The sequence below is a fragment of the Nostoc sp. JL31 genome, from assembly GCF_017114965.1.
GTDB lineage: Bacteria > Cyanobacteriota > Cyanobacteriia > Cyanobacteriales > Nostocaceae > Nostoc > Nostoc punctiforme_A.
In genome coordinates this window covers 115,344-173,014 of sequence record NZ_JABXKO010000040.1, presented here as the reverse complement: position 1 = coordinate 173,014, position 57,671 = coordinate 115,344, and the positions used below count along the sequence as shown (strand labels likewise).

The 57,671-nt window shown below is 41.8% G+C and carries 43 protein-coding genes (2 of these 43 cut by a window edge); 25 read left to right on the top strand and 18 right to left on the bottom strand.

Annotated features, from left to right (window positions below; all coding sequences use genetic code 11):
• Positions 1-776 carry the 5' portion of a nucleoside hydrolase gene (locus tag HWQ43_RS09275; protein WP_292732296.1) on the bottom strand. 148 nt of this gene lie to the left of the window's left edge, so the window shows 776 of its 924 coding nt (coding positions 1-776); its start codon is at positions 774-776; its stop codon lies beyond the left edge, outside the window.
• A 14-nt stretch (positions 777-790) separates the two neighbouring features.
• On the opposite strand from HWQ43_RS09275, the gene HWQ43_RS09270 reads away from it, so the two are divergent.
• The 5 genes from HWQ43_RS09270 to HWQ43_RS09250 all read left to right on the top strand — a co-directional run bounded on the left by HWQ43_RS09270 (position 791) and on the right by HWQ43_RS09250 (position 5,480).
• On the top strand, positions 791-1,222 hold the full coding sequence (locus HWQ43_RS09270; RefSeq protein WP_292732294.1) for a nucleoside deaminase: 432 nt from the start codon (positions 791-793) through the stop codon (positions 1,220-1,222).
• A 155-nt stretch (positions 1,223-1,377) separates the two neighbouring features.
• Positions 1,378-3,048 (top strand): alpha-amylase family glycosyl hydrolase, encoded by a 1,671-nt coding sequence (locus HWQ43_RS09265; RefSeq protein ID WP_292732292.1) that lies wholly within the window; start codon positions 1,378-1,380, stop codon positions 3,046-3,048.
• Between the two features lie 440 nt (positions 3,049-3,488).
• Positions 3,489-3,839 (top strand): anthrone oxygenase family protein, encoded by a 351-nt coding sequence (locus HWQ43_RS09260; protein WP_366932806.1) that lies wholly within the window; start codon positions 3,489-3,491, stop codon positions 3,837-3,839.
• A gap of 47 nt (positions 3,840-3,886) precedes the next feature.
• Positions 3,887-4,522 (top strand): class I SAM-dependent methyltransferase, encoded by a 636-nt coding sequence (locus HWQ43_RS09255; protein ID WP_292732288.1) that lies wholly within the window; start codon positions 3,887-3,889, stop codon positions 4,520-4,522.
• A gap of 64 nt (positions 4,523-4,586) precedes the next feature.
• Positions 4,587-5,480 (top strand): lysophospholipid acyltransferase family protein, encoded by an 894-nt coding sequence (locus HWQ43_RS09250; protein WP_292732287.1) that lies wholly within the window; start codon positions 4,587-4,589, stop codon positions 5,478-5,480.
• A 10-nt stretch (positions 5,481-5,490) separates the two neighbouring features.
• Here the strand turns inward: HWQ43_RS09250 and HWQ43_RS09245 are convergent, their stop codons facing one another.
• The gene (locus tag HWQ43_RS09245) at positions 5,491-6,456 is read right to left on the bottom strand and encodes an SGNH/GDSL hydrolase family protein (RefSeq protein ID WP_292732286.1); all 966 of its coding nucleotides are present in this window, start codon (positions 6,454-6,456) and stop codon (positions 5,491-5,493) included.
• An 801-nt stretch (positions 6,457-7,257) separates the two neighbouring features.
• Here HWQ43_RS09245 and HWQ43_RS09240 point away from each other — a divergent pair.
• On the top strand, positions 7,258-10,173 hold the full coding sequence (locus HWQ43_RS09240) for a glycerol-3-phosphate acyltransferase (protein WP_292732285.1): 2,916 nt from the start codon (positions 7,258-7,260) through the stop codon (positions 10,171-10,173).
• A complete protein-coding gene (locus HWQ43_RS09235) occupies positions 10,170-10,517 on the top strand; it encodes a cupin domain-containing protein (RefSeq protein WP_292732284.1) in 348 nt (115 codons plus the stop codon). The genes HWQ43_RS09240 and HWQ43_RS09235 overlap by 4 nt, the downstream gene beginning before the upstream one ends.
• A gap of 190 nt (positions 10,518-10,707) precedes the next feature.
• Here the strand turns inward: HWQ43_RS09235 and HWQ43_RS09230 are convergent, their stop codons facing one another.
• Positions 10,708-11,064 carry a hypothetical protein gene (locus tag HWQ43_RS09230; RefSeq protein ID WP_292732283.1) on the bottom strand — a complete coding sequence of 119 codons (357 nt, stop codon included), beginning with the start codon at positions 11,062-11,064 and terminating at the stop codon, positions 10,708-10,710.
• Between the two features lie 521 nt (positions 11,065-11,585).
• Here HWQ43_RS09230 and HWQ43_RS09225 point away from each other — a divergent pair.
• Positions 11,586-11,960: a DUF2809 domain-containing protein gene (locus HWQ43_RS09225; protein ID WP_292732282.1), complete on the top strand. Its 375-nt coding sequence runs from the start codon at positions 11,586-11,588 to the stop codon at positions 11,958-11,960.
• A gap of 499 nt (positions 11,961-12,459) precedes the next feature.
• Here the strand turns inward: HWQ43_RS09225 and cobJ are convergent, their stop codons facing one another.
• Positions 12,460-14,187 (bottom strand): precorrin-3B C(17)-methyltransferase, encoded by a 1,728-nt coding sequence (gene cobJ, locus HWQ43_RS09220; RefSeq protein WP_292732281.1) that lies wholly within the window; start codon positions 14,185-14,187, stop codon positions 12,460-12,462.
• A 286-nt stretch (positions 14,188-14,473) separates the two neighbouring features.
• Between cobJ and HWQ43_RS09215 the strand changes: the two genes are divergently transcribed.
• The gene (locus HWQ43_RS09215) at positions 14,474-14,722 is read left to right on the top strand and encodes a helix-turn-helix transcriptional regulator (RefSeq protein ID WP_099103407.1); all 249 of its coding nucleotides are present in this window, start codon (positions 14,474-14,476) and stop codon (positions 14,720-14,722) included.
• Positions 14,704-15,393 carry a BglII/BstYI family type II restriction endonuclease gene (locus HWQ43_RS09210; RefSeq protein WP_334900729.1) on the top strand — a complete coding sequence of 230 codons (690 nt, stop codon included), beginning with the start codon at positions 14,704-14,706 and terminating at the stop codon, positions 15,391-15,393. The genes HWQ43_RS09215 and HWQ43_RS09210 overlap by 19 nt, the downstream gene beginning before the upstream one ends.
• An 11-nt stretch (positions 15,394-15,404) precedes the next feature.
• On the opposite strand, the gene HWQ43_RS09205 is transcribed toward HWQ43_RS09210, so the two are convergent.
• Together HWQ43_RS09205 and HWQ43_RS09200 are read right to left on the bottom strand one after the other, a co-directional pair.
• Entirely contained in the window at positions 15,405-16,514 is a 1,110-nt protein-coding gene (locus HWQ43_RS09205) for a site-specific DNA-methyltransferase (protein WP_292732279.1), read from the bottom strand.
• Positions 16,515-16,769: 255 nt separating this feature from the next.
• Positions 16,770-17,159 (bottom strand): hypothetical protein, encoded by a 390-nt coding sequence (locus HWQ43_RS09200; RefSeq protein ID WP_292732278.1) that lies wholly within the window; start codon positions 17,157-17,159, stop codon positions 16,770-16,772.
• Positions 17,160-17,387: 228 nt separating this feature from the next.
• Between HWQ43_RS09200 and HWQ43_RS09195 the strand changes: the two genes are divergently transcribed.
• Complete coding sequence (locus tag HWQ43_RS09195; RefSeq protein WP_292732277.1) at positions 17,388-18,089, top strand: DUF547 domain-containing protein; 702 nt, start codon at positions 17,388-17,390, stop codon at positions 18,087-18,089.
• Here the strand turns inward: HWQ43_RS09195 and HWQ43_RS09190 are convergent.
• Both HWQ43_RS09190 and HWQ43_RS09185 read right to left on the bottom strand, forming a co-directional pair.
• Entirely contained in the window at positions 18,074-18,829 is a 756-nt protein-coding gene (locus HWQ43_RS09190) for a TIGR04283 family arsenosugar biosynthesis glycosyltransferase (RefSeq protein WP_292732276.1), read from the bottom strand. The genes HWQ43_RS09195 and HWQ43_RS09190 overlap by 16 nt on opposite strands.
• Before the next feature lie 235 nt (positions 18,830-19,064).
• Positions 19,065-19,526, bottom strand: coding sequence for a rhodanese-like domain-containing protein (locus HWQ43_RS09185; protein ID WP_292732275.1), 462 nt, complete (start codon positions 19,524-19,526; stop codon positions 19,065-19,067).
• A 198-nt stretch (positions 19,527-19,724) separates the two neighbouring features.
• On the opposite strand from HWQ43_RS09185, the gene HWQ43_RS09180 reads away from it, so the two are divergent.
• The 3 genes from HWQ43_RS09180 to HWQ43_RS09170 all read left to right on the top strand — a co-directional run bounded on the left by HWQ43_RS09180 (position 19,725) and on the right by HWQ43_RS09170 (position 23,326).
• Entirely contained in the window at positions 19,725-20,612 is an 888-nt protein-coding gene (locus HWQ43_RS09180; protein ID WP_292732274.1) for a pirin family protein, read from the top strand.
• A 218-nt stretch (positions 20,613-20,830) separates the two neighbouring features.
• Entirely contained in the window at positions 20,831-21,331 is a 501-nt protein-coding gene (locus HWQ43_RS09175; RefSeq protein ID WP_292732273.1) for a DUF1772 domain-containing protein, read from the top strand.
• Positions 21,332-21,922: 591 nt separating this feature from the next.
• Complete coding sequence (locus HWQ43_RS09170; RefSeq protein ID WP_292732272.1) at positions 21,923-23,326, top strand: collagen-like protein; 1,404 nt, start codon at positions 21,923-21,925, stop codon at positions 23,324-23,326.
• Positions 23,327-23,329: 3 nt separating this feature from the next.
• Here HWQ43_RS09170 and HWQ43_RS09165 read toward each other — a convergent pair whose 3' ends face one another.
• From HWQ43_RS09165 to HWQ43_RS09155, 3 genes are all read right to left on the bottom strand, one after another.
• Entirely contained in the window at positions 23,330-23,890 is a 561-nt protein-coding gene (locus tag HWQ43_RS09165) for a nitrate transporter (RefSeq protein ID WP_099101952.1), read from the bottom strand.
• A 454-nt stretch (positions 23,891-24,344) separates the two neighbouring features.
• On the bottom strand, positions 24,345-25,520 hold the full coding sequence (locus HWQ43_RS09160; RefSeq protein ID WP_292732258.1) for a patatin-like phospholipase family protein: 1,176 nt from the start codon (positions 25,518-25,520) through the stop codon (positions 24,345-24,347).
• 451 nt (positions 25,521-25,971) lie between these two features.
• Positions 25,972-27,291: a dihydroorotase gene (locus HWQ43_RS09155; RefSeq protein WP_292732255.1), complete on the bottom strand. Its 1,320-nt coding sequence runs from the start codon at positions 27,289-27,291 to the stop codon at positions 25,972-25,974.
• A gap of 375 nt (positions 27,292-27,666) precedes the next feature.
• Between HWQ43_RS09155 and lepB the strand changes: the two genes are divergently transcribed.
• From lepB to HWQ43_RS09130, 5 genes are all read left to right on the top strand, one after another.
• Complete coding sequence (gene lepB, locus HWQ43_RS09150; protein ID WP_292732253.1) at positions 27,667-28,308, top strand: signal peptidase I; 642 nt, start codon at positions 27,667-27,669, stop codon at positions 28,306-28,308.
• 263 nt (positions 28,309-28,571) lie between these two features.
• Positions 28,572-29,366, top strand: a complete 795-nt coding sequence (locus HWQ43_RS09145) for an MOSC N-terminal beta barrel domain-containing protein (RefSeq protein ID WP_292732251.1) — start codon at positions 28,572-28,574, stop codon at positions 29,364-29,366.
• 523 nt (positions 29,367-29,889) lie between these two features.
• Positions 29,890-33,498 (top strand): ATP-binding protein, encoded by a 3,609-nt coding sequence (locus HWQ43_RS09140; protein WP_292732249.1) that lies wholly within the window; start codon positions 29,890-29,892, stop codon positions 33,496-33,498.
• Positions 33,495-35,330, top strand: a complete 1,836-nt coding sequence (locus HWQ43_RS09135) for an EAL domain-containing protein (RefSeq protein WP_292732247.1) — start codon at positions 33,495-33,497, stop codon at positions 35,328-35,330. Before HWQ43_RS09140 ends, HWQ43_RS09135 begins: the two co-directional genes overlap by 4 nt.
• 267 nt (positions 35,331-35,597) lie before the next feature.
• A complete protein-coding gene (locus HWQ43_RS09130; RefSeq protein WP_292732245.1) occupies positions 35,598-36,989 on the top strand; it encodes a response regulator in 1,392 nt (463 codons plus the stop codon).
• Positions 36,990-37,011: 22 nt separating this feature from the next.
• On the opposite strand, the gene HWQ43_RS09125 is transcribed toward HWQ43_RS09130, so the two are convergent.
• Together HWQ43_RS09125 and HWQ43_RS09120 are read right to left on the bottom strand one after the other, a co-directional pair.
• Positions 37,012-37,686, bottom strand: coding sequence for a response regulator transcription factor (locus HWQ43_RS09125; protein WP_292732243.1), 675 nt, complete (start codon positions 37,684-37,686; stop codon positions 37,012-37,014).
• 119 nt (positions 37,687-37,805) lie between these two features.
• Positions 37,806-38,900, bottom strand: coding sequence for a HAMP domain-containing sensor histidine kinase (locus HWQ43_RS09120; protein ID WP_292732241.1), 1,095 nt, complete (start codon positions 38,898-38,900; stop codon positions 37,806-37,808).
• Positions 38,901-39,538: 638 nt separating this feature from the next.
• Here HWQ43_RS09120 and kdpA point away from each other — a divergent pair.
• The 4 genes from kdpA to HWQ43_RS09100 all read left to right on the top strand — a co-directional run bounded on the left by kdpA (position 39,539) and on the right by HWQ43_RS09100 (position 45,892).
• Positions 39,539-41,224: a potassium-transporting ATPase subunit KdpA gene (gene kdpA / locus HWQ43_RS09115; protein ID WP_292732240.1), complete on the top strand. Its 1,686-nt coding sequence runs from the start codon at positions 39,539-39,541 to the stop codon at positions 41,222-41,224.
• A 403-nt stretch (positions 41,225-41,627) separates the two neighbouring features.
• A complete protein-coding gene (gene kdpB / locus HWQ43_RS09110) occupies positions 41,628-43,733 on the top strand; it encodes a potassium-transporting ATPase subunit KdpB (protein ID WP_292732238.1) in 2,106 nt (701 codons plus the stop codon).
• Between the two features lie 338 nt (positions 43,734-44,071).
• Entirely contained in the window at positions 44,072-44,674 is a 603-nt protein-coding gene (gene kdpC / locus HWQ43_RS09105) for a K(+)-transporting ATPase subunit C (protein ID WP_292732236.1), read from the top strand.
• A gap of 60 nt (positions 44,675-44,734) precedes the next feature.
• Positions 44,735-45,892, top strand: coding sequence for a universal stress protein (locus tag HWQ43_RS09100; RefSeq protein WP_292732234.1), 1,158 nt, complete (start codon positions 44,735-44,737; stop codon positions 45,890-45,892).
• A gap of 104 nt (positions 45,893-45,996) precedes the next feature.
• Here the strand turns inward: HWQ43_RS09100 and HWQ43_RS09095 are convergent, their stop codons facing one another.
• The 5 genes from HWQ43_RS09095 to HWQ43_RS09075 form a co-directional block, all read right to left on the bottom strand.
• Positions 45,997-47,412 (bottom strand): folate/biopterin family MFS transporter, encoded by a 1,416-nt coding sequence (locus tag HWQ43_RS09095; protein ID WP_292732233.1) that lies wholly within the window; start codon positions 47,410-47,412, stop codon positions 45,997-45,999.
• A 364-nt stretch (positions 47,413-47,776) separates the two neighbouring features.
• The gene (locus HWQ43_RS09090; protein WP_292732231.1) at positions 47,777-50,011 is read right to left on the bottom strand and encodes a glycoside hydrolase; all 2,235 of its coding nucleotides are present in this window, start codon (positions 50,009-50,011) and stop codon (positions 47,777-47,779) included.
• A 79-nt stretch (positions 50,012-50,090) separates the two neighbouring features.
• The gene (locus tag HWQ43_RS09085; protein WP_012408256.1) at positions 50,091-50,321 is read right to left on the bottom strand and encodes a NifU family protein; all 231 of its coding nucleotides are present in this window, start codon (positions 50,319-50,321) and stop codon (positions 50,091-50,093) included.
• Positions 50,322-50,941: 620 nt separating this feature from the next.
• Entirely contained in the window at positions 50,942-52,705 is a 1,764-nt protein-coding gene (locus HWQ43_RS09080) for an ATP-binding protein (protein WP_292732227.1), read from the bottom strand.
• Between the two features lie 173 nt (positions 52,706-52,878).
• Positions 52,879-53,115 (bottom strand): hypothetical protein, encoded by a 237-nt coding sequence (locus tag HWQ43_RS09075; protein ID WP_289796361.1) that lies wholly within the window; start codon positions 53,113-53,115, stop codon positions 52,879-52,881.
• A 548-nt stretch (positions 53,116-53,663) separates the two neighbouring features.
• Here HWQ43_RS09075 and lepA point away from each other — a divergent pair.
• Both lepA and HWQ43_RS09065 read left to right on the top strand, forming a co-directional pair.
• The gene (gene lepA, locus HWQ43_RS09070) at positions 53,664-55,475 is read left to right on the top strand and encodes a translation elongation factor 4 (protein ID WP_292732225.1); all 1,812 of its coding nucleotides are present in this window, start codon (positions 53,664-53,666) and stop codon (positions 55,473-55,475) included.
• A 409-nt stretch (positions 55,476-55,884) separates the two neighbouring features.
• On the top strand, positions 55,885-57,671 hold the 5' portion of the coding sequence (locus HWQ43_RS09065; protein WP_292732223.1) for a PAS domain S-box protein. It continues 397 nt past the right edge of the window; only the first 1,787 of its 2,184 coding nucleotides appear in the window; its start codon is at positions 55,885-55,887; the stop codon falls past the right edge of the window.

Genomic DNA, 57,671 nt, shown 5'->3' with positions numbered 1-57,671 from the left:
TGATAAAATTCTGGATGTCCCAAATAAGCCGTTGCCAGCACATCCCAAAAATAATAATCTTGGGGGATAACTAGTGCATAACATTGTCCGGCTAAATCAGAGATGGGATAGTGGCGTTGTCGTCCCATTTTGTATACTAACTCTGATGTGACTGGGACATTGTTAGTTAAATCCAAAGGACACATAATAATTTCAATTTGGGTTTGCCATACCCGCGCTGCTGAAATTGCGTCCCAATAAACATTCCATTCGGCAGAACCATCTTGTCCTGCTTCTAAACTTTTTTCTACATTACCACCAACATTTAACGCACCTCCCATCCACACAATCTTTTGAATCTTGGCTTCAATATCCGGTGCTTTGTCCAAAGCTACTGCAACGGTGGTCAACGGCCCAGTTACCATCAACGTTACGGGGTCTGATGCCTCGCGCAACACCTGTATCATAAAATCTTGACCTGTTTCGGCAACCAAAGGCGTAGTGATGGTTTCCCTTTGATTAAGAATGGGGAGATGGTCAACGATAAACGAATCACGGCGATAGAGAGTAGGAAATGGATTGATACCGCGCACAGTGCTTTCTGCTACCGGGATATGAGAAAATCCCATCAAATCTATAATTTTACGTGTGGCGCTAACAGCCGGTTGAACGTAGCAATCTGCTGGAGTGACGACAATACCAAGGAGTTGAATATGATCCATCGTCAACAGCAGCATAGTTGCCAGATAATCATCTACACCGCCATCGTGATCCATTAATACCAGTTGTTTTGTCATAAAAGGAGAATTATATGGATGAGTTTATGGAAGCTGCAATTCAAGAAGCAAAACAAGGCAGACAAGAAGGTGGAATTCCCATTGGTTCGGTTCTTGTGAAGGATGGCAAAATTCTCGGCAGAGGACACAATAAACGCGTGCAAGACGGCGATCCTGTTACCCACGCCGAAATCGATTGTCTCCGCAATGCTGGAAGAGTTGGCAGTTATAGAGGTACTACACTCTATTCAACTTTAATGCCATGTTACCTATGCGCTGGGGCAGTGGTACAATTTGGCATTAAAAAAGTCATCGCTGGAGAATCTAGAACTTTTCCTGGTGCTAAAGAATTTATGGTATCTCACGGTGTGGACGTAATTGATCTTAATCTTGACGAATGCGAACAAATAATGAGTGAGTTTATTGAAACTAACCCCGAACTTTGGAATGAAGATATTGGTAAATAATCATTGCATCGCTACAATCATAGCGATCGCAATATCTGGTTGAAGTCCAGCACATTAGGAAAATATTGATAATACTTAAGAAAGAAGCTGCAAACTCTTTTATATTACACACTAATTTTAGTGACTATAACTAGCTAAAATTTAAACGTGTGAAAATGGCAAATTTAACTGAATTTACATTATTTGCTCCTCGTAACAAAGGAGCATCTTTAATGGGGTCTTTTTCAGATTGGAAAGAAATTCCCATGTCAAAAAGTGAAGATGGTTATTTTCGCACCAAAATCAAACTGGAAGACGGCGTTTATCAATATAAATTTCGTATTCAAACTAAAAGCCCAAGTTTTGCACTTGATGAATGGATAGATGTCATTGATCCTAAAGCAACAGATGTTAATGAAACAAAAAAATACAGCATAGTACGCATTCAAGACGGTCAATGCGTTGTTGATACTTACATTTGGCAACACGATGAGATACCGTTGCCTGACAATCGGGGATTAGTCATATACGAAATGCACGTTGCCGATTTTACTGGTGATGAAGTTGACTCTAACGAGAAAGGCAAATATTTAGGGATAATTGCTAAGTTAGATTATCTTTGTGAATTGGGAATTAATGCAATTGAATTAATGCCAGTTAATGAGTACCCTGGTGATTATAACTGGGGCTATAAAGTTCGCCACTTCTTTGCTACAGAATCTAGTTACGGTTCAACAGCAGATTTAAAGCGGTTGATTGACGAGTGTCATGGTAGAGGCATTCGCGTCTTTATGGATGGAATTTATAACCATACAGATGAAGAATGCCCTTTAATCCTAATTGACCGAAATTACTGGTACTACGAACATAAACATTATCCTGAAGACCCAGGTAATTACTGGGGGCCAGAGTTTAACTATGATAATTACGACAAAAACTTAAATATTAAACCTGCATGGGAATACATCGGCGATGTGGTAAAATTTTGGATTCAGGAGTATCACATTGATGGAATTCGCTTTGATGCAGTGCGACAATTGGCTAACTTTGAATTTCTCAACTGGCTGACTAAGGAAGCGAAAAACTATGCTGCACCCAAACAGTTTTACAACATTGCTGAACATATTCCCGATACAAACACTGTAGTCAAGCCAGATGGCCCATTAGATGCTTGTTGGCATGAGAGTTTTCGCTACTTTTTAGTTCCATATATTTGTGGGAAATCATTTGAATTAGAACAACTCAAGCAGATTTTAGATCCTAAACAGCAGGGTTATGCGATCGCAACCAATGTAATTAATTATTTGGCAACCAATGATCGCGAACGTGTATTACGAGAATTAGGCAATTGCGGCATCTTTGACACAGCCGCATTTGAACGAGCCAAGTTAGCTGCTGCTTTGTTAATGACAGCAATGGGTATACCGATGCTGTGGATGGGAGAAGAGTTTGGCGAATACCAGCAAAAAAGCGAAGATGTGACTAAGCCGCGCAAGATTAATTGGTCTTTATTGTCAAGCGACCAGAATCATGATTTGTTTGAGTATTATCAAAAGCTGATTGCTCTACGCCAGCAAACTCCAGCTTTGCAAAGTGACAATATTAAGTTTTTCTACGAAAATGCAGCTGAGAAAGTGCTGGCTTACACCCGTTGGGATGAGCAGAATTCTCATATCGTCGTCGTGGTAAATTTCTCCGATCAAAATCTAAATCAATATAAAATTTTAGACTTCCCAACTGCTGAGTATTGGCGAGATTGGGTTAGTAATCAGGAAGCGAAATCTGGAGAGGATGGTTTCGTGACTGACTTGCCAAGCTATACAGCTAAGATATTTGTTTTGCCGTAATTATCTCACTAGTTATCTAGCAGATTTACAAGCAATGTGTAGTTTGTCGAGGCAGTGCGATCGCTCGTCAAACAAACTGCTTGCGTCGCAACGGAGTAATAAGAGTAGAAGTGGGATCAACAGCAAATAAAATAATATCATGTCCGATCGGATAAGCCCAAAACCCAGATTGTAGAGACGCGATTTATCGCGTCTTGCAAAGACCAATCATCTACACCAATAACCCTTAACCCAAGCGTATTGTGACATAACACCATCTGCGAATAAGGCTTGGGCAGTAATTAACAGGAGGCTTTATGATATTTGTTGACAATTTGCGCTTCCCTTTGACGCTTTTCACAGCACTAGGCTGCGGATTGGTGGCTGGCGTCTTCTTTGCCTTCTCGACTTTCGTGATGAATGCCCTTGCACGACTCCAGCCAAAGGAGGGCATTATCGCCATGCAATCCATCAATATCACCGCGATCAATCCGTTGTTCATGTTGGCACTCTTCGGAACGGCTGCGGCTTGCATCTTTCTAGCAGTTTCCTCGGTGTTAAAGTGGCATCAACCTGGCGCTGCCTATTTGCTTATCGGTAGCTTGCTCTATCTCATTGGTACCGTTCTAGTAACGATCGCCTTTAATGTGCCGCTGAATGATGCCTTAGCGATCGCCAAACCAGACAGCACTGAAGGCGCGAACCTATGGGCTAGATATCTTACCAACTGGACGTTCTGGAACCACGTTCGGACAATAGCGGCATTTGCGGCAGCACTTATACTCGGACTGTGCGATCGCATGGTGAAATAGGAATGATGAATACGTATGATACCCTTTGCTCGGTAAAATGAAGCTATATGAGTATTCAAGCAGCATACGATTATTGGTCAGCCACATACGATGCTGACGAAAATCTGACGCGCGATCTCGATCAAACCGTCACCAGAGAAACCTTGATGAGTTTGAGGTGTAAATCAGTCGTGGAAATTGGCTGTGGCACAGGTAAAAATACACTTTTGCTTTCACAAATTGCTCTGAAAGTTTGTGCGATCGATTTTTCAGCACAGATGATCGAAAAGGCGAAAGAGAAAGTAAGGTCAGCTAATGTGATGTTTATTACAGAAGACATTACCAAGCAATGGACTTGTCATAATGAGTATGCCGATTTAGTCACTTGTAATCTGGTTTTAGAACACATCGAAGACCTCAGTTTAATATTTTCAGAAGCATCTCGTGTATTAGTCAAAGAAGGATACTTTTTTATCTGTGAGCTTCATCCATTTAAGCAATATCAAGGAACAAAAGCTAATTTTAAAAGACAGCAAGAATTCATTAAAATACCTGCATTTATTCATCATTTATCAGACTTTTTTAACGCAGCGAAAGTTCATGGCTTCCTACTTGAAGACTTCAAAGAATGGTGGCATGAACAAGATCAAAATAAACCACCAAGACTAGTATCAATCTTGTTGAGAAAGGGAAAAAATTTTTGAGGCATTGAAATTTAGAGCAGTTGCAGAGATACTTGCAAGAGTGATAGAAGATGAGCGACTCATTATGGAATTTCCAAAACAGGTAGAGAAAATTTCTGTCAGCGCTGACAATTCTTTAACATCAGAATTCTCAAAAAAGATTCATCAGTCATTAACACAACGAGATACTCAGTTTATTGAATTACTGATGCCTGTATGGGAATGGTTTTACCGTTATTACTTTCAAGTAAAAACTGATGGATGGCATCACATCCCAACAACAGGGAAAGTACTACTGGTTGGATCTCATAATGGTGGAATGGCTTCTCCAGATTTAATAATGATGATGTACGATTGGTTTTCTAGATTTGGAACCGAGCGTTTGGTGTATGGTTTAATGCACCCTTACGCTTGGAAAGTGAGTCCAGAAATAGCAGGATTAGCCCAGAAATTCGGAGCAATTGTTGCACATCCCAAAATGGCTAGCGCGGCTTTTGATCAGGGTGCTAGCGTTCTGGTATATCCTGGAGGACAATATGATATGTTTCGTCCTCATAGCCAACGCCATAAAATTCATTTTGCCGGTCATCAGGGCTTTATCAAGCTGGCTTTAAAACAAGAAGTTCCGATTATTCCTGTAATCTCGGTAGGCGCTCATGATAGCTTGATAGTCTTATGTGATTGTTATGATTTCGTCAAACAATTGCATCAGTGGGGATTGCCGTGGTTATATCAAATTGACCCTGGAGTTTTCCCAATTTACTTAGGTTTACCTTGGGGCTTGTCTATTGGCCCTCTGCCAAATATTCCTCTACCTGTGCAGATTCACACTCGTGTCTGTCATCCAATTACTTTTGAAAGATATGGTCAAGATGCAGCTAGAGATCGTAACTATGTGAATACTTGTTATGAAATAGTTCAAAGTCAAATGCAGGAAGAGTTAAATAATTTGGTTAGAGATACTCAGAAATCTAACTAAAACACGAATATTAGTGACGAAGTGACGAATCTCCCAGTATTTCCAAAAGCGATCGCTCCATAACTTCACTGACAAATTTATTACCTTGCAAGTTGAGGTGAATGTGGTCGTGAAACAAACCTTGGGGGTTGGTAGTTGAATTGAAATTCGGTAAAAAGTCTATATAGTTAATTTGCTCTGCTTTGGTAAAATCGCTCAAGCGCTGACGTGCTTTGATTTCGTAATCGCGGGGGCCTGGTTCACCAATTTCTCGTAGTAAAGGAGTCATCACCAGCAGAAATTTGCTGTTAGATTGGCGAGTCAAGGCTTGAATTTTAGCGATCGCCTCCAGATTAATCCCCACGCGATCGCCTGATTCATTTTGCACGGCTTGCAGTTCAGGAATTGGCTTTTGCTTAACGATATAACGCTGCCACACTTCCACTAATGCCAGAGGAGGTTTACGATCGAGATAATTGCGATCGCGTCCTACTGGTAAAGAAGTGGGAGGAGTTGCAAACAAATCATCGGTATTAATTAATAACACCACTGCTTGCGCGTTAAAATTGCCAAACTTCTCTAAATAAGCTAATTCATTCCTTGGACCCCAAGAGTTAGCTGAAGCATTTAGTACTTCTACTTCCTGATAATTACTATTAGGGGATGATGCTAGAGAACGCATCATCAAACTAGATATTGTATTAGTCTGATCAGTCCACCAGCCACCATTAGCAATAGAATCACCTAAGAGGAGAATTCGCAGCCCAGTAAGTGCTGGTAGCTTTTTGATCGGACTACCTCGCATAGAATATTCATTAATTTCAATGCGATTCCCAAAACGACGGGTACGTTGGTTAGGAGCCAACAAATAACCAATTTGCTCATCGCCAATATAAATCAGGGGATTACCAAAACCAAACAGCGATCGCAATCCAACCTCGATTACTAAAAACAATCCCACAACCACCGCCAAAATTACGCTCAGTGCTATTTTCACCTACTCACACCCTCTTATACTGAGTTGCTTTTCAATGATAGTAGGGGATTGGGCATTGAAGAAGGGAATAGGGTACAGGTTAGAGGGTACAAGTTATTCCCTGTCATCTGAAGAAGGGAATAGGGTACAGGTTAGATGGTACAAGTTATTCCCTGTCACCTATCACCTGTCACCTGTCCCCTTATCCCCAGTCCCCAGTCCTAAATTTTTAAAGTGAATTTAACATCATCCGCAAACAGAAGGACTACAATCAAAACGGACAAATATTTCATGCTCCAACAACAGAGGATTACAAAGCTGTGTCCGACTTAAATCGCGGAATTATGAAATTTAAGGGAGCAGATTCCCCAAAAGTAGTCACTATCTCTACCGTGTTGCTTCTGGGATCGATCGCTGCTCTCGTAATCTGGGCGCTACAAGCGGCCTATGCGCTAAACTAAAACCATTAGTAGTCTAGAAGGACACTTGTCTTAAACGGTTTCCGTCTTAGCCAAGTGTCCATTTAGCAACTAGTAATTAAAGAAGAATCCAGAATCCAGAATCCAGAATCCAGAATGCTTTTCCTTGGGGGATTCAAACCACTAGCTGATTGTAGACCTCTAAAATCTATAATGTTAGATTATTTTAAACCTCTGTGTTCATTCCCTAGCCATACTCCCATCCATTCTGAATTCTGACTCCTGACTCCTGAATTCTCTTTGAAAAAGCCCCCTTAATAACCATCAAAAATTTCAGAAAAACTTTAGATTTTAGATTTGAGGTTTTAGATGGAAAATTTAAATCTAAAATCCAAAATCCAGAATGTTTGAACCTTGGGGTATTTTCGTTATTTTAATTATCTGCCCCCTTTTGGGCGGATTACCCCTGATAGCATGGATAACTTACGCCCTAAAGCGGAAGCAGTTATCACAAGTTGGTACAGGAAACATTAGTGTATCAGCTGCCTTTTATCATGGCGGTAAAATTGTCGGAATTCTGGCAGTCTTGTCAGAAGCTTTTAAAGGAGTTGCGGCAGTCTTACTCACCCGCATTTTCTTCCCAGATGGATCGTTTTGGGAATTGCTTGCCCTAATCGCTCTGGTAATCGGTAGGTACTGGATAGGCAGAGGAGCAGGTACGACAAATGTTGTCTGGGGATTTGTCGTACACGATCCACTAGTCGCGATATTTGTATCTTTCTTTGCAGGTATTACTTTTACAATTCTGCAATCAAGAAAGATAGTCAAATTTGGGGTTTTGCTGCTTTTTCCTTTGTTTGTGGCACTTCTGCACTTTAGCGATATTCCCAGAATACTTGCGGCTGTGGCCTTAGCTGGTTTAATGGGCTGGATTTACACCAAAATTCCTGATGATATGAAACTGCCAGCCCAAGAGGCACAAACAGAATCGCAAGCGATGTTGGAATTTTTACGCGGCGATGTCTACGACGGGCTACGCCAACGCACAATGGTTTCTTTAGATGAAGAGTTGAATGCTGCCATAGTCGGAGAAAAGGCGGCAACGTTATCTCAAATTAAGCGCTGGGGCTATCCAGTGCCGAAGGGATGGGTACTAGCACCCATCGACAATCCAGAAGGGTTAACAGAATTTCTCCAACCATCAGAATTATCTCCCTTGGTGGTGCGTTCCTCGGCTATTGGAGAAGACTCAGAACACGCTTCTGCTGCTGGACAGTATGAAACAGTTGTAAATGTTACTAGCCCAGAAGCATTACAGTCAGCGATCGCTCAAGTTCAAGCTTCCTACAATCATCCATCTGCTATCCAATATCGGCGCGATCGCGGCTTAAATGATACAGCAATGGCTGTGTTGATTCAGCAACAAGTCCAGAGTGTATATTCTGGAGTCGCTTTCAGCCGCGATCCCATTACCCAGCAAGGCGATGCGATCATTATTGAAGCCCTTCCAGGCAGCGCAACGCAAGTCGTTTCGGGAAAAGTCACACCAGAACAATATCGCGCTTTTGTCGTTGAAACAGAAAATTCCTACTCTGTACAATTAGAGGGTCAAGGACGAGTCCCGCAATCATTAATCAAACAAGTTGCATACTTAGCTTACCGACTCGAAAAACGTTATCATGGCACTCCTCAAGATGTCGAGTGGAGTTATGATGGGCAAACGCTTTGGGTGTTGCAATCTCGACCGATCACCACTCTGTTGCCCATCTGGACACGTAAAATCGCTGCTGAAGTCATTCCTGGAGTAATTCACCCCTTAACATGGTCAATTAATCGTCCCTTAACTTGTGGAGTTTGGGGAGAATTTTTTACTTTAGTTTTAGGCGAACGCGCCTTGGGGTTAGATTTCACGAAAACAGCAACTCTGCACTATTCCAGAGCTTACTTTAATGCGTCCCTGTTAGGAGATATTTTTCTCAGAATGGGACTGCCGCCAGAAAGCCTGGAATTTTTAACCAGAGGAGCTAAATTAAGTAAACCGTCGTTGCAGTCAACTTGGGAAAATTTGCCAGGGCTAGGGAAGTTGCTGAAGCGGGAATTAAGTTTAGAAAAGGACTTCAAGGAAGATTATCACAAACGCTTCATTCCTGGGTTGTCGCAGTTGGCGCAGGAAGATATAGATAACTTGGAACCACCGAAACTGTTGGCAAGAATTGATTTTATTCTGGAGTTGCTGCGTCATGGAACGTATTACAGCATTTTAGCTCCTTTAAGTGCTGCCCTGAGACAGGCAATTTTTCGGGTAAAAGATGGGCAAATCGATCATAGCGTCACCCCAGAGGTAGCGGCATTGCGATCGCTCAGTGCCATAGCTACAGATGCCAAGCAGGTATTGGTTGAGTTTGAGCCACAGCAAGTATTTGAGCAATTAAAGCAAACCCCCGAAGGACAGAAGATCCTTCAAGCATTTAACGAATTGCTGCAAGATTACGGCTACTTAAGCGAAGTAGGAACCGATATCTCCGTTCCCACTTGGCGGGAAAATCCCCAGATGATTCAGCAAATGTTTGTGCAGTTAATGCAGGGGAACGAACCGCAAGCAGGTGCTAAAGACGCGATTAATAGTATCTTTGCCAGTAAGCGCAAACGCTCTTTCGTGCAACGGCGTGTAGATATCAAAGGACGAGTCACCGAAGTTTATTCCCGACTTTTAGCTGAATTGCGTTGGAGTTTTGTGGCTTTAGAGAAGATTTGGTTAGAGTCTGGTTTACTTAAGCAAACAGGCGATATCTTTTTTCTCAACTTTGATGAAGTGCGGCGTCTAATTGGGAATGAAGATTCTAGCTTAATAGAGCAGTTAGATAAGTTATTAGAATTTAGGCGATCGCAATTTGTACAAGATAGCGAGATTATTCAAATACCTCTTTTAGTCTACGGCCATACACCTCCTCACCCCTTAGCTCCCTCTGAACTTTACTCTGACCAAATTTTACAAGGTATTGGAGCCAGTCATGGGCAAGCCGAAGGTAGGGTGAAAGTGTTGCGAAATTTACAAGACATTCCAGACATCGATCGAGATACGATTCTGGTGGTGCCTTATACAGATTCCGGCTGGGCCCCATTGTTATTAAGGGCTGGAGGATTAATTGCCGAAGCTGGGGGAAGGCTTTCTCACGGTGCGATCGTTGCTCGTGAGTATGGAATTCCCGCAGTGATGGATGTTCGTGGTGCTACATGGATCTTGCAAGATGGTCAACGAGTCAGGATTGATGGGTCTAGGGGTATTGTGGAATTATCTAATGATTTAAGACCCGAATGATTACCACTTGCCTGAAAGACTTGCCTGAAGAGTCGGTTTCTCACAATGCCGAAATCAAGAAAAAGGTGATGTTACGCTTCGGCGATTTACCTCACCTAACTAACTTTTCTCAAGCACGTTTTGCTCCTGGACAAACCGCACCAGCACACGCGCATCAAGATATGTGCGAGGTATTCTTTGTAGAAGCTGGTTCGGGAGTAATTCACATTGATGGTACAGAATACCCCTTGCTTCCGGGAAACTGCGTAGCCATCGAACCGGGAGAAGTACACGAAGTTGTCAATAATGGCTCAACTGAACTTGTTTTGACATACTTTGGTTTGCGAGTCGAAAAATCGAGCTAATCATCAATTAGGATCGTTAACTAGCAATTTAGGTTAGTTTGATTTTGAATAAAACACGTAGTGGGGGCATAACAATGTTATGTCCTTAGAAAAGTTTGTGGATGTTGTTTATAAATTAATACAGTTCAGATCAACCCAAAACCCTGATGTAGAGACGCGATTTATCGCGTCTTCAAAGATCAATGATTTACTAATATACTAAGGGTGTCGCCCCGCGCATCTGACGCAAAGAATTTATACAAGCAGGACAATCACAGCCAAATAAGTCGATTGCCACATTGCTTTCTTCATCATTGAACTCCAGCATCGGAGCATCTTCTCGAGAAAACTCTATTTCACGCTGATAGTTAGGGATTTGAGCCAATACGGAAGCTCTGGCACATACTAAACCCACTTTATGTTTATTGCGTATACAAGATAGACGATCTATGGTTTTAGCTCCTGGTTCTGGCTCCATAGCTTGTGCGTGATTCAGCATTACTCCCATAGACAGAAGAGAGCTAATCAGCACAGGAGAAGAAAGCAAACTCAGTATGAATTTGTTCATTGGTTTTCTTGAAAAACAGTCTCGATTGCTCAGATTATCCGATTAAATCTTACAGTGCAAGTAAGTGTCTATCAGGAATAGCCCAAAATCCAGATGTAGAGATGCAATTTATCGCGTCTTTGCGATCTAAAATTTTCATCAAAAAACCTTAACCGAACCGTATTGTTATATAACGCCAGTCTGTTTCTGATAACGTCAAAGCAGAAGTTGCTACAGGCTGCGCAAAACACCGAAACGTGAAGACAGAAGCTCTTACAGGCTGCGCAAAACACCGAAATGTGAAGGCAGAAGCTCTTACAGGGAAGACGGAAGCTCTTACAGGCTGCGCGAAACACCGAAACGTGAAAGCAGAAGCTCTTACAAGGAAGACAAAACAGAGAAATTTATGGGTATACAAAGAGTTTTATTTCCCATTGTCATTTGGAAACCTACTCAGCAATAATAGAATTTTCAACAGAGGCTATAAAAAATTGAAGAGGTTTATAGTCAAAACAAGTGTTTTTTGAGCGCTATTGATTGCCATGTTTATCTTCAACAAAAGATATTTTTACCTCACACTTCTATTATTTTTAATAGAGATATGTATTGCTGTTTTTGTCAATGATAGTTTCATTCGTCCTTTTATCGGTGACGTTTTAGTAGTTATACTAATTTATTGCTTTGTCAAAGCTTTTTGGAATATACATTCATCCATCGTTGCTTTATCAGTTTTGGCATTTTCTTGTACTATTGAGATTCTTCAATATTTTAATTTCGTAAATAACTTAGGATTGCAAAAATATAAGATTCTGGCTGTTGCCTTGGGAAGTGTATTTGATTGGAAGGATATCATTGCTTATGCAATAGGTATCATAACAATTCTATGGTTGGAAAATAGCAGGACTTACGCAAAATAATGGAAAAACGAACCGCATACTCCTACGGAGAAGCAAGCTACGCGCAGCGTCTCGTTAGAGAAGGCGCAAAGGACACAAAGGAATGAGAGTTTCAGAGAGTTATTGCGTGAGTCCTAAATAGAACATGATTACTTAAAAGTTGTTAATAATACAATGTCTAATACCAATTTTCTATGAAGCTGCATATAATTCGATCCCCCCTAGCCCCCCTTAAGAAGGGGGGAACCGGAAAAACATCTATCAAAGTCCCTCTTTTTAAGGGGGATTTAGGGGGATCAAGATATGTGCAACTTCACATTAAATTGGTATAAGCTAGTAATGAAAAGTTTGTAGTAAGCACTAAAGTGCTTAGAAAATTAAGGACTAAAGTCCTTACTACGAACTTGCTTACCCATCAATTTTTAAACTTGATAGACTACTAAAAACTATTTACAAGTAAATCTTAAGTAGGGTGTGTTATGGTTTTAGCCTCTTCGCTGACAGTGCAGATCGCGCCTATTTATTGTTGAGTATAGCGACGCGGCGTATAAACCCAGATATTACCATCGCCGCGTTTGATGGTTCGGGTTTTTGTGGAACCAACAAGAATAATTGTCCGCATATCAGCGCTTGCTGGCGTTAACTGCTCAAGTGCGATCGCTCTTACCGTTTGTCCTGGCCGACCGAGATTCCGTGCCAATACTACTGGTGTATCTGGTGTTCGATGTCGTAGCAAAATATTTCTTGCTTCTGCCAGTTGCCAGGTACGCTCTTTGGAAACAGGATTGTAGAAAGCAATGACGAAATCAGCCTCAGCAGCCGCCGCAATTCGTTGGGCGATCGCAGACCAAGGTTTCAAGATATCAGAGAGGGAAATAGCACAGAAGTCATGTCCAAGGGGCGCACCAATGGCTGCTGCTGCTGCCTGCATTGCAGAGATGCCTGGGGCCACATGAATGTCGATACTATCCCATTCCGGTTTAGCATAGCGATCGCATACCTCGAAAACCGCTGTTGCCATTGCATAGATACCAGGGTCGCCAGATGAAACTACAGCTACATATCGCCCAGATGCAGCCAAATCAAGGGCCATCTTTGCTCGTGCTTCTTCTTCGCGGTTGTCAGATTCATGCCGTTGCTTGCCATCAGCCAGAGAACCAACTAAATCTAAATAAGTTTTATAACCCACTAAGTCAGTTGCCGACTTGAGAATCTCCTTCACTTCTGGAGACATCCACAGCGAACCACCAGGACCCGTGCCAATAATTGCTAACCGTCCCCGTGGCTGACCGATGGTATTGGGGTCAATTACTTGAGGAGCAATAGCGATCGCAATGTGAGGAGTTGAAGCAGTAATGGAAGATGTGCCTGTGGCGGCGATCGCTGCGGCTTGGGCGGGGCTATAACCTTGTGAAAGTAGACTTTCTAATTGATTTGGGGTAAAAAAGCGGGTGGGTACTCCCAAGGCGCTAGCTACGGCGTGAATTGCGGGATCGGCTGCGGCGGCAATGGGTGCAAATATCGCGGCGACTGATGTTTTTTCTAGTTTGGCATCAGCTAGTAGCTGTTCTACTAAAACTACTGCATCATCAATGATGCCACTAATTGCGATCGCGATCGTTGCTGGATGGTAGACAAGACAGTTGGCTGTAGGAGTCACCAAACGTTCTGTAACTTGGATGGTCAAATCTCCCTTGGGATCTATCGGTAATTTACTATCGCTCAACCAAGGTGCTATTCCTTCAAGCTTAACTTGCGCCCCAGCTAGCACATCTGAGATAAATTTCTTCGCATCGTCTGGGTTTGCCAAATGGTATCCAGGAGGAGGAGATAAAAGCGTTGTACCCAAACGTAAATCGCCTGTGGTCGTAATTGCAGCTTTGACATCAAGGGCTTCGGCAATGCGACGAGCCAAATCGTTGACTCCACCAAGTCCGCCCAAGAGAGGGACAACAGCACTACCATCTTCAGCCACAGCTAGCACTGGTGGTTCCTGTCGTTTATCTGAGATTACGGGAGCTAACGTCCTAATTAAAATGCCGGCAGCACAAATGCCAATCAGGGGCTTTCCCTGCATAAATAACTCGCGTAGCGTCTCACCAAAATTTGTAAAGCTGACATCAACTTCTGATGTGCGACCCTCTAAACCGTATAGTGTTGCCCCTGGTAAGACGCTGATTATTTTGCGTGCTACTGTCACGCTATTTTGACCCAGTATTACAATGGCAGGTGCAACATTCATCATCATAAATAGATATCTTGCAAAATTTGATATCCTTCAAATGAAACCACAGATTTAGACATGTAGCGACTTCACATTTACAAGCTTGGAGAACTGAGAGTGTCATGTCTACAACGGGCAACTCTTGGAGAGGCTACGCCAACACCTACGCGCGTGCTGTCTTAATAATAGCTGTTAAAAACCTATTTTGGGTTTATCCCATATTAGGTTTTAAAATTTAACTGAGTTTAGCAATATGTAATAACTCTCATCGAGATCGAATAAACCATCGCCAGAAAAAAGGCAAGCTAAAGTGCCTAAATCAGTTTTCAGCGAAGACTACAATCGGTTTCGCCAGTTACTTATCGAAGCCCGGAAAGCTGCAAAGCTCACTCAAACAGAGTTGTCAGCAAAGCTAGAGCTTCCACAATCTTATGTATCAAAGTATGAACGTGGAGAGCGTCGTCTTGATGTGATTGAATTTTTACAAGTTGCCCAAGTTCTTGAAATCGATCCGCTTGCTTTTATCAAAGAACTGTTGAAATACCAAAAGGAGACATAATAATCATTATTCAATATGTTGACTTTAACGCAGCAGATAGAATAATTAATACTCAATACCAAAACGAATGGCATGAGATTAGTACTACTCTCACTAGAATGCCTTTGCACATCAAGGCTTCAGATCAAGCTGGAATTCAAGGTAATGCAATATTCGATCCAGTAGGTACGAACGAATATGTTAAAGCTGCTTTTATTCATGATGGTTGGCAATCAAATATTCCTATTCCAGGACCTTATAGATTTTTAGGTACAGATGTTGATTTTGCTAAAACTGGCATTATCATTGAAATTCAATTTTCTAACTATCCCTTTCTACTCAATAACACTTTGCGCTCAGAATTGTTCTTCAAAGCTAAAACTGAATTTGTTGGATACCCGACTAATTTGGTAATTATAGTAACAAAGGCTCTGATGTTTCCTGCCTCCAATAGCACTCTTTATTACGAGCAAGCTGTTAATCAATTAACAGCTTTGGCTAAAAACCAAGTTTTTGATGTACCAATCAGACTGGTTGGATTATTTGAACAACAAAATACAATAGTTCCTATTATCTGGACTGAGTATTTATCTAAAAGATATTCTAGAACCGTGAATACTAGAGTTAGTCGCCAATGCCAAATTATTGCGGGACGTACAGCCCGTAGTCGTTGTCTAATTAACTTATTATAAAAATTAATCTATTAAGTCCATAATCTCAATTCGATTTGTTCTACTTCTTCTACTTGTTTTACCATTTGATTTTGTAAAGAGGTCGTTTTCCCATTTCCATTAAGCTTTGCATCTACTGGAATCTCTTCACCTCTTAGATTAGCTGCAAAAGCAGATTCTTCATAGATTAGTCTATCTTCCATTTCTTGCAAGTGATACTCTTCTGGATAAATTTTTGCTTTGCTGCGTTCTGAAGCTTTATTTCCTACTTGCACGTCAAACTTAAATTTATCAATAGATTGACCAGTTTTTTCAACATAATCACGCAATGTTTTTAAATTTGGAAAACAACCATTTTTATCTGGATTGCCACTGAGACGACGCAACGCAACTTGATGATATTTCGGTTCAATTTCTGACCCGATAAAATGACGTTCATGATCTCTCGCAACCACTGCCGTAGTACCAGCTCCCATAAATGGATCTAAAACAATATCATTTTCGTTAGTTGTAGCTAATATCATTCTAGCTACCAAGTCTTCTGGAAATTGGCAGGGATGTATAGTTTGTTCTTCATGATTGTGTTTAACATTCCGAAACAGCCAAATATCACCAGGATTTTTACCTTCTGGATTGCATGAAAGTTCCCCCTTTCGATTTCCTCGATAATGTTTCTTATTTTGATACTTTTGGGGAACTCTAATAGCATCTAGATTAAATTTATAATTATCTGATTTAGTAAACCAAAGAATAGTTTCATGTCTACAAGAAAACTTTTTCTGGGCATGAAGACCATGTTGCCTAGCCCATATAATTCGGTTGCGAGGAATTAATCTGCATGACTCTAAAATCGGAAAAAAGCGAATATCCAAAGGAATCAGCATTCCTCGGTCAGAAAAAGCACCAACTTGCCAAAATAGCGAACCTGTATTTTTGAGAATCCGGCTACATTCAAGCAGAACGGCTGTTTGTTCTGCCAAATAAATCTCAATAGCTTGCCTTGATTCGTATTCTTTGCCTAGATTATAAGGTGGAGAGGATACAACTAAATCAACACATTCATCTGGCAGATTACTCAGCATTTGTAAGCTATCCTCCAAGAGAATCTGGTCTAAGGGTAGATTCTCTCTATTAGTCTTCATTACGATACCTACCTTGCAAGTAATACTAGGCTTTCGTCATCATAACCTATTTTAGGTTATTAGCAAATTTAAATAGTAGACGGAGTATAATACCATACTTACTTTAACAATATACCTTGCCGCAGTAGACATACATACCTAAAGGCGATGGAGAAGCGATCGCACTTTTTTGAGAGAATGCGATCGCTTGTTAAATTGGAAATTAGAACTCCAACCAAAATCCAAAGAATTTCATCCCTAATCCCCAGTCTCAACTCAATTAGCTTTACGTTCTTTCAGTACTTGATCTAGCAAGTTTCTAGCAGGTTGTGCTTTAGCCAACGCTACTTGATGGTCATTATAAGCACGAACAAGGCGGGAAAGACTGCTCACACCTGTCTTGAGTTGCTCAAGTTCTTCACCAGCAACTAGTTCTCCATCAAGCATCCGCCCAATCAACGGTTTAATATCGCCCACTTCCTGCCTGACTTTTTGGAGCTTTTCTAAAGAACTCAGTAAGGTTTTTAGTGAGTTCAATATGTCGTCAATATCTTGGGCATCCTCCACTGGCTCAGGTGGATTTTCAATTGCGATCGTATCTTTGTCTGAAGCTGTAGGCAATTCCTCTACAGACGTTTCACTTGTAACCCCGTTTGACCGTGCCATCAACGCTTCCTCAAGGAATTTTCCTCAGTGTATCGCTGATTTCAAGTTGCCAAAGATAGTATTGTTATAATTCGTTAAATAAATACTTGTACAAATTCAACTGTACGTCACTATTACGAAACCAAAGAATTCTCTTAGCTCTAAATCAGGACTATTTCATTCTATTTTTAGGATTCAATTGGTACAGGTATAAGTAAAAACAACGACCAACATATAAACACAGCAATAATGATTGATTTTGAACCTTGGGACAGGTTGTTGCGTCAGTATGTCGATCGAGAGGGTCGTGTAAACTATATTGCTTGGAAAACTGAGCAACCTCAAGCGATCGCAAATTGGTTATCGAGTCAAAAAAATCTGGCTTTTACATCTGATAGCAACACTTCTGAGCAATTGGCATTGTGGATCAACCTTTACAATGCGTTCACCATTTCGACAATTTTGGAGAGATACCCACTTGAGTCAATACGTCCGCGAATCTTAGGCATTCCCAACTGGCTAGCTTTTTTGTGGTTCTTCCAACGTCGTGCTTATTATATATTTGACGAACATTACAGTCTAGCCCAAATAGAGAACCAGATTCTGCGGAATAAATTACAGGAACCACGAATTCATTTTGCAATTGTCTGCGCTTCGGTTGGTTGCCCGTTACTGCGTGCTGGAGCTTATTTTCCTCAACAAGTTACTCAGCAGTTAGATGAAGATACCCGTCGCTTCATTAACAATCCTGAAAAAGTTCGTTATGACTCAAATAGTAAAACGCTCTACTGTAGCAAAATCTTTAAATGGTATCGTCAAGATTTTCTTAAGGTCAAATCCTCTATTCCAGAATATATCCACTCCTACCTAGAAACAGACCTGCCAATAAATGCCTCAACGCCGATTTCCTATCTCTACTATGACTGGAGCCTGAATCAGCGAATATCTTGATAAAATTGTTTGAGATAATTTGCATCAACGCCAATTCCCCACAAAAAACCGATATAAAGGTAGATTGCGTTTGCTTTCCAGCTACCCCATTTTGCGACGCGGCGATCTGAAGAGTGAACAATGCGGTTTACCAAATAAATACGTCCTTTTTTAACCAATCTCAGGCATAAATCTCCATCTTCCATAATCGGTAATGCCTCATCAAATCCATTGCAATCCCAAAAGTCAGTGCGACGACAAAACATTACCTGATCTCCAAACAACAGGCGCAATCCTCGAAAAAACAGGTGAGGCTTAAATAGCAGTGGTGCATAGTAGGTTTTTAAATAATTATGTAGAGAGATGCCCCAGCGAGTCGTTTGAGATCCACTCATCAGAGAAATGAACCCCCCACAGGCAATAGTTGGTTCTGCTAGGGTTTGCTTTATTACAGTGATTAAGTCATCCGGCACCCAAGTATCTGCATGAAGAAAGCAAAGAATATCTCCAGTTGCAGCCGATGCTCCAAAATTCATCTGGATAGAACGCCCACGCTGTTCAGATGAGAGAACTTGTACGCCTAGTGACTGATTGAATGACCCCAAGCATTGTTTTGCAACTGCCACTGTCTCATCATTGCTGCCACCATCTACTACTATCACTTCAAAAGCAGGCGGATTAAGTAAAGTCAATTGGCGTAATGTACGCCCTAAGCTAACTGCTTCGTTTAAAGTAGGAATTACAATCGAAACTTGAGACATGCAGCATAAGTAGTTTTATCGTTGCTTTTATTCTACTTGCTTAATGTTGACAAGCTCTTAGTGCAGCATTTCATTAATTCCTAGCGAATTAATGAAAGGCAATACCCTGCATTGTTAATGCGGCGGCCTTGTTAATGCATCGGCCTGCATTGTTAATGCGGCGGCGGCCTTGTTAATGCATTGGCTTGCATTAAAAACGCTACGTTTTTACGTATAACTGTACTTAGTCCAAAAGTCAACACTCCTGAGCATGGTAAGTAGCTTTTAGTAGTTTTCCCCAGATTGCATTGTAAGGATGTACAACCTTTGTCGGATGACCATTTTGAAAGATCGGTCTGCCTTCGTTTGCCCACTGAAAAATTCCACCAGTCAAGTTATAAATGCACTTAATCCCGGCTTCATCCAGTTTTTGGGCTAATTTTGCGCTCCGGTAGCCAACAGCACAGTACACAACAATTGGTCTATCTTTTGATACTGTTGCAACTGCTGCTAAGTCCTCTGTGAGAGGATCTATGCGTACTGCTGTTTCGATATGACTAACTGCATACTCAGCTTGACTTCGTGCATCTAGCACTAATGGATGGAGCTTTGCAGAATCTGATAGTAATTCAGCTAATTGGTTACAATTAATTTCCTCAACAGTAGGAAACTGAAATCTAATCAGAAGTTTAAGAAAGTTAAATGTGAGCGATCGCACTTGTTAAAAGACTCTCTGGTTGAGAAACAATACTAACGGGGCTGTGTCTGATGTCTAATAATAAAAAACGATCAAAGAATAGGCGATCGCATTGGCATCAACTCTCCAAAACAAACAGATAACTCATCGAGATTAGCTTATTTCCAAGTAAATATACTTATAATAATTACAGCATTTACTAATCACCTGCGATGATTTATGGCAATTCTTCAACTGATTGAACCCGAAGTTAAAAATCTGGGTGGTTTTTCTGCCCGCCGCAGTTTGCCATATCCTAATCGCCAAACGGTTGGGCCGTTTATCTTTTTCGATCATCTTGGCCCGTCCGTCATGCCCCCCAATCAAGGCATCGATGTCCGACCACATCCTCATATTAATCTGGCAACGGTAACTTATTTATTTGATGGTGCTTTGATCCATCGCGATAGTTTGGGTACTGTGCAGGAAATCCAACCAGGGGCAGTCAACTGGATGACAGCAGGAAAGGGGATTGTCCATTCAGAACGCTCACCTGACTTTGACCGTCACCAAGAAACTACTATTCATGGCATTCAAACCTGGGTCGCCCTGCCTGTTGAACACGAAGAAACCGAGCCAACGTTCATTCACTATCCGGCTGAAATCCTTCCCACTTGGGAAGAGAATGGCGTTATCATCAAACTTATTGCTGGGCAAGCATTTGGCTATACCTCACCAGTGAAAGTTCTCTCACCTATTCTCTATTTAGATGCAGCGTTGTCTGCCAACACCCACTTCACTATCCCTACAGATTATTCACAAAGGGCAGTATACAGTGTCACCGAGGGATTGAGGATTAATGATGAACCGATGGAACAATATCGTCTTGCTATTCTAGAGCCAGGCGATCGGGTTGAGGTTTCTGCTACAGATGCTGCTCGATGTATTGTTATTGGCGGTGAGCCGTTAGGTACACGCTACAAATGGTGGAATTTTGTCTCTAGCCGACCAGAGCGAATAGAGCAAGCTAAAGCTGATTGGCGCGACTATCGCTTTGCTAGCGTGCCAGATGAAACAGAGTTTATTCCACTGCCAGAAGTGATAACAGAAGCTAATCCTTTTTCATAAGTGTGTCACACTTCAACGCTCACTACCTCGCTTTAAGCTGGGCAAGTTTAACCCAAGTTGCCAGTTACTCTTATGAGCGATCACTTTGGGACAATTAAGCAATAAAATGCCCTTCAAGAAGAGAAAATTAGGAGGCAGTTATGCCACTTGATAGGTGTATGGAATTGCATCTGTATATTATATGGTGAAATATGGTAGCTGCTGTGAGGCAAAGCCAAATGACACTTATACAATTGTGGCGATTTATCACAATCATGCTGGCTTCCTTTAGTCTAAGCTTGTCTATGGCTCATTTGCTAGAACTACCGCGAAGAATGCAATTTGACCAACAACTCTGGGTAAGAGTGACCGTTTTTGAAAATGTTTATCGGTATTTTGGCTCAGTTGGTGCCGCATTTGAAATTGGCTCAGTTCTAGCAGCAATTGTGTTGGCGTTCCTCGTCCGTAAACGTGGCTCAACATTTTATTGGACGTTAGGAGGAGCGATTCTTTTAGTGCTGGCTCTTGTCAGTTGGGTAATATTTGTAGCCCCTATGAACGCGGAATTTGCAACATGGCTGACTAATCCCGTTCCGTCAAACTGGATGCGATATCGTAACCAATGGGAGTATGCACATGCAGTCAATGCCTTGGTTAAAATAATTGGCTTCAGTTCACTTGTAATTTCTGTGCTGGTTGAAACAGCAAAACGAAAGGTTGCTCATTCTAATCACTTGTAAGAAAGTTCAAGTTGGTGATTATTTTAGATAGCAGATTTCTGGTGAGAAACAGTTTGATTCTTTGAAGTGAACCTTACCAATGAAGCTGACTTTTCACGTTATATGGAAAAGTCCACCAAAAACCTAACCCCCAACTCGTCGCGGGAAGGGGGAAAATTCAAAGTCTCTCTCCTTTTAGGAGAGAGATTTAGAGAGAGGTTTTCCAGATACCGTGAAAAGTCAGACCAATGAACGAGATATCGCGCGAGTTCGGACATTGGTAGAATCACTTTAATACCATTTTGGATTTTAGACTTTCCTGCGGAACGCTACGCGTAGCTTGCTTCTCCGAAGGAGTACGGCTACGCTCAGTCGAACGATTTTAGATTTTGGATTGTGAAACATCCATTGGATAAGTGTTTCAGTTTTCCATCTGTCGCAATCATTTTTCAAATTGGTATACTTCCCGAATCTATACAGAAAATCTCTGCCCCTCTGCGGTCTTAATGATAAGTCTTTAACCGAACACAATCTCACTGGATAAGAGGGAGCAAATTGTTGAAACTCAGCGTCAGGAGTAGATAATTCAACTAAAGTTATAGGTGTAACTAGATGCACAATGGTTTTAGGAGTAAGCTGCCACTACTGCTGACATTCTGCTTATTTACTAGCTTTTTGCCTGCCTCTGGTTCAGTTTTATGTCCAGCCGTTGCCTCTGATAAATACTATAAAGTAGCCAGAAATTATGGCAGAGATGGACGTGCAGGAACCAATGGGCGATCGGGTAGAGATGGTAGCAGCGGTGAAAACCAAAATATTTTTGTCAATGGTTCACCTGTAAATCTTGACTTGTCGGGTAAAGATGGTGAAGACGGGGAAGACGGTGAAGATGGTTATCAACCTGACTGTGCTTCCCAACGCAATCGCGTTAGTCATGACATAAACGCACCAGACGGCGGTAGTGGCGGTAATGGTGGCAAGGGAGGAGATGGGGGAAATGGTGGTTCCCTCACAGTCTATTACAGCAATTTGGCAGACTTACGGAATATTTCTATCCGGGCAACTGGTGGGGAAGGCGGGCGCGGTGGTAGAGGTGGCAACGGTACGGAGGGTTGTAACTGTCACAGACGGAGATGGGAAGTAAAAACCTGCAAGGGAACTCCTGGTAGCCCTGATTACAAGTGTACTGAAAAGGTTTATCGATGTAGCGATGGTAGGGATGGGCGAGATGGCAGCGATGGTAGCGATGGTAGCCAAGGGCGCTTAGGAACTTTGAGTATTGTCAATAGCAAGGAACCTTTGGCATCTGATACTCCAACTGTGCAGCTAGCAATGTCGGAACTGATAAATAAACAGTTCAAACTCTCGAAGAATAAGTGGAATCAACGCATAGGCGCAGCTTCTCTACTTGCGCCTGGTTCTGCGATCGCCGATGATTATCGAGAGTTTGAACAGCGTCTAGAAGAGGCTTTTCAAATAGTTTGGCAAGAAAGACAACCTATTACCAGCTTTGGCAATCAAGCCGTAACATTAAATTTAACTGATAACAAACAAGTAGAAATTACTTTTGCTGAGGAATTATGGGTTGAAGGTAACAGCAAAAGTGAGGCTAACTTAACAACATTTACCGTTAACCATGCCATTCCCAAAAAAGATGTCACTCGGTTAGCTGTGGCAGAGTTTGCCGATGCCGGACAAAATCTCAACTTAAAAATAGTTGATTTGGCAGCCAAGTCTGATGCTATTAATACTCAATTTCGCGTAAAATTTCGCGCCCAAGATAGCTCACACGGTTTTTCTGGCTACAAAACTGAATTTGAAGGGGATATTCCCACAGAACTTGTGACTCGTGACTACAATCGTTTTACTCTAGCTTTGGGCAAGCTCAAAATTCCTGACGAAGCTTTACGCCCTGGTGTCAACGTTGATATTGAAGTCGTAGCAACTCGTTCTTTAGGAATACGTTCTGCCAAGCAAACTATTAGCTGGCAGGGTACAATTCGCAAGCCTAGATAAAGTTTAAGAAGATTTTTTGCCATCTGAAACCATTTGCGAGAGAATATAGGCTGCAAAATCTAGTAACTGATCCAGCAAAAAACCAATAATACCGATGTACAAGATTTCCTGGATTATATAATCAGTATTGCCAGCTTTATAAGCATCCCAGAGGGTAAAGCCAAGTCCTCTTGGCCCTGTTAACATTTCTGTGGCAATAACGATAAACCAAGCTACCCAAATGCTAACTTTCAAGGCATGAAATATATGAAAAATAGCTACTCGAAAGTTATTATTCTGTCTCTTGAAATGCTGCATCCCTATTGCGGTATTAATAATCATCGTCCAGAGAGTTCCCAGAAAAACTACTACAATAGCAGCCGAATCACTCTCTTGAAATGCTATTAGGGCAATAGGTAGCAAAGCTATAGGAGGGATACTATGTGGTATCTGAAATATCAGCCGAAATAGCTGATAAATCATGCTATTTATCCCGATGAAATATCCGATAAAACTACCCAATACAGCGGCTGGAATATAACCAACAAATAACCGTTGCAGGCTAGCTAAAATGTCTAAAAACATATTATTTTCTCTGCCTCAGTTCTCATGGAAAACATTCGGGAAATACTGCGGCAACAACACAAAACAGGGCTGAGAAAAATGTATTGGATTACACATTCTATTTTGTTGCTAAAAATTTTTTTATATCTTCTCCTCGTTAATTACTAATTAAAAAATTTAGGTATTATTACGATGTGATAGTAGTAGTACAAAGAAGAGGTAAAGCTTGACTTTACTAAACTTTATCAGAAAAGCAAATTTTAATTAGTAAATTAAATACAATTTATAGAATTTATCGAAGAAGGCAGTTCTTGCTAGAGCTTACGTGCGTAGTTTACCGCCGTAGGCATCGCTCCTTGATTATCTAAGCTGATGGAACGAGCCAAAAAAAGCCTTGAACAAGGCGTAGGGATCAATTGGATGGGTATTCAAACCCCAACCAATTGTAGACAGTTGTAAATAATGGCACAGATCGCTAGTTATCTCTAATAAAAGACGCAATCGCCTTTTTTATCGGAGAACCGGAATCGTCTCTGGTATAGTACGTAAGACCTTGCTCAATGAATGCAGACGTAGTATCTATTAACTGCTGAAGAATCTCGGAATTAGTATCATCTATTTCTTCACTAACTTTTTCCCCTGTAAATTTATTTTTCCGCTCTTCTGGAGATAATACAATCCGAGGATCTTTATAAGTCTCTTTCGGCTTAGGTTTAAATGTCTCATTTAAGTCAAACTGAAGACGTAAGTAACGTTTAGACTCATATCCACCCATGATTTGTCGGCAAATCGTACTATCAATCTCAGATGTAGGTTCCATAAAAATGTTAGTCAGATTTTTAATCCAGTCTAAGCCTCTCCATTTGCTGATTTGCTTATATTGATATGGTTCACCAGTTTGACCTGTGCCAATAGAAAGAATAGAAATATCTTCCAATCGCAGATTATCTAGTTTATATTGTTGCTTGATTTCTGGAGATACTGAAGACTGGCTAATCCTCATCGCCAAACTCAAAGCTGCAAGAGCAGGATTATTAGCAGAAACTCCTCCATCAATGTGTGGGAATTCCCAGTCACCAAATTTTTGTTTATCTACAGGTTCTAATTTATATGGTGGAAAAAAAGTGGGCGCTGAGGCAGAAGCGGTACATATTTCCCATAAATAGCAGTCATCGTACCATCTGTCTCCTAAATCGGGATGACAATTTGTAAAAAATGTTGTGTTGCGATATAGCGTATCGTAAGCAAGAATCAAAAGAATGGGTTTTTCGATATCCTTGATTCTTGTGGATTTATAGGCATCTTTGAGTACGCTAGTAATTCCATCATGAGAATATTTAGATGGAGAAAATACATCAATAATTGATTTGATGATGGATGGAAAGTTTTTGTAGCGCTCTTTTATCTCCAGAGGGAATATATCTTTACCTCTATTTTTATACATTTTCATGAGTTCATCACTCTCATTTCCGAGAGCAATTCCTCCTGCTAATATTGAACCAGTAGAAGTACCAGCAACCATGTCAAAATATTCGTGTAAAAACTCTCCTTTTCCCTGAGTTCTAATTTCTTGTTCTACTTGTTTAAGTATTCGTGCTGCAACAATTCCACGAATACCGCCACCGTCTAAAGCCAAAATTTTGAAGGACATAGCAATTCTCTTTGATTATTTTTCTATGGACAAGCATCATGAGATGAATCAGAATCCGATTCCATTAGCTTGTTTACTCTTATCCGACTTGTCCGACTTATCCGACTGGAAGAATACCTAAGTTTTTTTTTAACGAAGTGCCTTCTCTACGAGACACTACCTATAGCTTGCTTCTCTGTAGAGGGGGGTACGCGGTAGTATTGGTGTCAACTTAAGAAAGGCAAGAGACGTGATGAATCGCCGTCTCTACAATAGTCAATCTTTCGTAGAGACGGCGATTTATCGCGTCTTTGTGATGATTTAACTTGAAACACTTAGAAATACAGCAAATTTCTACGTTGTGAGGTACAGAAATACCCCACCTGCACAATCTGGCATGAAGGTTGGGGAGGAATATATCTTATGTAGTTGCTGTAAATTCAGGGTTTTAGTAAGGTTAAATCAATATTTGCTACAAGAAAGTTAAAGCTTGACCCCGCACTTGCGTATTTACCTGGCCTTTGTCATAAACTATTTCACCGCCGACAATAGTGGTTTTAGCCCAACCGGTCAGGTTCCAGCCTTCAAAAGGACTCCAATGGCATTTGGTTAAAAGTTCCTCGCGCCGGACTGGGCGGTATGTATTTAAATCTACAAGCACCAAATCGGCATCATAACCAGGGGCGATCGCTCCTTTATTGGGAATACCATAAGCTACAGCTACAGCTTTAGACATCCAGTTCACAACTTGAGCAACGGTACACTTTCCCTCCATCGCCGCAGTTAACATCAAAGCCAGGGAAGTTTCTACCCCAGGCATTCCTGAAGGACTATTGGGATATTCTTGAGCTTTTTCTTCTAAGGTGTGCGGCGCGTGATCTGTCGCGATGAAATCAATTACGCCATCGCGCAAAGCTTGCCAGAGAACTTCGTTATCGTGGGGCGATCGCAAAGGTGGATTCATCTGTGCTAATGTGCCAATTGTTTCATAAGCACTAGTATTTAACAACAAATGTTGTGGCGTAACCTCCGCTGTCACCCAACTTGGTTTCTCCTGACGCAGCAAATCTGCTTCTTCGGCAGTTGACATGTGGAGAATATGCAACCGACGTTGATATTTTTGAGAAAGTTTTAATGCTAGTTGGGTTGCCAGCAACGCCGCTTGATTATCTTGAATTTGCGAGTGAACAGCTGGATCGTGAATGTTGGCAAATTCTTGGCGGCGTTGGTTGATTCTAGCTTGGTCTTCGGCATGAACGGCAATTAAGCGATCGCCTTTAGCAAAAATCGCCTCCAATGCTGTTTCACCATCAATCAACAACTGACCATGCATCGACCCCATGAAAATCTTAATTCCCGGTGTTGGCTTTGCTAAAAGCAAATCTGGTAAATTCTCTGCTGTTGCCCCAATAAAAAAGCCATAATTAACTAAGGATTTGTGTGAGGCCCGTTCTAGCTTGTCGTCTAAAGCCTCTTGTGTCGTAGTTAGGGGGCGCGTATTGGGCATTTCTAAAAAAGAAGTGACTCCCCCTTTAGCACAGGCACAACTGGCAGTGAATAAATCTTCCTTGTGTTCTAGTCCAGGTTCCCGGAAATGCACCTGCGGATCGATAACTCCTGGCAACAAAGTTAAGCCTTCTGCGTCAATTTCAGTGACTAGTGCTGTTTGGGAGATTTCTGGCGCAACTTCGACTATTTGGCGATCGCGCGTCAACACATCCCCAACCATCAGTTCACCATCGGGTAAGATTATGCGAGCGCGGCGAATCAGTAACATTTTTGGAGATGACATAGGGATAACCAAGTTTAGACAGTGAGTTATGTATTACAGAAAACCATGCTTTTAGGTTAAACTTATTCGCGATCGGAGTAACCAATTTTTGCCGCGCCTTAAAAAAAAGTTTATTTTTAACAACAGAGGCAGCAGGAGTTTAAGTCCTCCACAAAATCTCTGATTTGGTGGACTGCAATTAGATAGGGTTGAACGCGAGAGCGTCTCATCTAGAAGCTTGATCTAAATTCATACCTCCTTCCCAATCCACAATCTAAAATTGGTAGTCAAGATGCAAACATAACTAGGAAATTAAAATTTTCCCGCTAAGATTAACAGATAAAGTCTCACTAGGCGAGTTAATTACCTACGTCTTTCGTTAAATTAAGTAATTTCATGCATAATCAAGTGTCTGATAACAATTCTAGTCAACAACCCGATAATTCTTGGATCGCAGAGCTAGGTAGAACAATTGTATTGAGCATTGTTCTAGCTCTAGGAATTCGTACCTTTGTTGCTGAAGCACGCTGGATTCCTTCTGGATCAATGGAACCGACTTTGCATGGTACGCCAAACCAGTGGGAGGCAGACAAAATTATTGTCGATAAGTTGAAGTATAAATTTGCTGACCCACAGCGGGGAGATATAGTAGTATTTTCACCGACGAAAGAACTACAAAAAGAACAATATCAAGATGCTTTTATTAAACGTATAATTGCCCTACCTGGAGAAAAAATACAACTTAAGGATGGCAAAGTCTATATCAATAACAAACCTCTCCCAGAAGCCAATTACCTCAGTTCTGGGCAAACCACAGTTATTGATGTTTGCCAATCAGGGCCACAGCCACCTTTTTTGGCCAAACCCCAGACTATACCAGCCGATTCATATTTAGTATTGGGTGATAATCGTAACAGTAGTTATGACAGTCGCTGTTGGGGTGTTGTCCCCCGCCAGAATATTATTGGACGTGCTGTAGTTCGCTTCTGGCCTTTAAATCATGTTGGCGGCATCGATAAATCGCCAGTATATCCATAATTAACAAACAATATTGCTCAAATAGTTAACAAAAGAATTTTAGATTTTAGATTGGGGACTACTAAATCACCAATCTAAAATCCAAAATCTGTCTTGAAAAGTTTAGTTCGCTCTTTGCGAGATGCTAGGACTTTTCGCCAAATCTCAAATCCAAATATTCCTATGACCGAAAACGAAAAGGATACAGAGCAACTAAATTTATTTATGGGTGTCTAAAATGTTTGAATTTTGAATTTTGAATTTTGAATTTGGAGCGAAGCGACGTGACGCCTTACCTAGCTAAGATTTTACTGTATCCAGTTAAATCACTGGATGGTGTTGAAGTTGAGAACGCTAAAGTTCTTGCCAGTGGCGCACTACAGTATGACCGCGAGTTTGCCATTTTTGACAAACAAGGTAGATTTGTCAATGGCAAGCGTCATGCTAAAATCCATTTACTAAGGGCACAATTTGCACTCTTAAATAGAACTATCTCATTGCAAATCCCCGATGCCAACTCACAACAAATTTTTCATCTAGATAAGGAACGGCAAGCATTAGAAGCAACTTTGAATGATTATTTTGAGTTTACTGTCACATTGGGACAAAACTCTTTGATGGGTTTTCCTGACGATACACACTCACTTGGCCCAACGGTAATTAGTACAGCCACATTGACAGAGGTAGCTTCTTGGTTTCCTGGTTTAAGTGTAGATGAAATGCGCCGTCGGATGCGTGCCAACATCGAGATTGGTGGTGTACCAGCTTTTTGGGAAGATCGGCTATTTAGCGAACAAGGTGATTTAGTCTCTTTTCGAGTGGGAGATGTAGACTTTTTTGGGGTTAACCCATGTCAGCGTTGTATAGTCCCAACACGCAATTCTTACTTAGGGGAAGCTTACCCAAACTTTCAAAAAATCTTTACAACCCAGCGACAAGCAACTTTGCCAAATTGGGTTGCTTCATCGCCTTTTAATCACTTTTATAGATTGAGTATTAATACTCAACTGCCCCCATCATCAGCCGGAAAAATTTTACGAATCGGCGATCGAGTTGACATAAATATACAACAAAGTTAATATCCCGTCAAAATAAACAATCCAAAGTAAATTTTTTTGGATTTTTTTGTTTATGCTGTGTATTTGCATGACAATTCTAAAATTGTTGTAGTTAAATATAAGTTTTTGTACGAGTCCAGGGGTTTCCAGTCCAGAAAATCAACACATCAGCAATTAAAAATTAAATTTAGGATTGGGTGCCAATGGCGACCTGAATTTTAGAATGGCATACTGGAGCTTATTGGTTAAATTTCAGTTCATCTGAGAAAATTTGTGGAAATATTGCCAGATAAAACTGAGCAAATTCAGGTGCGATGGCATACCCACGTAGATGATTTCTATAGGGGACTACTCCTGTGCAAAGTTTGAAAATTAGGCATTGGAGGAATTCAGCCAGTCAAACAAGTATAAGCATTTTGTCTTGTTTTATACTAGGAATATAAAATTTTCATAAAAAGCAATATATGCCGCAATTATATTTGTATAAAATATAGCTGGCATATCAAAATGCACTTAGTAGATGCTGGGGAAGAATAAAACTACAATGTTATCCAAACTTCAGCCCGTCAAATCATTTAATCGCTTAGTTGGCAAAGTTTATGGCAAGATGCCCCTGAGATATGTTCTGATTGTGCCCTTTATCTTGCAAATTTGTGGTGCGGTGGGACTTGTGGGCTATCTTTCCTATCAAAACGGCCAAAAAGCGGTAAGGGAGCTTGCTACTCAATTAGAAAATGAAATCTGCGATCGCATTGAACAGCATCTTGATAGCTATTTAACAACCCCGAAGCAAATTAATCAAATCAACTTAGATGCGATTGAGCTAGGTTTGCTTAACCTTTCGGACTTTCAAACCACCGGTAATTACTTTTGGAAACAAATGCAGGTTTTCAATGTTGGCTACAACAGCTTTGCCAATCCCAAAGGTGAATTTATCGGTGTTGAACGTCTAGATAATGGCCAGCTCTTAATTAATGAAGTTAGCGCCAAGCATGGTATGGGCAAACTCTATGTTTATCCTACAGACAAGCAAGGAAATTGCCGCCATTTACAAGAAGTCAAAAATTACGATCCTCGCGTAGAAGCTTGGTATACAGATCCAGTCAAGATAGGCAAACGAGTTTGGAGTCAAATTTATCAATGGGAAGATAAACCAGAAATTTTATCCATATCTTCCAGCTATCCGGTTTACGATAAAAATCGCAAATTCGTTGGGGTAATTAGTGTTGATTTACTGTTGTCACAAATCGGCAATTTTTTAGCTAAGTTAAAGGTCAAAGAGTCGGGTAAAACTTTTATTTTAGAACGTTCTGGGTTAATAGTGGCTTCTTCTACTAGCGAGCCACCATATATGATCGTTAATGGTAAAGGAAAACGTCTATCAGCATTAGATAGTCAAAATCATTTAATTAAACTCACAACACAGTCTTTGATCGAACGCTTTGGCAGTCTTAAGTTTGTTGGGGGGAAGCAACAGCTAAGTTTTAGTACCGATGGAATGCGTTATTTTGTACAGGTCAAAAGCTGGAAGGACGAACTGGGTTTAGACTGGCTAATTGTGGCGGTGATTCCCGAAGGCGAATTTATGCAGCAAATTAATGCCAACACCCGCATCACTATTTTGCTGTGCATAGTTGCTTTTTTAGTAGCTACAAGAATTGGGATTTTGACTGCTCGTTGGGTAATTAAGCCGATTTTACAATTAAACAGATCGGCGAAGAAAATTGCTCAAGGTGAATGGGAGGAAACACCAGACATTCAGCGTTCCGATGAACTGGGGGAACTAGCCAAATCATTTGAAACTATGGCAAAGCAACTCCAAGCATCCTTTAGTGCTTTAGAAGCAAAGAATGCCCAGATGCAAGTTTTGAATGAGGCGCTATCTCATAATCAGAGTCAGCTAACTCAATTTTTAGAAGCCATGCCAGTAGGTGTACTTATCATCGATGCTGAAGGTAAACCTTATTATACAAATCAGATTGGGCAGCAAATTCTCGGTCAAGGAATAATCGCCCAAGTTAACACCGAAGAATTGTCAGAGGTATATCAAGCTTACCTTGCCGGGACAGATCAACTTTACCCCAGCGATCGCCTGCCGATTTTAAGGGCATTACAAGGGCAAAGCACCAGGGTTGATGATATGGAAATTCGCCGTTGTGGCAAGATTACTCCCATTGAGATTTTAGGAAAGCCAATTTATGATGAATCAGGGAATCTTGCTTTTGCGATCGCCACATTTTTTGATATCACCCAACGCAAACAAACAGAAAAGTTATTAGCAGAATACAATCGCACCTTAGAGGCTCAAGTAAAAAAACGTACTGAAGAGTTCCAGCAAGTTATCGAGCAACTGCAAACCACCCAAGAAGAACTGATTCAATCGCAAAAAATTGCTGCACAGGAACAACAAGCAGCAGTTCGGGAAGCGGCGCGAAGTGCTGCCGCCAACCTCGCCAAAAGCGAATTCCTTGCTAACATGAGCCACGAACTGCGTACCCCACTCAATGCCATTCTTGGTTTCACCCAAGTCATGAGTCGAGATTATTCGCTATCTAGCGAACATCAAGAAAACTTGGCAATAATTAATCGTGCTGGCGAACATCTACTCAAATTAATTAACGACATTCTCGAAATGTCTAAAATCGAAGCTGGCAAAATCACATTAAATTGCAGCAGCTTTGACTTAATTCATTTGTTGAAAAACTTAGAAGAGATGTTGCACTTGCGTGCTGCATCTAAAAATTTAGAATTACTGTTTGAATATGCGCCAGATATTCCTAAATACATAGAAACGGACGAAAATAAACTGTGTCAAGTATTGCTCAACCTGTTGGGAAATGCTATCAAATTTACCGATCGAGGGAGGGTGACGCTACGGGTGAGAGTGGGGGCAGGGGAGCAGGGGAATAGGGGAGTAGGGGAGCAGGGGGAGCAAAATCTTTCTTATCCCTCTTTTCTTTTCTTTGAGATACAAGATACTGGCTGTGGTATTGCCCCACAAGAACTTGACTTGCTGTTTGAGGCTTTTGAACAAACCGAAATCGGTAGAAAATTCCAACAAGGGACAGGATTGGGTTTAGCAATTAGCCGTAAATACGTGCAACTGATGGGAGGAGATATTACTGTCACCACTACGCCTGGTGTCGGTAGTACATTTGCCTTTGATGTTCAGATTGCTCTAACTTGCCCTAGAGAAATCCCGATAAACCAAATTAAATCACAAATTAGAGCTTTAGCATTTAGTGAAAAAGTATACCGCATTTTAGTAGTTGACGATTCCAAAGAAAGCCGTATATTGCTAGTTAAAATTCTCACATCTCTCGGCTTTGAAGTTAATGAAGCTACAGATGGTAGTGAAGCGATCGCTAATTGGGAATCTTGGCAACCACACTTGATTTTTATGGATATGCGAATGCCAGTCATGGACGGTTACGAAGCCACAAGAATTATTAAAGCTAGAGAAATCGGACATGGGACAACCAATACGTCGCGGAGGTTCCCAAAATTGAAACAACTGGTGTCATCGGCGAGCCAATACCTTGCAGAAGAGTTAACAGGCTCAGGCGAGGGTGAGGCTCTCAAAGTTGTACGCCAAGAGTCTTCTACACCAGAAACAACTGGTGTCATAGAAAATGATCCTTCTGGTACGTCCACATTGCGATCGCGGATGCCAACAACTTTGGCTCCCCCTTATAACTTCTCTAGAACAATGCCAGATAGCTCCAATACAAATACAATCATTATTGCCCTAACTGCTAGCGCCTTTGAGGAAGAACGCCAGAAAATTTTGTCCATTGGCTGTGATGATTTTATTCGCAAGCCATTCAAACAGGAAGTATTATTGGAAAAACTGAGCAAGCATCTGGGTTTAAAATATACCAATCAAGTAGAAACCACAAACACAGTAGTTGTCAATCAAGCTACACAGATTTTTGTAAGTGTTGCCGAACTCCTGGGCCATTTATCACAAATGTCACCTGAGTGGCTCCAACAGCTTCACTATGCCGCAGCCAGCTGTAGCGATGAACTGATTTTAGAGTTACTCAAGCAAATTCCATCAGATAATGCTCAAGTTTTTCAAGTTCTCAGGGATTTAGCAAATAACTACCAGTTTGAGAAAATCATGGAATTGACTACAACAAACTTAGAATGAATTACGAGCATTTAGACCCTAATAAAAAAGATATTTTGATCATTGATGATATGGCGGATAACCTGCGGGTTTTATCCTCCATATTGACAAGGGAAGGGTATAACGTTCGTAAAGCTTTGAACTGGCAAATGGCACTGACGGCAACTCAAACATTATTACCTGATTTGATTCTACTCGATATCATGATGCCAGAAGTAGATGGGTATGAAATTTGCCAGACCTTTAAAGCTTGGGAGCTAACAGCCGATATTCCAGTAATTTTTATTAGCGCTTTAGATGATGTTTTTGACAAAGTTAAAGCCTTTAAAGTCGGTGGTGTAGACTACATTACCAAACCTTTTGAGTTTCAAGAAGTTTTAGTGCGTGTGCAAAATCAACTGGCATTGAGATCGGCACGATTAGAAATATTGAAACTAAATGTTGAACTAGAACATCGGGTAAAACAGCGGACTGGAGAGCTAGAAAAAACTCTCCAAAAACTCCAACAAGAAATCCATTCTCGCCAGAAATTGCAAAGTCAACTGCTAGATATAGCACTGCATGACTCCCTGACTGGATTATCAAACCGAGTTTTGTTTATTAGGCGACTAGAAAATGCTCTAAATCGGGCGAAACAAGAATCTAGTTATCAGTTTGCAGTACTTTTTTTGGACTGCGATCGCTTCAAAGTTGTCAATGATTCCCTTGGTCATCCGGTGGGAGATGAATTGCTGATAGCCATTGCTCAACGCTTACAAGCATGTATCATACCTGTTGATACTTTAGCACGATTGGGCGGTGACGAATTTGGAATTCTCTTAGAAAATATCACAGATATCAATATAGCAATCCAAGTTGCCGAAAGGATTTTGCAACAGTTATCACTAGCTTTTAAACTTTCCAGATATGAAGTATTTATGAATGCCAGTATTGGCATTAGTTGGGGCAATAAAGATTACGATCGCCCAGAGTATTTGCTGCGAGATGCTGATACGGCAATGTATCGGGCTAAGGCTCAAGGAAGGGCCAACTATCACGTTTTTAATCCAGCAATGCATCAGGAAGCTATTCAGCTTTTAGAGTTAGAAAATGACCTGCGGAGGGCTGTTGAAAGGCGAGAATTCCTCGTTTACTATCAGCCAATTATTTCCCTAGTTACAGGCAGAATTTCTGGATTTGAAGCCTTGGTGCGCTGGCAACATCCGATTCGTGGTTTGATTTCTCCCATAGACTTTATTCCTGTGGCCGAAGAAACGGGTTTAATTAATGCCATCAATACTTGGGTATTACAGTCAGCTTGTCATCAATTAAGCATCTGGCAACATTATCCAGTGACACCAGAACCTCTAACTATGAGTGTTAATTTGAGTGCAAGGTTATTTTTACAGCCGAATTTGGTAGAACAAATTGACCGAATAATTTATGAAAATAAAATCAATCCGGCATATTTAGAATTAGAAATTACCGAAAGTGTAATTATGGAAAATACCGATGCGATCAAAATAATTCTTGAACAACTAAAACAGCGAAAAATTAAGTTAATTATGGATGATTTTGGTACAGGATATTCCTCTTTAAGTTACCTGCACAGCTTTCCTTTAAATGCACTTAAAATTGATAAATCCTTCGTCAAACGAATGCAGGATAACAAAGAGAATATGGGGTTAGTACCAGCAATGATTGGCATTGCCAACTCAATGGGGATGAGTGCGATCGCTGAAGGTGTCGAAACACAAGAACAGTTAGCCCAATTGAGAAGTTTAAACTGTAATTTTGCTCAAGGATATTTATTTTCTCAACCCATAGAACAACAACTGGCTCTGAAGTTGCTCAACTCAGCACCTCAATGGTAGCTATCAAGTAACATCTTGGAAAAATTTCATTGTTGATCCTTGGCTAAATAGGACGGAGTGCTAGCTACTATAATCCTTACAGCAGTTGATCGGGTTGCTAAAGTTGATAACTGGCCAATAGCTTCGATAATCTGCAAAACTCTCCAGCCACGTGAGAGTTAAACTATAAATATCAGTATTTCGGTGAAATCGGTCAACAAATTTTAGGGTGATTTCAAACAAGGATTTACTATCCTCAATAATTATACGCATAACTTTTGATCAATAATGCATTTTAATCAAACTAACCATCAGAAAAGAAATATTTTGGTGGTCGATGATACTCCAGATAATTTGCGGCTTTTATCGGCGATGTTGACTGCACAAGGTTTTGAAGTTCGCAAAGCCTTAAACGGTAAAATGGCACTGACTGCATGTCAAATGGTTTTGCCCGATGTGATTTTGCTAGATATCAATATGCCTGGTATGGATGGCTACCAAGTTTGTCAACAACTGAAAGCTGACGATAAAACTTGTGAAGTCCCAGTAATTTTTATTAGCGCCCTGGATGATGTTGTAGATAAGGTAAAGGCATTTGATGTTGGTGGTGTAGATTATATTGCAAAACCTTTTCATGGGGCAGAAGTAGTATTGCGAATTGAAAATCAAATTAATTTACGTTTGCTGCAAGTAAAACTGCAAGAAAAAAACTTTTTACTCCAACAGGCTATTGACGACTTAAAAGCCTCTCAAGTTCAACAAATTCAGAATGAAAAGATGGTGGCGCTAGGACAGTTAGTAGCTGGGCTGGCTCATGAGATTAATAACCCGATCAGTTTTATTTATGGAAATCTCCAATATGCTGGTCAATATGTGGAAGACCTGGTAAATATAATTGAAGTCTATCAGCAGGAATATCCCAAACCCACACCAAAAGTTCAGCAAATAGCCAAAAATGTAGACTTGAATTTTATTATTAAGGATCTACAAAGTCTGATAGGTGCAATGTATAGAGGCTCCGATCGCATTCGAGAAATTGTACTGGCGCTACAACATTTTTCTCGGCATGATGAAGCAGAGATGAAACGGGTAAATATCCATGAAGACATCGAAAACACTTTAGTAATGTTACAACATCGGCTTAGGGAAGCAGCCGATCGTCCGGCAATTGTTGTAGTAAAAGATTATGGTAACTTGCCCCTAGTCACTTGTTATGCGAGTGAACTAAATCAAGTATTTATGCATTTGTTGAATAATGCTATTGATGCCATAGAAGAGGGAGTGGGAAGTGGAGAGTGGGGAATGGGGAATGGGGAACTCTCTGAGGATCGGGGGCAATGGGGAGTGGGGAATCAATCTTCAACTCCCTACTCCCTACTCCCTACTCCCCAAATTCGGATTCATACAGAAGTGACAGACTTGAATCTAGTCAAAATAGCGATCGCTGATAATGGTCTTGGTATTGAAGAGTCGTTGCGATCGCGTTTATTTGACCCATTTTTTACCACGAAACCTGTGGGTAAAGGTAGTGGGCTAGGATTATCTATTAGTTATCAGATTATCGTCCAAAAACACCGAGGAAATATTAGCTGTAACTCATCTGTTGGCAAAGGAGCAGAGTTTGTGATCGAAATTCCTATAGAGCAACCTAATATCTCATCACAATTTTCAAAATATTAAAAGAATTTCTTTCCCGATAAATCTAATTAATCAACAATTCTGGTGCTACCAATCCTTTTTGGATAGCTAAGACTGCGGCTTGAGTGCGATCGCGTACTTCTAATTTCTGTAAAATAGCATGGACATGAACCCGTACTGTACCAGGGGCAATGTAGAGAATTTCAGCAATTTCTTGATTACTTTTGCCAGCTGCTACCAGTGCCAAAATTTCTTGCTCCCGCTTCGTTAAAGGATTTTCTAAAGATTCCTCAGTTTTTGCAGACTGCACCGCCATCGAATTTCCCTCAAAAGCGGCTCTAATTTCAGTTGTTGCCGTTTGATCCCACCAAGAAGCGCCCGCAGCAACCGATCGCACTGCTAATATCAAAGACTCAGCCGGAATACCTTTAAGGCAGTAACCTTGCGCCCCGGCGGCAATTAACCGTGAAATCAGGGGTTTTTCAGAACGAGACGTTAAAACAAGAATTGGTAAATTTGGGTGCTTCTGCTTGATTTGGCGACAAGCCTCAATCCCGCCAATTCCCGGTAAACCTATATCCAGCAAGACCAAATCCAGAGGATAGCGATTGGCGAATTCTACAGCTTGTTCCCCATCTTCCGCTTCTGCAACAATCTCCAAACTGGTTTCTTGTTGCAACCGCATCCGCAAACCAAGCCGAAATAATTCATCATCTTCAACTAGTAAGATTTTTGTCATTTGTCATTTGTCATTTGTCATTTGTCATTTGTCATTGGTCATTGGTCATTTGTCATTTGTCAGGAATATTATTTTCTCCTGCTTCCTCTGCTTCCCCTGTTCCCCTGCTTCCCCACTCCTCACCTCCCCGGTGGTGGACAAGCCGGGAGTCGGAAACCAAACACTGCCCCGCGTGGTGAGCGATTCTCTGCCCAAATTGTACCCCCATGAGCAGTAATAATTTGCCTGGTCAAATAAAGTCCTAGCCCAGAGCCGGAGACGTGGCGATCGCTATTTCCTTGATAAAATCTCTCAAATAAGTGAGGTAACTCTTTTTCGGTAATGCCGGAACCAGTATCGAGTATTTTTACCACTTGGTCGCTAGAATAGCCTTCAAATACTACTTCCACTTTACCGCCACGAGGGGTATGGTTAATGCCATTACTCAGGAGATTGCTGAAAACTCGCCCAAGTTGCAAAGAATCGCCGTTTACCCAAAGAAAGCTCCGAAAATCTGATTCGCCATAGTGCAGAGAAATATAAACCTGTCGTGTTTTCGCTAGTTCAGTCAGTGTCGCAACGATCTCCTCCGCCACTGTCACCAAGTTAACTGGTGATATCTGTAGTTTCAGTCCTTCGGCATCATTGCGGTACACATCTAAAAGTGTTTGGACTAATTGCAGTGTACTCTGATGACTACGAGCCATTGTTTGTAAGACTTTTGCTTGCATAGGCGTGATTTCACCAAATTGCTCATTTTGAAAATATTTCAGCGTTTCAATTGCTCCTAATAGGGGTGTTTTCAAATCATGCGTTAGGGTAGAAACAAAATCTTCACGCATGGTAGCTAGTTGTTCTTGGGAGCGTAATTGTGCTTGCGTAAAAGCGATCGCTTCTTCATTGCGGTGGTTGCGGTAACTTAACCAACCCGTTACCATCAACGCCAATACTGCAATCAACCTATTTGCCAACGTTGGAGAATTAATCATTTCTCCTCCGGGAACAAACAAATTCAACAATGTTAATCCTGTAGCTGCAAGAGTGATCCCCAAAACTGCTCCCCGATTCAATCGAGATGCTAACAAAATCGTTCCTGTGTAGAGGTAGCCAAATACGTACTCAGGAGGTGTCAAATATTCTAGTATTATCACGATCGCAAAGACGATCGTTATTAACCAATACGTTCTTCCACGCTCATTTATAGCTTCTCTCATAGCCAATAATCGACTTAACATCGTCATTTATGATTTACTAAAAAATTGTGATTATCCAATCTGTATAACTATTTAATTTACCAATTACGATCTATCTGCAATCTATATCTGCAAATGCCAACTTAAGAATTAACCCGAAAATTACGATTCCACAAGACTGGAGAGTGGAAACTGGGTATTTGCTACAAGAAGCGGCGTCTCTACCACTATCTTCCTAAACCCTAATCCCATTAAAAAAATACTTTATGATATTTATATTCTTTGAAACTAGCAAACTTGGAAAATGTATTGTATAAACAAATAATCCTAAGTAGTGAGATAGATGAATTAATAGTCAAAATTAAATATTCTTAACAAAAACTTTAATAAGTATCTGGAAAATAGTCACAACAGAAAATATTCAGGAGTTCTGTTAGCGGTAGCGGGATGTTTAGCCTCTACTGAACAAAAAGTAATGAGTAAGAATTAATACTTATGAATTTTCCTACTTTCAGCCGAGGCACTTACTACTCGGAACTAATTTGATGCTGAGTGCGATTATTGCGTTTTGTACTCAGTACTGTTTAAGGAAATCCCTTGAAATCAAATACTCCTACAGTTAATCTATTATTTCTAAGAATTGGCTTGCTACCACTGAAATTTAATTTAGCGCAAAATATATGGGACAAGGTTTTTTGCAAATTGGCTTAACGCTGTGTATTGTCATAGCAATCACTCCATTATTCGGAAAATACATAGCGCGTGTCTTTTTGGGAGAAAGAACACTGCTTGATTTTTTAATGAACCCCATAGAGCGAAGTATGTTCGTACTTGCGGGTGTTCGGAGAAAAGATGATATGACAGGTTGGCAGTATATTCGAGCCGTACTCTGTTGTAACTTGATTATGGCTATTTCAGTGTATTTTCTGATCTATTTTCAGAGACTATTACCCTGGAATCCAAACGGCTTCGGTGCTATCCGTTGGGATGTATTGCTGCACACAACGATTTCATTTGTAACGAATACCGACCAACAACACTATGTAGGTGAGACAACCTTAAGCTATTTTAGTCAGGTAGCTGCTTTAGGCTTTTTGATGTTCACCTCCGCAGCCACCGGTTTAGCCGTGGGAATTGCCTTTATTCGCGGCTTGACGGGTAGAAGACTGGGAAACTTTTACGTCGATCTAGTCCGTGGAATTACGCGAATCTTGCTGCCGATTTCGATTATTGGCGCGATCGCTTTGCTGGTAACAGGTGTACCACAAACCTTGGCTGGGACTATGGATATACAAACCTTAGAAGGCGGGACGCAATATCTGGCGAGAGGCCCGGTGGCATCATTTGAAATGATCAAACTTTTGGGCGAGAACGGCGGTGGCTTTTTTGGCGTAAACTCAGCACATCCCTTTGAAAATCCCAATGGCGCTTCTAATTTGATAGAAATGCTCGCCATGATTTCTATACCCGCAGCCTTGATTTATACCTACGGTATATTTGCCAACAATATCAAACAAGCTTGGCTACTTTTTTGGATGGTGTTTGTGATTTTTGTCGTTCTGGTGGGAGTAACAGCCGTGGGAGAACTGCAAGGTAATCCCCTAGTTAATACCGCCTTTGGATTAGAACAGCCCAATTTAGAGGGCAAAGAAGTTCGATTTGGTTGGGCACAAACAGCATTTTGGGCAGTGATGACTACTGCTACTATGTCTGGTGCTGTGAATGGGATGCACGATTCTCTGATGCCGCAAGGAATATTTTCGACTCTCTTCAACTTATTTATTCAGGTTATCTGGGGTGGTCAGGGAACTGGAACAGCTTACTTATTTATTTACTTAATTCTCACAGTCTTCCTAACTGGACTAATGGTAGGACGTACCCCAGAGTTTTTAGGACGCAAAATTGAAAAGCGGGAAATCGTTCTCGCTAGCGTAGTGCTGTTGATTCACCCAATTCTAGTTTTGATCCCCAGTGCGATCGCTTTGGCTTATCCCATCTCCCTATCTGGAATTAGCAACGCTGGCTATCACGGTATTTCTCAAGTAGTTTATGAATATGCCTCAGCAGCAGCAAATAATGGTTCAGGCTTAGAGGGCTTGGGGGATAACACCTTGTGGTGGAACTTGAGTACTTTAGTTAGCCTAATCGGAGGACGCTACATTCCGATGATTGCCATACTGCTGCTAGCTGACGGGATGTCTCGCAAACAACCAGTACAAGAAACCCCTGCAACCCTGAGAACTGATTCTCTGGTATTTACTGGGATCACAGCTGGAGTGACGCTGATTTTAGGAGTATTAACTTTCTTTCCCGTTCTGGCTTTAGGCCCCATAGCTGAGGGTTTGAAACTAGCATCTGGCAGTTAGAAAAGTTATGAGTTATAAGTTTGAAATTAAGAAAGTATCAAAAAGTAATTTAGGAGGCAGGAGGCAGGAGTAACCCAGACTTAAAAGTGTGAGATTCAAGCAAGAAAGGTTTATATAGCTGTAGTCAGATATGTTAGGACAGTGTTGATTGCTCAACGCCCTGCTAACGGCACTCAGCTATATCTTGCACTACGCGTCTCGTACCAGTATCTTATTTTTAACTGGGTAATTACTCAGAACTAAAGTTTTAATTCTTACTTATTTCCTCCTGGCTCCTGCCGTTATTTTATAAATTATCCGGTTTCGTAGGATGCGTTACTAACGCATCCTACAGGTTGGATATTTTTTTATTAGAAGTTCCTATAACTCCTAACTCCTAACTTCTCGCTCCTAAACTTTATTTATGAATCCAGTGGCAACTAACTTCAAAGCTAGACGCCCAAGTTCTCGTTCTGGCGATCGCCGCCAAAAACGTAAAAAGACCAGGGCAAATAATAAGTGGCTGTACTTAAGAGCAATTAGAGATGCTTTTGTCAAGCTCAACCCTAAGTATGCAATCAAAAATCCAGTAATTTTTGTGGTTTGGGTAGGGACAATCATCATCCTATTGCTAACGATCGATCCCAACCTATTTGGCCCAACCCTTCAAAAGAACCCGCAAGTTTTCAATGCCTTGTTGTCGGGGATTTTATTCTTTACAGTTTGGTTTGCCAATTTTGCTGAAGCAGTGGCAGAAGGGCGAGGTAAAGCCCAAGCCGATGCCTTGCGATTAACAAAGTTAGAGGCGATCGCTAAAAAACTTGCTGCCGATGGCACACTTAGTGAAGTTTCATCCACCAGCCTCAAACAGGGCGATACCATCTACGTCGTTGCTGGGGATATCATCCCCGCCGATGGTGAAGTAATCATGGGTGTTGCCTCAGTGGATGAATCGGCAATTACTGGGGAATCCGCACCAGTATTAAAAGAATCAGGCTCTGACGTTGCTAGTTCCGTCACTGGTGGAACGCGGATTATCTCAGATGAACTAATTATCTGTATTACTACTGACCCAGGCAAAGGCTTTATTGACCGCATGATTAAGTTGTTAGAAGGGGCAGAACGCAGCAAAACACCCAATGAAATTGCCATCACAGTATTGTTGGCAGTTCTCAGCTTAGTGTTTTTGTTAGTCGTAGTCACCTTGCCTGCACTTGCTTACTATGTCAACAGTCCAGTCAGCGTCCCAATTTTAATTGCCTTATTAGTAGCGTTAATTCCTACCACCATTGGCGGCTTACTAAGTACCATCGGTATTGCTGGTATGGATCGAGTTGCCCAATTTAACCTCATTGCCACATCAGGACGAGCAGTCGAAGCCTGTGGTGATATCAACACTTTACTTCTCGACAAAACAGGTACAATTACCCTTGGCAACCGTCTGGCAGAAGAGTTTATTCCTCTCAACGGTCATTCAATGTCAGAAATTGCGAATGTTGCCTGGGCAGCTAGTGTCTTTGACAATACACCTGAAGGAAAATCCATTGTCCGACTGGCAGAAAAGTTGGGCGCACGGTTTGATTTTGACTCCAGTCAAGCAGAAGGAGTCAGTTTTTCGGCTAAAACCCGGATGAGTGGCACGAACTTACCTGGTGGGTATGAGGCTAGAAAGGGAGCAGTAGAAGCTATTAAAGGATTTGTCCGTTCTCGCAATGGACGCGATATACCAGAATTGGATGCTGTCTACGAACGAGTTTCTCGCTTGGGAGGCACACCCCTAGCAGTTAGCTTAGATAACGAAATCTATGGAATTATTTATCTCAAAGATATAGTTAAACCTGGTATCCGCGATCGCTTTGAGCAACTGCGACGGATGGGAGTGCATACCATCATGCTAACTGGAGACAACCGAATTACCGCTTCTGTCATTGCCAAAGAAACTGGGGTTGATGACTTCATTGCCGAAGCCACACCAGAAGACAAAATCAGTATCATTAAACAGGAACAAGCAGCAGGTAAACTGGTAGCCATGACGGGAGATGGAACTAACGATGCTCCCGCATTAGCCCAAGCTAACGTCGGCGTGGCGATGAATACAGGAACGCAAGCCGCAAAAGAAGCCGCTAACATGATCGATTTGGACTCCGATCCCACAAAGCTGCTCGATATCATTGGTATTGGTAAACAATTGTTGATTACTCGCGGGGCATTGACGACATTTTCCATCGCTAATGATATTGCTAAATACTTTGCAATTATCCCAGTGATATTTGTCGCTGCTAACCTGCAAAGCCTGAATATTATGAATTTGACTAGCCCTAAATCTGCTGTACTCTCAGCGTTGATTTATAATGCTTTGATTATTCCCGCTTTGATTCCCTTGGCATTAAAGGGTGTGAGGTTTAGACCGCTGACAGCTAATCAGTTACTCCAACGCAATATCTTAATTTACGGTTTAGGTGGGGTGATTGCGCCGTTTATTGCAATTAAGTTGATCGATGTACTAATTACACTTGTGGGTTTGGCTTAAGGATAGCAAAAGTAGAGACGCTAGGAAACGATCGCATCTTGACCAAAGTAAAATAATAAACATTTTTACTTTTACCTGTTGACAGGGGGGACAAGAAGAATATGAATAAATATCGTTTTCATTCAGCACTGCTTTGACGATATCCTTTGTTTAGTCGCAATGGCATAAACAACATCTACCACTCGCTATTTTTATCCTGCTGTGCTTGAATGTGGTAACTGCCCCAGTTGTTGTTTATGCTGTTGCTAACAGTATCTTATAAACTCCTGTTAGGTGGGCAAAAAAATTAAAAATTAAAAATTAAAAATGAAATTTTAGGCGCAATTGGAAAACTTTTTATGGCTATTATTCGAGAAACCATCAGAGCAATTTTTATAACTCTAATGCTTTGGTTGTTGACTGCAATCATCTATCCGCTGGCAATTCTTGTAGTGGGTCAAGTTTTTTTGCCCTATCAAGCTAATGGCAGCATCATGCGGAATCTAAGTAATGAACCAATTGGTTCAGCTTTGATTGGTCAGGTGTTCACATCTGAGCGATATTTCCATCCTCGCCCTAGTACTGTTAGATATAGCCAAGGGAAAAAAGCCAAGCCAACTGGCATATCTGGTGCTAGCAATCTCGCTGCAAGCAATCCAGAATTACTGAAGCGGATTTTAGAACAGGCAGATAAATTGCGAGAGGAAAATCTTCAACCCATAGCCGATATAATTTATACCTCTGGTTCTGGTTTAGATCCGCATATTTCCTTTAAAGCAGCACGGCAGCAATTGACGCGGGTTGCTGGTGCGCGAGGAGTAAAAGAAGATGAGATTTTACGTTTAATTAATAAGTATACTGATGACAGATTTTTATGGATTTTTGGCGAACCGGGAGTCAATGTTCTCCGATTGAATTATGCTCTTGATTTGCAAGATATTAATCGTCAGCAAAATCAGTAAATGGGCATGGAGCATGGGCATTGGTAATGATGGTTTTCCCATGCAATAGGAGTGCTATAAATGTCAGATAAGACTAATACTGGTTCGGCTGGGAATGCACCTTTAAATTCTGCAAGTTACTCGCTTTATCCGGCACGACGGCGGGGTAAGCATAAAATCTTTATTGGTATGGCTCCTGGAGTAGGCAAAACCTATCGGATGCTGGAAGAGGGACACGCATTCAAACAGGAAGGAATTGATGTGGTCGTTGGGCTTTTGGAAACCCACGGACGCAAGGAGACAGCTGAAAAGGCAGAGGGACTGGAGATTATACCCCGTAAGAAATATCCTCGCGGTGAGCTGACGCTGACGGATATGGATACAGATGCTATTTTAAACCGATCGCCCCAATTAGTCTTAATCGATGAACTTGCCCATACCAATGTCCCTGGTTCGCCACGCGAAAAGCGCTACGAAGATGTAGAAGTAGTTTTGGCAGCCGGGATTGATGTCTACTCCACAATGAATGTGCAACATTTGGAAAGTCTGAACGACTTAGTAGCTAGAATTACAGGTGTGATAGTCCGTGAGCGGGTTCCTGACAGGATTATGGATGAAGCAGATGAAATAGTGGTAGTGGATGTCACACCAGAAACGCTGCAAGAACGGTTATTAGAAGGCAAGATTTACGCACAGCAAAAAATCCAACAATCCCTCGATAATTTTTTCCAACGCCGCAACCTGATTGCTTTACGGGAGTTGGCTTTGCGGGAAGTGGCAGACAACGTGGAAGGAAATGCGATCGCTACTATCCCCAATGGGCAATTTTGTAATATTCACGAGCGGGTTTTGGTTTGCATATCTACTTATCCCAATTCGGTGCAGCTGTTACGCCGGGGTGCAAGACTGGCTAACTATATGAACGCGCCGCTTTATACCTTGTTCGTTGCCGATCCCGAACGTTTCCTCACCAAGGAAGAAAGCTTACACATCTATACTTGTGAGAAACTCTGTAAAGAATTTGAAGGTACTTTTCTTCATGTTACCAACAGTAACGTAGCTAATGCGATCGCTGAAGTCGCCGAGAAACATCGGATCACCCAAATTGTAATTGGAGAAAGTCAGCGATCGCGCTGGCAAATGCTCCTCAAAGGATCTTTGACGCAAAAATTGGTACGCTTGCTCAAAAACATCGATTTGCATATTATTGCCAGCGAAAAAATGGTTTCATCCAAATAGGGCAGGGGGGCAGAGGGGCAGAGCGAAAGAAGTGAAACTCTTTATGTGCAATGTTATGAGTCCTGCACTTTTTACTTCATTTACTTGAAAACTGCTGTATAACACTATTCTAGTATTTCCGACTTTGGTTCTCTCAATATCAACTCAGGCATCAAATCAGTGGGAAATGCTTGTTCCTCATTTTTGAATGTCCTAGTTTGCTCTTCAGTAGCAGGTAGCCATTTGATAAATGGTAGGGGTAACAGCGTGCTGAGGTTAGTAATTAACACCAAAATCCAAAGTGACTCAAAGTTTGTTGCGGTGATCCCCAGCCAATATGTGATTAATGCCCCGAATGCATGGGAAACCGTTCCGGCTGAATTATAGACTGACATTAACAAGGCAAATAATGTCGCTTCCACACCAGAAGGACAAAGCCTTGCTGCTAGCACCATCACTTGCATAAAGGCAATTTTCCCCATCACAGTCAGAATCAGACTATCACCCAAACTAAACCAGTGGTCATCTATACCCAACAGCCTGTTTGTGTGAGTTACCAACAACAGCATCGTCATCCCCAAAAGTGATGAAAGGACAGTACTCCAAGCAAAAATCACGCGAAAAGGGATGCTTTTGAGGAAACGTTGAAAAATCCAAACACCTGCCAAAGAAGCAAAACTTCCCACCAAGTTTACTCGCCCCAAAAATTCTGGTTCAAAGTGGAGTTCGTTGGTAGCGAAGTAGAAAAAGGCTGAGTCAGCATTTGGGGTAGCTTGCCAGATGAAGATAAATGCCGTTGGTAGCCAAATTGCTTTTTGGCTAATGGCTTGGCGTAGCTGCCCCAGTTGATGTTTGATGGGTAAAGGGTTGGTCTGATTAGTATCTTGAGCATCTTTGCTAACGGGGGACTCAGCAATTAACCAAGCCACCCCTGAAACGATCAGCGGAAATACAGCGGTAATCCCAAAGACTGTACGGGTAGTAAAGTATTGGAGTAGTAGACCGCTACAGTAGGCTGTTATTAAACCTCCGATCGCAGAAGCACCCCAGCACAGAGATTGTAGTGAACCGGCTTTTGCTTGCGATTCGCCTCTGGCTCGTTCTACAACCAGCGAGTCAACGATGACATCACTCATGGCGACGGAGAGAGAACCTAGAGCGATCGCTAAGGTAGCTGCCCAGCTAGTATGAACTATTGTGGCCAGACTCATCCAAGAAGCAGTTCCCAGTATCCCGGATAAAATCAAGTAAGGACGGCGACGATAGCCAAATATAGGCAAGCCATCAGAGATAAAACCAAACACCGGCTTGATCATCCAAGGTAGGAAGACAATTCCCAATAGCGCCGATACCTGGACTGGACTTAGCAGCAGTTCATCTTTGAGAAAAAAGCTAACGGCTAGACGCGATAGCCCTAAAATTCCTTGGACAAAGTAAACGGTGAGAATTGCAATTAACTCTGCATTTGGTTCATTACCCAAGAAGAGTTTTTGTGTTATTGAGTCTTTGACCTTGGACAAGCCAGATGATTGATCTACCATTCGATAAATATTTTTTAAATTTTATTTACTTGTCTATCATATCGATTCTTAAGAAGTGAGTTTTTTCTAACGTATGGTAATGGTATCACTGGTGTTTTTCCCAAATCCATTTATGCTTGTACTTGGGAAGGGTTTTTACTGAAGCTTGAAGCATTTATTTTTGCATTTACTCTCAAATCTGCATTTATCGAATGAGCAAAATATAATGCTTTAATCTCATTCAGTATCTGAGTTAGTTTAAGTGGCGGTTGCCGTCACGCGACCGCACACTTACTTTGTCGTGAGCGATCGCACGACTCCACGGGAAGCTATTGGAGGTTAATAGGTATTTAGTGAAATGGTATAACACCAAGAATATTGAGTGTTAAGGCACCTCAATGGGAATCAAAGCATTTTCTGGCAAGTAATTGGAAAAACGCCCTTCATCTGCAAGCACCAAAATCAGTCGCAGAGGATAATCTGGCGGAACTTGCAAGTCTGCCCACGGTACTGCTAACTCTAAACAATTATTTAAAGCTACTTGAGCGCGACTGAAACGGGGATGCCATTGATAATTGTCTCCAGCTTCTCGAAATTGAATCGATTGCGTCAGCAAGTTAACTTCCAGAAGATGGTGGAAATGGTAATTAAGTGGGGCTGCATCTGGTACATCTGCCAAGGGAATTGGGCTGTTAACCATTGTTTTTTCTGGATAGAACCACAGCAAATTCAACTCTGCTGGCAAATCTTGTCCTGGTGCGGCGCCACTTTTGAAGTCCAGCCGCAAATAGAAATTTAAGTGATCCACCCCGTACCAAAGCCGCTGGATGACGCTGCTATTGTGCATTGTCCCCCGCGCCCCGCCGATTTCTATGCGTCCAGCTTTGTCCCAATCTTGCTCATCACCCTTACCATCAATGACAGGGTGAATAAACCCTTGTGGAGCGTGGTTAGCCTGTGCTTCGTGGATTTCCACTGGTTGCTTGAGATAGGGCGGTACAGGTTCATTTAATGCCTTGTAAATGCCAAACAGATGTTCTCGAAATAACCGATCAAAGATGGCATCCTGATTTGAGGAGTGTCCTGCACCAAACCACCAGAACCAGTCTGAACCCTCTGCGGCATACAATGCTTCCCACGCTTCGGGGTTGTTTTCTTCCGTCGCTTCGGGATGACTCGCAAGCATTTCCCTTGCTTCTGTTAAATAATCCCAAGCACGATTTTTGGCGGGATCGCCGATCCAAGTAGTGAAACTGCCATCTACCCAAGAACCACTATGTAGCTGCCCTCCGGGGATAGTGGCTGTAGCTGGAAATTCTTCCAAAAATTCGGAGACAGTGACGAGTTTGAGGTGGGGTTCATCGCTCAAACTTTGATATAAAGCTTCTAAGAAAGGTTTACCATCTTGAGGATAAAATTCCCAGCAATTCTCTCCATCTAAGGCAATAGTAACTAGCCAAGGTTGTTCACTTTGACTATCTCTTTGCATTTTAGCGATCGCTTGCAAATGTCCCACTAAATCTGCTGCTGCCTTTTTTGCTGGCATTGCACTATAAGTAAAACCAATCAAGTCTGATAATCTGTGGTCACGAAACACAATTGACAAGTCGCCCTCGGCGGTTTGCAGGCGATAGGGACGGTACAACAATTCTGGTTGCTCCACATTCCCCGCCCCATCCCGATGAAAAAGGTGTTTCAGCGTCCATCCTAAGACGGCTTCATCTGAGCATATCCACTTAAACCCTTGGTTAATAATGTGTGGAAGTACCGCCGGACTGACTGACTGTTCCGAAGGCCACAAACCACGAGGTATCTGTCCAAAGCGGTCTTTATAAAAGTCCCAAGCTTTCCGCAAGTGGCGAGGAATATCTTCTTCCCACTGAAATCGCTGCTTAGGTAGTGTCATATTGGGTACAGCTACCCGACCAGAATTAGTATCAGCTAGCAAGGGTAAAATTGGGTGGGTGTAAGGCGTGGTGGTAACTTCTAGCTGCCCCGCCTCCTGCATTTTCCGATGTTGAGGGATAATACGACTGAGAATTTCTCGCTGTTTAGAATAAATCCGCTGGCGATCGCTTAAAGTAAAATTCCGTCCCTGTTTTAACCAAGCAGCAATTTCTGGGTCATCCCAAAACAGCGGATCGATCCAAGCCAAATTGTGCCAAGCTAGCAAATCACTATAATCTGGCAATTCCCAATTTGCTAAACACCAAGCTTGCCCTTTTTCCTGCCTTTGCTGGTACAACTCGGCATAGCGGGGATGAGGGTCAATCAGGGTATGGTGATTGGCATCGAAAAAGTGTTGGATAATAAATTCCCGCTGTTGCTGGGTAAGTTGCTCATCCGGTGTCAAGCTGGCTGTGAGGTAAGGGTCAAAAGCAGTACCAGCAATATAATCTTCGAGTTGCAATATCAGCGATGGAACTAAATTCACCGTTTGGTGTAACTTAGGATACCGCTCTAAGAGCAATACCAAATCCAAATAATCTTTAGTACCATGCAAACGTACCCAAGGGAGACGGTACTGCTGACTCGGAGATAGCGAAACGCCGCTGCCAGGAGATTTGTACAGCGGCTGATGTTGATGCCAGATAAAAGCAATGTAGAGAGGATGAGACATAAAGAATAGTTAGGAGTTAAGAATAAGGAGTTAGGAGTTAATTGAAAACTCATAACTCCTAACTCCTAACTCCTAACTTTTACACCACTTGCTCAATTTCTGCAATTTCGGGAATCATTTCCTTAAGACGGCGCTCAATACCCATTCTCAAGGTCATTGCAGAACTGGGACAAGAACCACAAGCACCTTGCAGCCGCAGTTTTACAACAGGCCCATCGAGTTCTACGAGTTCGACGTTGCCGCCATCAGACATGAGATAAGGGCGCATTTCATCTAAAACTGTTTCAACGTTGTCAATTGTGAGTTCCATAGTTTAGACCTGCTAAGTTAGGGATGGCGTTGGGCATGGGGCATTGGGCATGGGGCATTGAAGAATAATGATCTCTGTGCCAGATGCGCCGTTACTCATTAACCATTATCCAAAGTTTTATTTTTCAGCTTTGTTAAATCGATCCTAAATCTAATTGCCGCTAGATTGTCAGGTGTCAGTTTTTAATGACTTTTGACTAAACCACTGCTGGTTTTAGCAACTTGATAGTTAGATTAGCTGAAACATTGTTTTCCTGTGAGCCTCCTACTTTACTCTAGCCTTTCGGTTCTGTTTTGCAGTTCAATGAAAGGCAGGATTTTATGCTCGTAAGTACACTCGCCGTAAAAAGGGGTCAAAAATCTATTTTTCACAGGTTGGTAGAGCAAAAGCCAATATTTAGAAGTTTGTTGTGTTTTTTCTTTAACCCAACCTCTCATTATACAACTCTAGTGGCTAGGGATGGGATTCTTTACAATCTCCAATCCCCAATTTTGTTATTTATTAAAAATAATTGCTAAAAAACTTTAAAGCTGAAAACTCAAAACCCAGCCCTGCTAAGTATCCAAACTCAGCACTCAGCACGGGCTAAACGCCCCGCTACCGCTAACAGCACTCATTACTCAACATTCAGCACTACTCGTTGAATCGCTATCATTAGACGAAACCATGACTGGTTGTTGATATAGTGGCACGGTGAATGTGACTGTTGAGCCAAGTCCTTCGCCCAAACTATAAAAATGTACCTCGCCCCCCATTGCCTCCACTAGCTTTTGGGATATTGCCAGTCCCAAACCTGTGCCGCCGTACTGGCGAGTGCGGGAGCCATCCACTTGAGAGAATAATTGAAACAGTTTATCTTGTTTGTCTAAGGAAACACCAATACCAGTGTCTGCCACACGTACTCTCACCATGCCAGGAAATTGCTGATCTTGAAAGTTCGCCTTTTTGAGTACTAAATCGGCGCTGACGGTAACGCCACCCTCATGGGTAAATTTGATCGCATTACCTACCAAATTGAGCATTACTTGTAGCAACCGTTGGTAGTTGCTTTGGACAATGATTTCATCGGAGGTAGCAGGCATTTGCATCCGAAAACTGAGGTTTCTCATTTCTGCTTGGGGACGCATAAAACCTTCTACATGACTGAATAGCTCATCTAGCTTGACTGGGGCATAAGCTAGCTCCATTTTCCCAGCTTCGATTTTGGCAATGTCCAAAATATCGTTGATGATATTCAGCAAATGTATCGATAATTGGTGAGCTTCTGTCAAAAACTGATTTTGTTCTTCTGGATCATCAGCCATCCCTTCTAAAATCAGCTTCAAAAAGCCAATCATACCGTTGAGGGGGGTACGAATTTCATGGGATACATTAGCCAGAAACTCACTTTTGAGGCGGGAAGCTTCTTCGGCTTTTTGACGCGCTATTTCTAATTCTTCATATAAAGTAGCATGAGCGATCGCAGTTCCCAATTGATCTGCTGCTTCTTTTGCCAGTTCTAATTCCGATTCTGTTAATGTATAGCATTCATCCTGCCAATTCAAGGCAACCAATCCATTAGCTTGGTCTTGATAGCAAGTCGCAACTACTAAAGTTTTCTGCCGCCCAGACTCTTTGTATCCAGCCACTTCCATCATAACTGGTTCTAGGGTTGCCAAGGCTTGAGCAAAGGCAGGCTCAGAAGCTATATCTATGTCTGAGCCAAGCATTGATTTGAGTTCTGGCTGGCGATACTCAGCCTTCACCTGTACTTTTGAACTTGAGGGCTGATAAGGACAAATAATGCAGCGTTCTAGCCGCAGTGCTTTTCCCAAACTATCAACTGTTTGCTGCCAAATAATATCTAAATCCAATGTCCGGCGAATATTTCTGGTAATGCGATTTACCAATTTTTGGTGTTGCTGTGAACGCAAAGCCAACTCTATTTGTGTGGGCGTTTTTGATGCCACACGCGCTTGTTTTTTGTTGAGTGTCGCTTGTACTAACCGTCCCATCACTAAAACGGTAGTAGCAGTGGTTCCCAAACTCGGCATAATCGGACTAATCACTAAGTCCAACTCAAATAATTCCTTCTGATAGCTAAACCAACATTGAAACCTTTCTGGCACCAAATTTGTCAAAATTCGGTGCAATCGTTCCAAATAAGTAACCTTATCCACCGGGACAAAAGTTTGAGTCTGGTTCAGATCGTCAACTATTTTTTCAGTACTTAACCCCAGGAGTTCGCTGTACTGCCAACAAAAGGTCAGATAGCGCCCTGCCCCATCTTGCGTATAAACCAACTCGGCTCCTAGAGTTGGTAATAAGCCATCAGTCTTACTGGTAATAGATTCCAGATTTTGGGAAAATACATTCGACAATTGGGAATTGGCAGTAATAGTCATTAATTGAGTTGGATAGACAAAGGGTATCCGACCGTAATTTTACTAAAGCCGCTGAAATTTATACATAAATTTTTACAGCTTTTTTGGGTTTGATGGGGTATTTTTTGGTGTTCTGAAAACCAGATCGGCAAACTTTACTTTTTTTAACTTGCATTGACAGTTAAATAATGGCGTCAATCGTTCCATTCACCGCGAGGAGGAACAGGAGTACGCACAGGCGTGCGCGTTAGTTCGTCATCTCTAAGGATTTCACCCCGTAACCACTGGCGAATTGCCACCTCAATTACTTTACTTGGGTCATTGGTGAGATGCTGAATTTGCTCTAGTAACTCGGAGTCTAGGCGGACAGCAATTTCTACCTTATCGGCTTGTGTATTTTCCGCTTTGGTAGTTTTCTCTCTCATATTCATAGGTTTATATACTCTGAATTCTTTGAATTGGTTTTGTCTAAAGCTTTGTAAAGTAGTTATATTCATTATTTGGGCTAATTCGCTGAAAAATTTTCAAGGGCACAGTTAAATACTTCCCTGAAATAGCACCAAAGTAACAGCTTTAAGTTTTAAATCGCATTTTTCATATAACTGACTAGACAATGGCTCTAAAAGTTTTGCCGATAAACCAGCGATTGTGGGCAATTACCAGTTGCAATTGCCCACGATCCCTACATGTACTTATTTACATTTATTGTACGCTCCTAGCTGTTGAATACTAGCAGCGATAAATAGACTTTCATAATATTCTTAAATGTCCACCTATTTAGATCGAAAGTTAAAGATGGGGTGAAGAGGGACGGGGAGCAGAGGGGCAGGGGAGCAGGGGAGCAGGGGAAGAATAATAACCCCTAACTCCTAACTCGTAACTCAGCACTAAAAACGGAGCGTCTTGGCTAAGAAAGCATTAAAATACATTAAGTAAATTACCCTTTTAACTTTGGTTGCTGCTAAGGCAAAGATAGTATATGACTGACGTTCCCGCAGTTCGCATTCGCAATTTTTGTATTATTGCTCACATCGACCACGGGAAATCAACCCTCGCCGATCGCTTGCTACAAGCTACTGGCACTGTTGAAGACCGACAGATGAAGGAACAGTTTCTCGACAATATGGATTTGGAACGGGAGCGCGGCATTACGATTAAGCTGCAAGCTGCCCGGATGAACTACACAGCCAAAGATGGTCAGCAGTATGTGCTGAACTTGATTGACACTCCGGGACACGTGGATTTCTCTTATGAAGTCTCCCGCTCTCTTGTTGCTTGCGAAGGAGCGCTATTGGTAGTAGATGCGTCCCAAGGTGTGGAGGCGCAAACTTTGGCGAATGTATATTTAGCGTTAGAGAGTAACCTGGAAATTATTCCGGTTTTGAATAAAATCGATTTGCCGGGAGCTGAACCAGAACGGGTAATTAGCGAAATTGAAGAAATTATCGGTCTAGATTGTAGTGGGGCGATTCTGGCTTCTGCTAAAGAAGGAATTGGGATTCATGAGATTTTAGAAGCAGTTGTTGAACGGATACCGCCACCGCCGAATACGATAAATGAACGCTTACGAGCGTTAATATTTGATAGCTATTACGACAGTTACCGGGGAGTAATTGTGTATTTCCGGGTGATGGATGGCACGTTGAAAAAAGGCGATCGCATCCATCTAATGGCATCTGGTAAAGAATTTGAAATTGATGAGTTAGGTGTCCTTTCTCCAACTCAAAAGCAAGTTGATGAACTGCACGCTGGCGAAGTAGGCTATTTGGGAGCGGCAATTAAAGCTGTAGCTGATGCACGGGTAGGAGACACAATTACCCTCAGTAAGGCGAAAGCGGAGTCACCCTTACCAGGTTACGCAGAAGCAAACCCAATGGTTTTTTGTGGGATGTTCCCCATTGATGCCGATCAATTTGAAGATTTGCGGGAAGCCTTAGAAAAGCTGGAACTCAACGACGCAGCGCTACATTATGAACCCGAAACTTCGAGCGCAATGGGGTTTGGCTTCCGTTGCGGTTTCTTGGGTTTGCTACACATGGAAATTGTTCAAGAACGTTTAGAGCGAGAGTATAACCTAGATTTAATCATTACAGCCCCCTCGGTGGTTTATAAGGTGATTACCTTAAAAGGTGAGGAACTGTACATCGATAATCCTAGCCGTTTACCTTCTCCCAACGATCGCGAAAGAATTGAAGAACCCTACGTGCAAGTAGAGATGATTACGCCGGAAACTTATGTTGGCAGCTTGATGGAGTTGTCACAAAATCGCCGTGGCATCTTCAAGGATATGAAATATCTCGCCCAAGGACGAACCACTCTCACTTACGAGCTACCCTTGGCGGAAGTTGTGACTGACTTTTTCGATCAAATGAAGTCGCGATCGCGCGGTTACGCTAGTATGGAATATCACATCATCGGCTACCGTGAAAATCCTCTGGTGAAGCTGGATATCATGATTAACGGCGATCCCGTTGATTCCTTGGCGATGATTGTGCATCGAGATAAAGCTTACAACGTCGGGCGGGCAATGGCAGAAAAACTCAAGGAACTAATTCCCCGCCATCAATTCAAAGTGCCAATTCAGGCATCTATTGGCAGTAAAGTTATTGCCAGCGAACATATCCCCGCTTTGCGGAAAGATGTGCTAGCCAAATGCTACGGTGGTGACATCAGTCGGAAGAAAAAACTTTTGCAGAAGCAAGCAAAAGGTAAAAAGCGGATGAAATCTGTAGGTACTGTAGATGTACCCCAGGAAGCCTTTATGGCAGTGCTGCGCTTGGATCAAAACTAATAGAATTCAGGAGTCAGAAGTCAGAAGTCAGAAGAATTGGAGTCAGAGTAGCGGATAGCGCAACGGTAGCAAGTCCGCATCTGAGAAAGAGGCAAGGGAGCAAGGGGGCAGGGGAACAGGGGAGAATTTGCAGTAAGTCTTTCTCCTCTGCCCCTCTGCCTTTTAGGCCCCCACCACAGTTTTCTTGTTCTGAATTATGTATTCTGTATTCTTTTTCAATATCCGTTAATTTTAATTACAAAGGCTGGAAACAGCAGCCTTAAGTGTACGAGTTTCAGTATGCTGCTGGCAGATTTAGCTTTCAAAAAGCCACACTGACTCGCTGTTGGCTCAACCATCCTTAAGTGTGTCTCTAATGCGGGATTTCTAACAGAAAAAATGATAATTTATTGTAGAAATTCAAAACATCATGAGTCGCAAGCAGACAGAAGAACAACTTTCTGAAGTAGAGCAAAAGTATCGCACTCTGGTAGAACAAATTCCGGGCGTTGTTTATGTCTCACCGATTAATAACACTACAAAAGTTGCTTATATTAGTCCACAACTGCAACAATTATTAGGCATTGCTCCCGAAGATTGGAACTTTGGTTTCTTTAATAGTTGGTTAGATTACACTCATCCAAACGATCGCGATCGCCTTTGGCAAGCTGTAAACACTACAATTGCTACCGGAGAGCCTTTGAGAATTGAGTATCGGATGATTAGGCGCGATGGCAGAATAATTTGGGTACGAAACCAAGCCAACCTCGTTTTCTGTGCCGATGGACAAACTCAGTTACTTCAGGGTTTAGTATTTGATATTAGCGATGTCTATGACGAGCTTTGCTTACGAAAACAGGTGCAAGAGAGCGAAGCACGTTATCGTACAATCCTCGAAGACCAAACAGAATTGATTGCTAGAGGCTTACCCGATGGTACTGTTACCTTTGTTAATGAAGCTTTCTGCCGATTTTTTGGACTGAAGCGAGAAGAAATTATCGCCCAGCACTACCAACCTGTTGTGTTTGAAGAAGATCGGGAACGTGTGTTTAGTCTGGTAAATTCTATCAGCTTAGAAAATCCCGTTATTACCATTGAAAATCGAGCCATAGCTTGCGAAGGGGTGCGGTGGACGCAGTGGATTGTTCAAGGGATATTTGATGAGCAGGGGATGCTTGTAGAACTTCAATCTGTTGGACGAGATATAACTGAACGCAAACTGGTAGAACAAGCTTTAAGTGAAAATGAGCAAAAATTCCGGGCGATTTTCAATCAAACCATTCAGTTTATGGGATTGCTTCAGCCGAATGGAATTGTATTAGAAATCAACCAAACAGCACTGGACTTTGCTGGGATTAATCGCGAAGAAGTAGTTGGCAAGCCTTTTTGGGAAGCAAAGTGGTGGACAATTTCTCTAAATACTCAAGAGCAATTAAAAACTGCGATCATAGCTGCTGCTAATGGTGAATCTATTCGCTATGAAGTTGAGATTTTAGGTCGAGATGCTCAAGCGATCGCGATTGATTTCTCACTGCGTCCTATACTTGATGAAAGCGGGCGTATTACCCTACTCATCTCAGAAGGACGAGATATTACTGAATATCAAGCCGCGCTTCAGGAACGCCGCAAAGCTGAAGAGGCATTGCGCTCCAGTCAAGACTTTCTACAAAAGGTTGCTAATACCGTACCGCATATTTTATATCTATTTGACCTTTTAAAAGGAACAAGTGTTTATCTTAATGAGAAAAGTGCGACAGTTTTAGGCTACTCTCCAGAGGAATTTTGTAACGCAGATCCACACTGGTTCATAAATTGCTTTCATCCAGACGACCGACACCTCTGCTATGACATAGCGAATCGCTTCGTCAACCTGAACGACAATGAAGTACTTTCCACTGAATACCGATTCCGACACAAAAATGGAGAATGGCGTTGGCTAAATACACGAGAAGTCGTATTTGCCAGAGATGCTAACGGCAGTCCAACGCAGATTCTTGGTTCGGTAGAAGACATTAGTACTCGTAAAGAAGCTGAAGTGATGTTGCGACAACAGGCCGAGGGAGAACGGCTAATTAATGAAGAATTACAAAGATTAGCTACCCTAGATGGCTTGACTCAAATAGCCAATCGCCGTCGATTTGATGAGTATCTGGAATCTGAGTGGCAGCGACTCAAACGCGAGCAACTGTCACTGTCTTTAATTTTGTTAGATGTCGA

Coding starts and splice junctions, on each gene's coding strand:
- lepB (WP_292732253.1), top strand. CDS start 27,667: ATGCATAATCAAGTGTCTGATAACAATTCTAGTCAACAACCCGATAAT.
- HWQ43_RS09255 (WP_292732288.1), top strand. CDS start 3,887: ATGAGTATTCAAGCAGCATACGATTATTGGTCAGCCACATACGATGCT.
- HWQ43_RS09225 (WP_292732282.1), top strand. CDS start 11,586: ATGTTTATCTTCAACAAAAGATATTTTTACCTCACACTTCTATTATTT.
- HWQ43_RS09235 (WP_292732284.1), top strand. CDS start 10,170: ATGATTACCACTTGCCTGAAAGACTTGCCTGAAGAGTCGGTTTCTCAC.
- HWQ43_RS09140 (WP_292732249.1), top strand. CDS start 29,890: ATGTTATCCAAACTTCAGCCCGTCAAATCATTTAATCGCTTAGTTGGC.
- HWQ43_RS09090 (WP_292732231.1), bottom strand. CDS start 50,011: ATGTCTCATCCTCTCTACATTGCTTTTATCTGGCATCAACATCAGCCG.
- HWQ43_RS09080 (WP_292732227.1), bottom strand. CDS start 52,705: ATGACTATTACTGCCAATTCCCAATTGTCGAATGTATTTTCCCAAAAT.
- HWQ43_RS09180 (WP_292732274.1), top strand. CDS start 19,725: ATGGCAATTCTTCAACTGATTGAACCCGAAGTTAAAAATCTGGGTGGT.
- HWQ43_RS09170 (WP_292732272.1), top strand. CDS start 21,923: ATGCACAATGGTTTTAGGAGTAAGCTGCCACTACTGCTGACATTCTGC.
- kdpA (WP_292732240.1), top strand. CDS start 39,539: ATGGGACAAGGTTTTTTGCAAATTGGCTTAACGCTGTGTATTGTCATA.
- kdpB (WP_292732238.1), top strand. CDS start 41,628: ATGAATCCAGTGGCAACTAACTTCAAAGCTAGACGCCCAAGTTCTCGT.
- cobJ (WP_292732281.1), bottom strand. CDS start 14,187: ATGATGATGAATGTTGCACCTGCCATTGTAATACTGGGTCAAAATAGC.
- HWQ43_RS09120 (WP_292732241.1), bottom strand. CDS start 38,900: ATGTTAAGTCGATTATTGGCTATGAGAGAAGCTATAAATGAGCGTGGA.
- HWQ43_RS09100 (WP_292732234.1), top strand. CDS start 44,735: ATGTCAGATAAGACTAATACTGGTTCGGCTGGGAATGCACCTTTAAAT.
- HWQ43_RS09165 (WP_099101952.1), bottom strand. CDS start 23,890: ATGTTTTTAGACATTTTAGCTAGCCTGCAACGGTTATTTGTTGGTTAT.
- HWQ43_RS09200 (WP_292732278.1), bottom strand. CDS start 17,159: ATGGCACGGTCAAACGGGGTTACAAGTGAAACGTCTGTAGAGGAATTG.
- HWQ43_RS09085 (WP_012408256.1), bottom strand. CDS start 50,321: ATGGAACTCACAATTGACAACGTTGAAACAGTTTTAGATGAAATGCGC.
- HWQ43_RS09230 (WP_292732283.1), bottom strand. CDS start 11,064: ATGAACAAATTCATACTGAGTTTGCTTTCTTCTCCTGTGCTGATTAGC.
- HWQ43_RS09130 (WP_292732245.1), top strand. CDS start 35,598: ATGCATTTTAATCAAACTAACCATCAGAAAAGAAATATTTTGGTGGTC.
- HWQ43_RS09160 (WP_292732258.1), bottom strand. CDS start 25,520: ATGTCCTTCAAAATTTTGGCTTTAGACGGTGGCGGTATTCGTGGAATT.
- HWQ43_RS09190 (WP_292732276.1), bottom strand. CDS start 18,829: ATGTCTCAAGTTTCGATTGTAATTCCTACTTTAAACGAAGCAGTTAGC.
- HWQ43_RS09095 (WP_292732233.1), bottom strand. CDS start 47,412: ATGGTAGATCAATCATCTGGCTTGTCCAAGGTCAAAGACTCAATAACA.
- HWQ43_RS09075 (WP_289796361.1), bottom strand. CDS start 53,115: ATGAATATGAGAGAGAAAACTACCAAAGCGGAAAATACACAAGCCGAT.
- kdpC (WP_292732236.1), top strand. CDS start 44,072: ATGGCTATTATTCGAGAAACCATCAGAGCAATTTTTATAACTCTAATG.
- HWQ43_RS09175 (WP_292732273.1), top strand. CDS start 20,831: ATGACACTTATACAATTGTGGCGATTTATCACAATCATGCTGGCTTCC.
- HWQ43_RS09260 (WP_366932806.1), top strand. CDS start 3,489: ATGCAATCCATCAATATCACCGCGATCAATCCGTTGTTCATGTTGGCA.
- lepA (WP_292732225.1), top strand. CDS start 53,664: ATGACTGACGTTCCCGCAGTTCGCATTCGCAATTTTTGTATTATTGCT.
- HWQ43_RS09265 (WP_292732292.1), top strand. CDS start 1,378: ATGGCAAATTTAACTGAATTTACATTATTTGCTCCTCGTAACAAAGGA.
- HWQ43_RS09195 (WP_292732277.1), top strand. CDS start 17,388: ATGATTGATTTTGAACCTTGGGACAGGTTGTTGCGTCAGTATGTCGAT.
- HWQ43_RS09270 (WP_292732294.1), top strand. CDS start 791: ATGGATGAGTTTATGGAAGCTGCAATTCAAGAAGCAAAACAAGGCAGA.
- HWQ43_RS09250 (WP_292732287.1), top strand. CDS start 4,587: ATGGAATTTCCAAAACAGGTAGAGAAAATTTCTGTCAGCGCTGACAAT.
- HWQ43_RS09135 (WP_292732247.1), top strand. CDS start 33,495: ATGAATTACGAGCATTTAGACCCTAATAAAAAAGATATTTTGATCATT.
- HWQ43_RS09155 (WP_292732255.1), bottom strand. CDS start 27,291: ATGTCATCTCCAAAAATGTTACTGATTCGCCGCGCTCGCATAATCTTA.
- HWQ43_RS09125 (WP_292732243.1), bottom strand. CDS start 37,686: ATGACAAAAATCTTACTAGTTGAAGATGATGAATTATTTCGGCTTGGT.
- HWQ43_RS09240 (WP_292732285.1), top strand. CDS start 7,258: ATGTTTGAACCTTGGGGTATTTTCGTTATTTTAATTATCTGCCCCCTT.
- HWQ43_RS09205 (WP_292732279.1), bottom strand. CDS start 16,514: ATGAAGACTAATAGAGAGAATCTACCCTTAGACCAGATTCTCTTGGAG.